The organism is Pseudomonas vancouverensis (genome assembly GCF_004348895.1).
Classification (GTDB): domain Bacteria; phylum Pseudomonadota; class Gammaproteobacteria; order Pseudomonadales; family Pseudomonadaceae; genus Aquipseudomonas; species Aquipseudomonas vancouverensis.
The window spans coordinates 458,923-509,308 of sequence record NZ_RRZK01000032.1 but is presented as its reverse complement, the minus strand read 5'-3'; the positions used below and the strand labels follow the sequence as shown (position 1 = coordinate 509,308).

The following is a 50,386-nucleotide window of genomic DNA, read 5'->3' as shown; positions in this document are numbered from 1 at the left end:
CAACTTGAGCTTGGGTGTGGCCAATTCCATTACCGCTGTCGAAGAAGGTTGCGATCGCATCGACGCCAGCCTCGCCGGCATGGGCGCGGGGGCCGGAAACGCGCCGCTGGAAGTCTTCATCGCCGCGACCGAGCGCCTGGGTTGGAATCACGGCACCGACCTTTATACGCTGATGGATGCGGCTGACGACATCGTTCGGCCGCTGCAGGACCGTCCGGTTCGAGTCGACCGCGAAACGCTCGCGCTGGGTTATGCCGGCGTCTACTCAAGCTTCCTGCGCCACGCCGAAATCGCCGCCGCTAAATACGGCCTCAAGACCCTCGACATCCTCGTCGAATTGGGCAAGCGGCGCATGGTTGGCGGTCAGGAAGACATGATCGTCGACGTTGCGCTGGACCTGGTGAGTGAGGGAGGCACCTTCGGACGCTCATAGGGGCTGTAAGCAAGCTCCCATTGAAGGTGCAACAAAGCAAAAAAAACCATACCTCAAGTGAGCCTGGACATAGGTGGAGATCGTGGTCCCAACTGGACACCGTCTTCACCTGGTGCTGAATCTGTTTTCTCTTCAGGTCGTTGGCTGGTCAATGAAGTCGCAAATGACCAGTGATTTGGCCATTGATGCTTTATTGATGGCGGTTTGGAGGCGTAAAACCGAAGCAAGAGGTGATGGTTCATTCCGACCAAGGCAGGCCAGTAAAACAGCTCCGATTGGCGCAGCTTTTGGAAGGCGAACAATTTGGTTGCCAGCATGAGTCGCCGAGGCAACTGTCATGACAACGCCGTGGCCGAAAGTTTTTTCCAGCTTCTGAAACGGGAACGGATCAAGCGGAAAATCTGCACCACGCAGCAAGATGCGTAGCGATGTGTTCGATTACATCGAGATGTTTTACAACGCAAAACGCCGCCGTGGTTTCAACAATCATCTGTCACCGGTAGAGTTTGAAAAGCGTCACGCAATAAGCTTGCAAGGTGTCTAGAAAACTCGGGGCAATTCATTGTGCAAATACACGACACCCGCAGAACTCACGAACTGATAAGCCAGGCGTTCCACCGAGCGGTCAATGACAGGTCGGGGCCAATCGTGGTCGCACTGCCGGAAGACAAGCTGACCGAAATGGCGGAAATCTGTGATGCCGGGCTGTTCAACCGTGTATTGATGACCCCGGCAACCGAGCAAGTGAGATCAAAGTCCACCCTGAAGCATTGACACCTCGATTCAGCCTGACTCACATCAGGGAGCAATCAAGAAAAAGGCAAGTTAGTATCGCCTGGCGATGGTCTAGATGCGTGCTGCGGCCCTAGCCCATGTCTTGCCTTTTTGGAGTAAGGGGTGCCTTTCTTTCCGTGAAACCCGGCTTAGATCTCCGGATACCCCAAAAAATAAAAATGCCGGTCAGCTTAACCGACCGGCATGAGTTCGTTGGGCCCCTTTTGTACTCAAACCAAAATCACTTGGTCAACCAGGACTCAACGGTCGCAGAGCCGTGTTCTGCTTTCCATTCCTTCAGAGTCTTGTGATTGCCGCCTTTGGTTTCGACGACTTCGCCGGTGTGTGGATTTTTGTAGATCTTCACTTGGCGAGGCTTACGGGATCCTGCTTTTGACTCGGTGACTGGAGCACGACGACCTGCATTTGGATCAAGCAGGTTGATCACGTTTGGCAGGCTGTACCCGTACTCCGCAAGCAATGCGCGCAGCTTAGTTTCGAATTCGATTTCTTTCTTGAGTCCAGCGTCGCCTTTCAGCGCTTCGAGAGCTTGAATCTGTTCTGCAAGGTGTTTTTCGAGCTGGCGGAATTCGACGAGTTTGGACATGACAGGTCTCTCTTCAGTAGTTAACTAATAGTATATTGCAAATCGGTCATCGTAATAGGGGCGGCTGGCGACAACTGAGGTAGCAACCGAAAATTACGGCTCATCAATAATTATGACTGAACCATAATTTGGAATAATCTGGCTTTATCGGCTCCTCAAACGTCTAAATTGCTGCGTCACTCGAATCACTTGCAGTAGACCGTCCATAGCTTATCAACTCGTATTCTGAAGTTCGACTCATCATCTCCTGACGCATCCCCCTATCAGGATTGTTTGGCACGCTCGCCAAGCGCAGTGCTCCCCTGCACCATCGCTCATTGACGGAATCCACTACCCCATGACGTTCTTCAAAGGTAAGCGTCCAGCCAACACACCTTCCGAACTCCAGCATTAAGGGCGATGGTGTCCGCGTATTTTTAAGCGGACGCGATCGCCCTTAACGTCAGGATTTCCATGCGCCATCGAAGCTCTTACCCGAAACCCTTCAAGGCCCAGGTTGTTCAGGAATGCCTGCAACCGGGCGCAACCCTATCCAGCGTCGCCATCAGCCACGGCATCAACGCCAACGTGATCCGCAAGTGGCTACCGCTTTACCGAGATCAGTCACCAGCGGCGTTGCCGGCTTTCGTTCCGTTGAGAGCTACACCCAAACGGCAGGCAGAAGGGTCGGCGATTATTGAGTTGCCATATGGCGAGCAATCGATATCAGTGAAATGGCCAACGTCCGATCCTGAAGGCTGTGCCCGCTTTGTCCGTGGACTCACGCAATGATTCGCATCGACGCCATCTGGCTTGCCACCGAGCCCATGGACATGCGTGCCGGCACCGAGACCGCGTTAGCCAGAGTGATCGCGGTGTTCGGTGCGGCGAAGCCGCACTGTGCTTATCTGTTTGCCAACCGCCGCGCCACTCGTATGAAAGTGCTGGTGCATGACGGGATTGGCGTCTGGCTGGCTGCTCGTCGATTGAACCAAGGAAAGTTTCACTGGCCAGGCATTCGACTAGGCTGCGAGATGGAGCTGGATGCCGAGCAACTTCAGGCTTTGGTGCTCGGTCTGCCTTGGCAACGCGTTGGGGCTGGCGGTGCAATCACATTGCTCTAGAAGCTGTAATTAGCGCCTCGGCCTGCTGCCGCAGGCGATCCGCTTTGGTAAAATCCAGGGCATGACTTCCTCGCCCAATCTCGATCAGATGACCCCCGACCAACTGCGCGCTTTCGCTGCGCAGTTGCTGTCCCAGGTTGATTCGCTCGGACAGCAAGTCGACAGGATGGGCAAGAAGAACGACCGCGACCAAACCATCATCGAGCAACTCACCCACGAAATCGCCTGGTTCAAACGTAACAAGTTTGCCAAGCGCAGTGAGCAATTGAGTCCCGACCAAGGCAGCTTGCTCGACGACTTGCTCGACACCGACATCGCGGCCATTGAAGCCGAGCTGAAGGCGTTGAATCCGCCGGCTGCGCAAGCTGAACCACGCAAGCAGCCCAAGCGTGCTTCCTTGCCTGCGCAGTTTCCGCGTACCGTGATTTATCACGAACCCGACAACATCCAATGCGCCTGCGGCTGCCAGCTCCAGCGGGTTGGCGAGGACGTCAGCGAGAAGCTGGATTACACGCCGGGCGTGTTTACGGTGGAGCAGCATGTGCGCGGGAAATGGGTCTGCCGCGAGTGTGAAACACTGACTCAGGCACCGGTTCCCGCCCAGGTCATCGATAAGGGCATCCCGACGGCAGGGCTGCTGGCTCACGTGATGGTGGCCAAATTTGCCGACCATTTACCGCTGTATCGGCAAGAGAAAATCTTTGGCCGCGCCGGCTTCGCCATCGCCCGATCGACACTGGCGCAATGGGTCGGTCAAACCGGTGTGCAGCTCCAGCCCTTGGTCGATGCGCTACGCGAAACAGTGCTTGCTCAAGGCGTGATCCACGCTGACGAAACGCCGGTGCAGATGCTCGCCCCGGGTGAGAGGAAAACGCATCGTGCTTATGTCTGGGCCTACTGCACTACGCCATATTCGGCGCTCAAGGCGGTCGTTTATGACTTCAGTCCAAGCCGTGCGGGAGAGCATGCACGCAACTTCCTTGGCGCGTGGAATGGCAAGCTGGTTTGCGATGATTTTGGTGGTTACAAAGCAAGCTTCCAGCAAGGCATCACTGAAATCGGCTGCATGGCCCACGCCCGCCGCAAGTTTTTTGATCTGCACGCGACGAACAAAAGCCAACTGGCCGAGCAGGCGCTGCACTCAATTGGTGGGTTGTACGAAATTGAACGGCTGGCGCGGGAGATGACCGACGAAGAACGCTGGCGAGTACGTCAGGAAAAAGCGGGGCCCCTTATCGACGCACTCCATACCTGGATGATGGCCCAGCGCGACCTTGTACCCGAAGGGTCGGCTATCGCCAAAGCTCTGGATTACAGCCTCAAGCGCTGGATGGCACTGACGCGCTATCTCGATGACGGTGCTGTGCCCATAGACAATAACGCGGTCGAAAATCAGATAAGACCGTGGGCACTTGGGCGCTCCAACTGGTTGTTCGCCGGGTCACTGCGCAGCGGCAAACGGGCGGCAGCAATCATGAGTTTGATCCAGTCTGCGCGCATGAACGGGCATGATCCGTATGCTTACTTGAAGGATGTTCTGACTCGCCTGCCGACGCAGCGGGCGAGTGAGATTACGGAGTTGCTGCCGCATCGATGGGCGCCCATTCAATCACGCAAGGCGTGTTGGCCGGACATCTAGAAACAAAGGAATTGCCAAACGCCAACGGACTTCCTCTTCATTCCTTTTAGTCGAGATTGCGCGAAATATTGATGCTGTAACCGGTGCTATCCGTAGGCAGCTTCTTCTTGGCGAATCCGTTGATAACGAGGTAAAGCAATGGGCCAATCGATACGAAGACTGCCGTTATCAGAAAGTAAGGCACAAGAGAGACCGCAGATCGGCCTTTGGAACGAGCGTCCCGATACATCCAGATGCAAGCGAGGACGCCGAGCAGGTAAAGGTCAATAACTACTTGGGCAGTGTCCGGGCTGGATATTAACTCCAGGCCGAAGTCGATGAGCGATTGATCGGCAACGAACATGGTACCCGCCGTATACAAGGAAAAAATCACTAATGTGGCAAGTGAGAGGTAGGGTCTTTTCATTTGTCCTCCTTGAGCAAGAAGCGATGATCAACGCTGACAAGGTAGCGATATTGTCACGACGAGATCAATGACCTTACAGGTCATGGACTCAGCCAATTCGCGCCGTCAGAGTCGAACAATGAGCCCCCGACCTTTTCCTCGAACGACACCCTCCATCACTGCAAGTGAGCAGTTGCGTCAACTGCGACGTCAGGCAAAATTGAGCCAACTCGACCTCGCCTTGATGTCAGGTATTTCTCAGCGCCACCTCAGCTGCATCGAGACAGGGCGCGCCAAGCCAAGCCCAGGCACTCTGCATAACCTACTCATGGCACTCGATGCGCCTCTAGAGCACTGCAACAGTGTCTTTCTCGCCAGTGGTTATGCACCGCGCTACGAAGCAACACCTCTTACCTCGCCAAGCATGGAGGCTGTTCGTGACGCTATAACTCACCTCCTTCATGCCAACAACCCCGCACCAGCGATTGTCTTGGGGAGTCAGTGGGAGATATTGGCAGCCAACGCCAGCACTGGAGTGCTGTTCGATCTGGTCGGCCTGAGTGCCGATGCGGCAGAAGGCCTAAATCTGTTGGTAACGCTGCTGGAGCCTGGAGGGTTGGGCGATCATCTGAACAACGTCGAGGAAATCAGATTGATTGCTTGGCAAAGGGCAGCTAGAGAGGCCCTGAGCAACCCGGGGCTCGCTACGCTTCTGAAAAGCCTCCCCATGCCTCAAGAGGCTTCCACGTTGACAAACGAACTGCCTCCGTTGGTACTGACGCGGCTCGACTCAAGGCACGGGGAACTGAAATTCATGTCAACTTTTACAACATTTGGCATGCCTCTCGACATTACGATGGAGTCGCTGCGTATTGAGCATCTGATTCCTGCCGACGCGAGAACCTGGGAAGTCATGGCCCGAGCCTATGAGCAATTGAAATGCTGATGCCCTTATCTTCGGTTCAACACATTCATAGGTGTGTTCGCCAGACGCTTACCTTCAAAGCGACCGGTTGTGAGATCGAAAAAGGGTCATCGGTGGAGTCGCCTTTTTGACATAGGCTGAGCTAGAGCACCTCCACCTTTTTTGTTTGAAGAGTGTGCGACGCGGGCATTCAGATCTAAACGTCCAACAGCGTACAATTACGCTTCCTGTTGAAACGCCCAGCTCGTCCAGGAAGGTGGTGGCTGGAATAGAATCCGCTCCTGCCGATACGCGCTAGCGTAAAATGTGAATGTATTAAGGAAACCTTGATGGCGGTCAATTTGGAAAGCCTGTGGCAACGTGAGCGTGCAAGGCGGGCGGCTTTATGGAATTTGGAGGGATTGCGACCCGGTGATGACCGCGCAAAACCTCACCTGAACATTCTCGATGAAATTGATCGACAAGATCTCGAACATCCTCATGGGGATGCTCAATTTATGACGATTGAGGAGTTGAGAGCTTCTGTGCCAGAAACGCCGTACGAAAGCAGCGACGGCCACCATTTCGTGATCGTTCTAGACCAGCACATTCCTCAAGTTTGGCGAACGAGATTCGAAGCAGCCAATGCACTCGCCGAACGTTTTTCGGAAGGAAGCTATGCTCATGATTGGCGTCGATTCCTGAGGGTCTGGATTCGAGACATGGAACATTTAGCGGCTCACCGTCTTTCATAATTTCTCCTGGTTCGCGGCGCCGACTAGATTCGTCGCAATGAAGGAAGGGGGGCAAGAGCCCAATCAGGGTAATTGCACTGACTTGCCCACCCCGTTTGTATTTGACCTCACCGGTCATTTGCATTCTCTCTGAACACCGACGCATTGAGGCTTTGAACCATGACTGGCAAGAGGCACGATTCAGTTACGACTCTACGGCCCCTCTGCTATCGTCCAGATACTTTGCGGTGAGCAGCCAAATGATCTGGGTGAGGCCCCTCTGATGCATCAGTGGGTACACGTAGTGGCTTTCCTTTAAGGAAGGCGTACTCGCTACCATGCAATCGCTCCGACGTCTGAATATGCAGTTGCTCATCGATCCATATGAGGCCCTTGTCGAACAGCGTATGGATGTCTGCACGCAATAGCAGGCCGTTGTCGGTGCGATTAGTGTGGGCGCCCAGGTAAGGTTTGATATGGGCCGCCTCAAGTATCTCGAGGACGGCGCAACCGGTCATTGCGCAGCGTCGGTCATAGGCAGAAAGAAGCGCCGCTTTAAAAACGCCCTGCCCCTCACGGATCACTATCGCCCCTTGCTGGCGACGTCGCTCATCCTCCTCAGATTCTATGGGATTGAGCGCTTCGTCTGTCACTTGCTTGTGCGCCTCAGCAAGCGCCTGCTCGAAGTCAGTTGATTCGATCTGCACCACCCTGAAACGCCCACCCACCTCGCGCTCGATATCCCAGATCCCGTGCACAATGGGTTGAAACAGCTGATAGGTTACGTTGCGCCTGGAGCCTTCTCGAAAGAGCGCATCCATCGCATGGCCGCCATCGGTTCTGAAGCTTTTACGGTATCGGTCATAGTGGCGCCGGTTGACGTCATTGACGGTCAACAACGTCGCATTCTCACGGGCATCGCCGTTGAATTCATCCGGATGGTGCTGCGACAACCAAGTCTGAATTTCCCGGATAGAGCACGGTCGGCCAATAGCCTGAACCGCGGACAATACGCGCCAGTATTTTGCTGGCTTGGCTGCGGTGCTACGGCGCTTTAGTAGCTCAATAATTTTGTCAGCAACGCCAACGTCCCGCTCGCGTTCCTTTGTTTGTCTGGGGGCCGATTGGCTAACTTCATCGAGCGTTACAGCGTTTGCGATGTTCTCTACGGTATAGAGCCATGTAACGCCCCGCTCATGACGATGATCCGACAGAGACCCAGGCACATCCTCGTCGTATAAGACGTAACTCTCGATGTCTGAAACGATCCCTGCACCGACATAACCACGCTGGTTGCAGTAAGCGATGAGCCAGTCTCCTTCGGCCATGTCGCGCAGGATGATTTCACCTCGATCTCCGGGGTCGCCGGAAAACCCGGCAGTGATGACTCCCCTTTGCCGAAGCTCACTCCACCACTCATTGATGTAAGGGGAGCCGATGTTGAAGATGTGATAATCCATTGGCTACTGCTCCATATGCCGTCAACTGATGCCATCAATGCCCTAAAATCAGCTAGGCGAAAGCTATTACAATGCAATCTGTATCGCCATCAAATCGTGAACATCCTCTACTCACCAGCACCCCGTCCCACACAGCGAAAATCAGGCTTGAAAGCTGACCTGATTTATCGCGCAATACTGCTTTACGTGCAGACGAGTGGGCCAATCGTACCTAGGTACACGATTGTAGCTGTCGAGCGCCGCTTCAATCAGGCGCACAAATGCCGCAGCGCTACATGCCTGCTGCGTTGAGCGCCAAACCTGAAACTCAAGCTCATCTTCCACCTGTTCTATCCAGTTCATAAGCGGACCTCACGGGCACGAAAGTTGTCCGACACGGGTATTTTTTAAAAAAATGACTCGTTGTTTGAGATCAAACTGGAAAGCAGCGGCTTACGCCGCGAAGTGGCGATTTTGCTATGCCCATAGGGCAGTCACACATCAGCGTCAGCAGGATAAATCGCAAGAAAAGACCAGAAGCATAAGCACTGCAAAAGCAAAAACCAACGCCGTTTTCTCGGCAGGATCGTCAGCAGGTGGGGCGCCGAGATCGCTGCTTTTTTTGTTGTCCTCAAATATAGAGATCCGTCGCGCAAAAAAAATTTCAAGGGGCTATCTACAAAAATATTTTGGTTGACGAAGCGTGAGCTCACAGAGTTTCCACTCGGCAAATACCGGCGATCAGCATAGTCTTGCCGACGCGCCCTTATTTTGCCAGCGCGATGGCTTCGATTCTGTGGCCACATCAATATCTTCACGGCGTACTTCTTAACGTTGCTAAAGAGCAAGTCACAATTTTCCACTCTCCACCGCTGGCCATCACATATTGAAAAAAACCACAAGCAAGATAGTTGCAACCCTGCTTGCTCCAATTTTACAATTACCTCATAACAAAAAAGGAGATGATCATGAATTACAAGTCAGAAGAATATATCAAGCAATACAATGAGGAGCTGGGCAAAGATTCCCACTGGGAAATTCAGCAATGCAATGACGAGGAGCATGAAGGTTTCTTCGCAATTTATCATATGAACACTCATCCATCGGATCCAGGTAAAGCCGTTTTAATTGGATATATCTCTATCGCGACACCCGTTGAAACGCTGATCGGTTTCGAATCGCTGTGCCATGATTACTACAATTGTGGACAAATGGTTGGCATCAAATCCCATGTCAATTTTCTATTGGGTCATCAAAACGCGCTATTTGCAGGCGAAGATGGGGACATGGACGTGGAATGACGAAAGCTTAAATTTTTAAGCAAAAGCTAGAGAGCCCACTGGGTTGGCATAGGCGGGCTTTAACCCCATTCAGCGCAACAGGTGCTACTGATAAAGGATAAAAGTCACGCGCCTGCCAATAGCGTGACCATGGTTATAAACCATATCGCAAGGCAGCGGCTTACAACTGAAAGTTAGCGATGTCGATATGCTCCTAATGCAGTGATTTCTCTACGTCAGATTTAATAAGTTCGTAGGAGCCAAGAGCATAAATATAGCCCGCACCAATCCCGCGCCTGCACTCGACTATGTAAAATTCTATAACAGCTCCTTGCTTTGAAGCTGACTAGCGTAAGCCATCCAATTCTTTGGCTGGCATACTTCTGGCTATGGTGGGTAATTGCACTGACTTGCCCACCCATTTGCATTCGACCTGACCAGTAATTTGCATCGGATTTGACCATCACGCTTCGTGACCATTACCGGCAGAGAACGACCCAAGGGGTCAGTAAGTTGAGCCAAGGTAAGCGATGGCTGCGCTCATACCAAGCAAGAGTTCTTGATTGCTATCTGAATCTTGAGTCTGCTCTCAGATGACTATCAGCAGGATAGATGTTGCTTTGATGGTGATCCGCGTAGATCGCGGCATTAGTCATTTTTGCAGTATTCCCCTCAATCTGTATGAGTAATTTGTTGTTCGAGTACATCAGTGCCCAAAACGCATAAAAAGGAACGACGAACAAAAACATTAGGATCGGCCCGACGAACCCGAACAATAGATCAGACGATGCATTCCTCACAAAAGTGGAGAAATGCACCGCCATTCGTCGCGCCATCGTGCCAGTCATCCAAGCGAGCACCATGGCCTGGATGAGAATTACTCAGTAAAGCTTCAGGCAATCGCCCGTTTCAAACCCGCCCGCCGGAAAGACCTGACTTCAAAGCAACGGCGACTTCGTCCAAACGATCAAACGGTAAGCCCGAGATATTGATTCTTCCGTTCCCTACCATGTAGATCGCACTGCTTTCACGTAAATGCTGCACATACCCGGGCGTGCGATTTAGGAAAGAGAACATCCCCTTCTGCGATTCAATACTGCTGAATGCCTGATAGGCATCAATTTTTCGAAGTTCCGCACACAGGCCATTCCTGAGCATCTTGATCCTCTCCCCCATTTCCAGCACTTCTTGCCGCCACAGCTCTGTCAGTGCCGGGATAGTGAGTATGTGAGCGACTACCGCCCCACCATGGGCGGGAGGCATGGACCAGAGGCAGCGAGCCGTATCAATGATCTGTGACTTCACCGCTTCAAGCACAAGATGCTCAGCGCAACTGATTAGCAAGGCACCGGTGCGCTCGCGGTAGATCCCAACGTTTTTCGAGCACGAAATGCTCGCGATCACTTCGGGCAGCTCATCGCAAAACAGCCGCAGCGCCCATGTGTCCTCCTCCAGCCCAGCACCGAAGCCCTGATAAGCCATATCGAACAGTGGAAGCAGACCCTTGCGGCTCACCACCTCAAGGATCGAACGCCATTGATCTTTATCGGGGTCAATACCGGTCGGGTTATGGCAACACGCATGGAGCAGCACGGCATCGCCTGGGGACAGCGCCTCAAGTGCCGTCAGCAGAGCACCAGCATTAAAATCGCCGTCATCCGTCAGGTGCTGACACGTCTGAACATGCAGGCCGGCGCGCTTGAAGATCTCTTCGTGAATCGTCCAGGTGGGAACCTGGATCAGGATGTTCTGCACGGCGGTTCGCCTGAGAAACTCGGCCATCAGCCTCAATGCGCCAGTGCCGCCAGGTGTCTGGACGGCGGCATAGCGATCACTCAAGCGCGCATCCTCACCAAAAACCAGGGAGAGGATGGCTTGATTAAACTGCGGCAATCCCTCTGAACCGACATAGGCCTTGGTGATCTGGTTCTCCAGCAACCATTTTTCTGCCGCCAGCACAGATGCAAGTACCGGCGTTTTACCGGAGCTGTCTTTGTACACACCAATACCCAGGTCAATTTTTTTGCTTCGTATATCGCGGGCATAGGTATCTGCAAGCCCCAGGATCGGATCATTGGGCAAGACTTGTATGTTCTGGAAAATTGGCAAAATCAGACTCCCGTCCGTTTGTTTTAAGGTCAGATGTTTTTCTTTCAAAAAAAACGCGACTGGGGTCGCGTTTTTGGCTCAGGACCAGTCAGCCTTCCAAAGGCCATTGTTCAATCACTTCCACAAAGCGACTCAGCCAGGCATTCGTTACGCTGCCGTCGAGCACGCGGTGATCTATCGTCAGTGACACATAGGCCTTTGGCCGAACCTGGAAGCTGTCTGCCCCGTCTATTTCTCGAACCACCACACGCTTTTCCAGGGCGCCGATCCCCAGGATTGCCGACTGCGGCTGGTTGATAATGATCGGGGTAGCGAACAAGGAGCCTGAAGTGCCGTGGTTGGAAATCGTGAACGTACCGCCCTGCACATCACCCGACCTGAGCTTGCCGTTACGAGCCGCTTCGGTCAGGCCCTGTAACCGTGACGCGATACCGAGAATGGATAACTCCTGGGCCCGGTGGATCACCGGGACAATCAGCCCGGCCTCCCCCAACGCGGTACCAACGCCAACATTGATGTCCTTGAACACTTCCAGGTAATCGTCGTTCCAGCGACTGTTCACGTTCGGCACGGCCAGCATCGCCTGAACCGAGGCGGCCACGAAATAGGAGGTAAACGTCAGGTTCACCCCTTGGTCGGCGAATAGTTTTTTATATTTTTTGCGATGGGCGATGATCGCGCTGAAGTCGGCCTCAAATACCGACGTGACATGAGGGGCGGTGCTCACTGAATGCTGCATATGTTCAGCGATCTTGCGGCGCATGCTGCTATGGGGAACGTGGGCGCTGACCTGAGGACCGCGCTCTCCTGAGGTGGCGGCAAGGGGCGCGGAAGCAGCCGTGACCTGGGACGCCGGGATCACGGATTGCGCTGCGGTTGGGCTGACGGTTTTTGCCGGTTTGTCCTGCACGAACGTGATGACGTCCTCACGAGTGAGGCGTCCGCCTCTGCCGCTCGCTTCAACGGCTGCCGGATCCAAATTGTGCTCCCTCAAAAGCCTGCGCACAGCCGGTGACAGGCGCAGCTCAGGGTCAAACACCACCGGTAAATCCCCAGTCGCTTCGGCGGTCGGCGCCGGTACTGGGGCGACCACCTCTTCAGCTCCGCCCAGGTTGATCACCCCCAGCACTGCGCCGGGCGCTGCATCCGCATCGTTACCCAGGATGATCTCCAGAGTACCGTCACCAGGCGCGGCAATCTCCACCACCACCTTGTCGGTTTCCAACTCCACGACGGGCTCATGCTTATGTACCGTATCACCGGCCTTCTTCAACCAGGTGCGCACCACCGCTTTGGTGCCTTCCTGCTCAAGGGGCGCAATGATATTCAAGCTGCCGGATTTCAGGGTCATGTCATTCATCTCAGAACCCCACCAGGTAATCGATCTTGTTGCGGATAGCCTCTACCGACGGCAGCACGTGATTGAGCAGGGTCGGATGATGTGGGCTCGGAATGTCTGGCATGGTCAACCGGGCCACGGGGGCATCCAATTCCATGAACGCCTCGTCGGCAACCACCGCCGCGATTTCTGCGCCAAAGCCTGCGGTACCCAAGTCTTCATGCACGATCAGGCAACGGTGAGTTCGACGCACGGAGGCCAGGACCGCAGCGCGATCCCACGGCATCAAGGTGCGCAAGTCGAGCACATCAACAGATCGCCCTTGTGCCGCCTGCTCGCAACGCTCGACCATCGCGCCCCAGGTAACAATCGTCAAATCGTTACCTTCAACAACCGTACGCGCCTGGCCAAAGGGCACGATGAAATCATCCCCCGGGTACGGACGACGAGCGGAAGCAGAGTCCAGCATGGCCCGGTGTTCGAAGAAAATCACCGGGTCATTCCCACGCATGGCGCTGCGCAGCAGGCCGACGGCATCTTCAGCGTTGGAAGGCACCGCCACCTGCCAACCTGGGGAGTGCACAAACTGTACTTCGTTGGTCTGGCTGTGCCACGGGTCACCGCACTTGAAGAAACCACCCGCGATACGCACCACCATCGGCGCAGCAAAGCGGTTGTTGGTGCGCCAGCGCATGGTGCCGCAGTCGTTCAATTGTTCGACTGCCGGGTCCGCATACTTGCGAAATTGAATTTCCGGTACCGGTACCAGCCCAGCCACCGCCATCCCGACGGCGCGCCCGATGATGCCTTCTTCAGAAAGGCTGGTATCGAAGACTCTCGAATCACCGTATTTTTCCTGCAGCCCCAACGTCACCGCGTGCACCCCGCCTTTTGGACCGATGTCCTCACCAAACAGTACAACCCGAGGATTAACCTCCAGCTCGCGGTCTAGTGTGCGGCGGATCGCAGCCACCATATTGAGACGCTGTCCCTCCAGCAGTGGAGTCAAAGTCGCTTGCGGAGCCTGGTAGCCCTCAGACCATTGGCCGCCGCGCTCTTGCAGTTGGTCTTCGTGGAACACGTGTCGGGTAACCCGAGCCGGGTCACTGACAGGCCGCGCTTCGGCCTCGATACGTGACGCATTGACCTCTGTGCGAGCGGTGTCACCCAATTGGTCCCATTCGCTGACGGTCATGAGATCGGGCACTAGAAATTCGCGCAGTTTGTGCAATGGATCGCGCGCCCACTCCATCTTGATGAAGTCTGCGCTTTTATAGGTCTGGGTATCCTGGAAGCTGTGCCCTTGCAGGCGCGGGACTTTCAAGCGCAACAGGCAAGGCCCCTGATGGGCGCGGACATACTCGACAGCCTGGTGAACCAGATCGGCACTTTGCTGCGGGTTAGAGCCATCACCAGAGAGGATATGCAGGTTCTGGAACCCACTGAGGTTGGCCGCGATATCGCCGCCTGGGGTTTGAAAAGTCGACGGGACGGAAATGCCGTATCCGTTGTCTTCGATATAGAACAGCATCGGCAGTTTCTGCGTGGTCGCCAGGGTCAGCGCCGCCCAAAAACCATTGGTTGCAACAGAACCGTCTCCACCCAGTACAACGCTGATCGCGGCGTCGTAGTTTTCATCCTTCAACACCTTGCTGCGATATTCAATCGCCTGCGCCCAGCCAGCGGTGGGCGTGTATTGAGCGCCCACGCCGCCACACATGGGCAGCGCAGTCGGACCGCCTGGGTTGGGATAGTTGAAAACCACCCCGATATCCCGGCCATCCGAGTAGCCACCGGCACGGGCCATGGAGGATCCCAAGGCATCCGCCATGTCCACCCCCATCGCCAGCAGCAACGGGCGCGAACGATAGTATCCGCACGCCGCATCGTTGCGATTTGTCAGCCTCGACCCAAGCAAAATCTGCGCGAGGTCATGACCCCTGGCGGAAAATTGATAGAGCACCTTCTTTTCCGGTACCAGGGTTTTTTCTTCCAACTCATCCAATGCCCTGGAAACGTGCATAAGATAGGCGATACGTGGCCAGTTGAACGCGCAAATAGCCGCGCTCTGACTTTTTACCTCGGGATTTTTACGGCGTGGAGCGGACATTTTATTTTTTATCCTCGCGAGCGGAAGAGCAGGCACAAAGCCTTGCCCAGATGCTGACGAGCTTAAAATTCATCACGCAAAAAGTGTTTTCTCAATTGTTCAGAAATCACGATTTTGAAGTGATATTTTTCCTATAACGACACCCGCACAGAAAATCGTGCTTAATTCCTACTACCCAGTAAAAATACTTGCTTTGACTGGGCAAAGCATCTTATGTATCCCCAGCATCTGCAAAAACTCGCGATTATTTTCCGGAAATTATAAAAAATGGAAAAAAGTAATCTTCTTGACGCCTATAGCCTCAAGATTCTTGCCGAACTGCAATTGGATGGCCGCTTGACCGTGCAAGAGCTTGGCAAAAAAATCGGATTGTCGACTTCCCCGACCTGGAAGCGCTTGAAGGATCTGGAGCGCGAAGGCGTCATCCATCACTACACGGCGGTACTCGATCGAACCCGGGTCAATCTGGGCAACTGTGTACTGGCCGAGGTCAATCTGGCCCGGCATTTCGAGAACGTGGTGGAGGAGTTCGAAAAGGCGGTTCGTGATTGTCCAGCGATCATCGAGTGTCACAGCACCACCGGTCGCGGCGACTACCTACTCAAGGTGGTGACGCCGGACATCACCCGTTATGACGCGTTTCTCTACAACGTGATTTTCAAACTGCCCGGTGTCAGTGAAATTCGATCCAGTGTGGTGTTGCGGGAAATCAAATCACCTTCGCCGTTACCACTGGACCATTTTCATTAGGCCTGCACCTTCGCCCTAGGCATACAGGAGCGCTTGGCGGCGAACGCTCTCCGGCCTGTCCACTGAATCATATGGAAAATGAATCAGAAAGCTCTCGACAAAAATCTTGAGCGATATGCAAAATCGGCGATTTTGTGCGGTTTGCAAGGGTCACGAATACAAACTGCACGCCAATTTCAATTGGAAGATTAACCTTTAACTCGACGAAATCCCCCTTCCGTATTCCTTCTTGTGCAGAGGCAAGAACCCCCAAAAATATCGCATCTGTAGAACTTACGACTTCAAGCAGACGAGAGATGTCCTGACATTCAACCTGGAGCAATTCGTTCGGATGACGGGCGTGCCCTGTGCTGTCCAGAAGCCCCCTGGCGGTTTCGTCACTAAGCGCGGTCGATACAAGTGGAAATTTTATAATGTCGTCGAAAATTAGCTTGTTGGAATTTTGTAGTGGATGCCCTGCTCGACAAACGAATCCAGAGGGAAAGTTATTCCAAATATCGATCTCTATATCATCGTGGGGCTTGATTGAACGATAACTGACTATAATCGCATCGACTTCGCGAGCCCTTAGTTTCGCCAACAGAGCGTCACTGTCGCCCTGAAGCACTTCCATCTGCACTCGTGGGAAGTTATTTAACATGTATGTAATCAGCCTTGATGTAATCAAGGCTGAGGGTGCCGCTCCTAGGGCGACTGTCAACGTACCGGATTCGCCTTGTGACAGGAGTTCGGCACTGCGCTTCAATTCGGAAGCCTCCAAAACAATCCGCTTTGCACGTGCCGCGACTTCCTTTCCAAATGAGGTGAGCTCATTACGTTTTCCAATACGATCAAACAGGCGAACTTCAAGCTCCTGTTCAAGTATGTGAATACTTCTACTCAACGCCGACTGTGTTAAATGCAACTTTTCTGCTGACTTACTAAAAGAACCTGTTTCAACGATAGACAAAAGGTGATTCAGTTGCTGAAAATTCATAAAAAACTCACAGACCGATTTAGCATTGAGACCGCAATTTTCGTGCCGCCTGATTGAAAGTCGAACCCCACCAGACTATTTCATTAGTTCAGACCATCGATGGATTTGCATCGGCCAGAAAACTACGCTCCATTCGGAACACACAGGTCCGAGCACAGAAAATCTGTAGCGCATTATTTTTTCGTTTGCGAATTTTCCTGACCACAACAAAATTCGCTTTGGTATAGGCAGTTACCTCCACTTCCACCGAGTGTCAGAGGAGGGTCATTCGGAAACGATTTCCATAGCCAACCACCTCCTCCCACCTGAAATTTGTTACCTCTCGCCTCACGACTAATCAGCTACGAACCGTATTGGTGCAAAAATAATTGTCATGATTAAAAGTCATAGAAATGAGAAAAACAAGACGTTGGACATTTTTTTGAGCTCCTATTACCGTCGATTTGCTACTGCTTTCATCCTATTAGAGAAACGATGTGGACGATAGGTCAATAATTCTGCATGGCCTGAACAAAAAACGAACCTTTGCGAGAAGGAACGTAGAGTTCTTGTGATGTAATCGAAAACTGTGCTGCATGGGAATGGCGGAAGAATTATGTTCGTTTGGTTAATAAGAAGAATAGTGCAAGCTGCTGTAGTCGTATGGATAATGACAATTATTGTGTTCGTAGGCCTCCACCTGATTGGCAGTCCGGTGGATGTTTTGATTTCCCCGGAGGCGGGACCGGCGGAACGTGCGCAACTAATGCAACAGCTGGGCTTGGACAAGTCGTTATGGCAACAGTACTGGACATTCCTATTCCAGGCCTGGCACGGAAATCTCGGCATCAGTTTTGTTTACAACACACCAGCAATAGAACTTATAAAAGAGCGAATGCCTGCGACCTTGGAATTGGCTTTTATTGCTTTGCTTCTTTCAATCATCATAGGCCTACCGTGTGGCTTAATCGCCGGACTGCGTCCGAACGCTTGGTACTCACGCCTGATTATGACCGGTAGTGTACTGGGCTTCTCATTACCGACGTTCTGGGTCGGCCTTATGCTGATTATGGTATTCAGCGTCAATCTGGGTTGGCTGCCAAGCTCAGGTCGTGGCGAAACAAGGGAAATGCTCGGAGTTCACTGGTCATTCCTGACGGTTGACGGGGTTCAACACTTGATCCTGCCGGCGCTGAATCTGGCACTTTTCAAAATTGCCATGGTGCTGCGGCTTACACGGGCCGGAGTGCGCGAAGTTTCACAGATGGATTATATAAAATTTGCCCGCGCCAAAGGATTGAGCAGTCATCGAATCATAAGCGTGCATATATTGAAAAACATCATGATCCCCGTAGTTACAGTAGTAGGGCTGGAATTCGGCTCCACGATTGCGTTCGCAGTCGTCACAGAAAGCATCTTCGCCTACCCCGGCATGGGTAAGTTAATTATTGACAGTATCAACCAACTGGATCGCCCCGTTATCGTGGCTTATTTGATGGTAATCGTAATGATCTTTGTCACCATTAATCTGGTCGTGGATGTTTTGTATCACCTGCTGGATCCTCGCGTCCGATTGGAGGCGAATGTATGAATGTTGCAGTCGCTGCGATTAAGACTGTTTCTCCGTCCAGGCGCCTTTTATCTGACTTTTGCACGTCGCCTGCGGCTGTGATTGGGCTTGTTGTGTTGGTCATGCTGCTCATCGCAGCCTTGGGTGCCCCTATTTTTGCCCCCCAGGACTCTTATGACCTGCAAAGCCTGGATATTATGGACGGCCGGCTGCCACCGGGTGCCACGGGCATTGGCGGCTTCACCTACCTGCTGGGTACCGATGATCAGGGCCGCGACATGTTTTCGGCGATTCTGTACGGGATGCGCATCAGTCTGGGGGTAGGAATAAGCTCGGCAGCGTTGGCCTGCCTGCTGGGTACGCTTCTTGGGTTGACCGCCGCTTATTTCGGCGGACGTATCGAAACCCTGATAATGCGAGTGGTCGACTTGCAGTTGTCGTTTCCAACCATTCTTGTCGCCCTGATGATTCTGGCAATTCTCGGCAAGAGCATCACGAACGTCATCCTTGCACTAGTCATCGTCGAGTGGGCGTATTACGCCCGGACCGTGAGAAGCGCGGCAATGATTGAACGGCGCAAGGAATATATCGAAGCCGCCCACTGCCTTGCACTGTCGCGTACCCGGATCATGCTTCGTCACCTTCTGCCCAACTGTTTGCCCCCCATCATTGTGATCGGAACCATGCAAGTGGCGCGCGCCATCGCACTCGAAGCGACCCTTAGTTTCCTGGGGCTCGGGGTTCCTGTCACTGAACCGTCACTCGGACTGCTCATCGCGAATGGCTACCAATACATGCAGGCGGGGCTTTACTGGATAAGCGTTTTCCCTGGCGTCGCCCTACTCATCATCATTGTGGCCATCAACCTGGTGGGTGATCAGCTGCGCGAAGTGCTTAACCCGAGGTTGAACAAATGAAGTCAGATCACATCCTGGAGGTGCAGCATCTGTGCACCGAGTTCTCCACGCGAGACGGCGTGTTGCGTGCCGTCGATGACGTTTCCATGAAGCTTGAGCGTGGTCAGGTGTTGGGGCTGGTAGGTGAGTCTGGCTCGGGCAAGTCGGTAACCGGTTATTCGATCATGGGGTTGATTGACCCACCGGGTCGGGTCGCCAGCGGCAAGATCCTGTTCAAAGGACAGGATCTGGTCGGGCTTCCCGAACGGCAGTTCAGCGCTCTTCGGGGCAATCGCATCGCGATGATTTTTCAAGATCCAATGATGACCCTCAATCCTGTTTTGCGAATTGATACCCAGCTCATGGAAACCATTTACGCGCACTCCCGGGCGTCACAGAAAGACGCTCGCCGCCAGGCAATTGAAGCACTGGAGAAGGTCGGTATTCCTAGCCCCGAAGAGCGCATGTTGGCCTACCCGCATCAGCTCAGTGGCGGCATGCGTCAGCGCATTGCCATCGCCATTGCCCTGTTGCACAAGCCTGATTTGATCATCGCCGATGAACCGACGACCGCATTGGATGTGACCATTCAGGCGCAGATCCTGGCCGAAGTGCAACAGCTCGTCCGGGAGTCGGGTACTGCACTTATATGGATTACCCATGACCTGACTGTGGTGGCCGGCCTGGCGGACGAAGTCGCCGTAATGTACGCGGGCAAAATCGTTGAGCAAGGTCAGGTCAAAGCCGTCATCGAGCAGCCTCTGCACCCCTATAGCGCTGGCCTGTTGGGGAGTTTGCCCAGCCGCAATGCGGGGCTCACGCGGTTGATGCAAATCCCGGGCATGACCCCACGCTTGTCTGAGTTGCCACAGGGCTGCGCGTTCCGCACACGCTGTTTCAAGGCATCAGGCCTTTGCATAAATGAACCACAACTCTCGCATCCGGCAGTGTCACGCTCGCTACGCTGCTTCAATCCAGTCGGAGCACCCGAATGACCATGTTCACCTCACCGTCTTTCACCGGCACCGGTGCGCAGCTTGCTCTGGAGAACGTCAGTCGTCGTTTCCAGCCCAAAAAAGATGTGCTGACCAGCATGGCCCAGCGCTGGGGGCTGGCCAAGCCCACACCGGTCGTACATGCGGTCGACAACGTCAGCCTTGAGATCAAGACAGGCGAAGTGATTGGGCTTGTAGGCGAATCGGGTTGCGGGAAATCAACCTTGGGGCGTATCGCAGCGGGCATCATCAAACCCTCGGAAGGCATTGTGCGCGTGGGAGGAATTGATGAGTCCCTGGCTTCCCGCGGCGCTGCCAGTACGCTTGAGCATCTGAGTGTTCAGATGATCTTCCAGGATCCGTTTGCGAGCCTCAATCCGCGCATGCGGGTGATGGATATCATTGGCGAGGCGGCACGGGTTCACAAAATACCCGGGGCAGAACACTACGAAGATTACGTTGCCGCGCAGATGAAACGTGCCGGTCTGGACCCCTCTTACATGCGCCGCTATCCGCACCAGTTTTCCGGAGGTCAACGCCAGCGTATCGGCATCGCCCGCGCACTGGCCGTCAATCCTCGCTTCATTGTGTGCGACGAGTCCGTCGCGGCCCTGGATGTTTCGATTCAGGCACAGGTTTTGAACCTGTTCATGGATCTGCGGGATGAGCTCGGATTGACTTACCTGTTCATCAGCCACGACCTGAGTGTGGTCGAACATATTTCGGACCGTGTTGCGATTATGTATCTGGGACGAATCGTGGAACAGGGCTCCAAGGCCGAACTGTTCTCTCGCCCTAACCACCCCTATACGCAAGCACTGCTGGCCGAAGTGCCAACACTTAATGCGAACAAAAGAACCTTCACCGCCATCAAGGGTGAAATTCCCAGCCCGATCAATCCGCCATCAGGTTGTCACTTTCACCCGAGGTGCCCGCATGCAATGCCGCGATGCAGAGAGGAAAAGCCTGGCTTGAAAGAGGTCTCTCCCGAGCATCTCAGCGCCTGCCATTTGAATACGTAAACGTGCTGACGCCACAACAAGAGGCCAGGACAGTAAGTCATTCGGCCCACTCGTACATTGAAGGGGAAATACTGTGCGTAAACCCGAGAAACCGTTGATCAAATGTATTGCCCGGATGTTTGCCGCGTGTGCCATGACGGCATCGCTTTCTGTTACAGCGTTTGCGGCCGTACCGGACACGCTGAACATTGGGCTGGGGGGGGCAGTCAACTCGGTCGACCCGCATTTCACTAACTCAACGCCCAACCACGTGATTGCTCATTCGTTGTTCGACCGGCTGACCGAGCGCAGTCCTCAGGGTGAATTGGTGCCTGGGCTTGCTTTGGCCTGGAACCCGGTAAGCGACACCGTTTGGGAATTCAAGTTGCGCCCCGATGTGAAGTGGCATGACGGCAAGCCCTTCACTGGCGAGGATGTTGCCTTCAGCCTTGAGCGGGCGCGCAATGTCCCGAACAGCCCGGGTGGTTTTGGTGGGCAGTTGGCTTCTATCGTGAAGGTCGAACAGATCGCCCCGCTGACTGTTCGGTTGCATACGTCAGCCCCGTCACCCAACTTGCCCAGGCAGCTCGCCTTTATTGCGATCGTCTCCAAACACGCCGGTGAAGGTGCAACGACGGAGCAATACAACAGCGGGGTTAAAGCGATTGGTACCGGGCCCTACAAGTTTGTTCGCTACATCCCGGGTGATCGCATCGACATGGTGCGAAATGACGATTGGTGGGGGCCGAAGCAGCCCTGGAAAAACGTTTCAATCAGGTTCATCTCTAATGGTGCATCACGGGTAGGCGCGCTCTTGTCGGGCGGCGTGGATGTGATTGACTCGGTGCCAGCGACGGACATCGCGACTCTGCAAAAGGACCCAAAAGTCAGTCTGGTGTCCACCCCGGGCATGCGCACCATCTTCATCGTCTTCAACGTACGCAGCGCCCCGCAGCCGCTCATTACGGACAACAATGGAAAGCCTCTAGCGACCAACCCGTTATCTGACGTACGGGTTCGTCGGGCGCTTTCTGAAGCAGTCAATCGCCAGGGAATCGCTGACCGCCTGATGCAAAACACGGCGAAGGCCACCGGGCAATGGTTGAACCCTGGTATTTACTCGTATGCCGACAGCGTGGCGATTCCATCTTATGACCCGACGGCGGCTAAAAAGCTGCTGGCCGAAGCGGGCTATCCCGACGGTTTCAAAATCACCCTGGTGACCCCGAATGACCGCTATCCAAATGATTCGGCCGTCGCCCAGGCGGTTGCCCAGATGTGGTCCAAGATCGGTGTTCGAACCGCTGTGGATGCCAGGCCTTGGAACACCTTTATCGTTGGACGCGAATCCTATCCATCCTTCTTGTTGGGATGGGGCAGCCCAACTCTGGAGGCCGGGTACTTCCTCACTAATATAGTGATGACGCCTGATTCAAAAAACGGAGTGGGCAGTTACAACTCGGGCGGTTACTCCAACCCGCCCCTGGACGCATTGACTGACCGGGCGCTCACTACACTGGATGATAAAGAGCGCGAAAAAATGCTGGTGCAGGCAGTCGAAATGACCAGTTCAGACCTGCCGATAATGACCATTCTTCAACTGAACAATACATGGGCCGTTCGCAAGGGCTTCACTTACGATCCGCGTACTGATGAACGCACGCTGCCACAAAACACAGCCCCCGTTATTTCACAGTAAACGATCGGTATCACCCGCGCGCGAACGTTAGTTCACGCGCCGGGCACCGCTTTGCCCAAAAACCATTTCGATCACTCAGAGAGAGAAGAGAAACTATATGAACGATCAGGTAATAACTCATCTATTAGATAAACAAACGCCCATCCTCGACTGGATGAAAGACTTTCTGAGAATTCCAAGTGTCAGTGCTGATCCAGGTTTCGATGACAGCATGCACGAGGCCAGAAACTTCCTTGTGCAGCGATTCACCGAAATCGGTCTGGATAACGTTCAATTGCTGGATGGCGGGGGCCAGCCTGCGGTTTATGGTGAATCACTTCGCGCCCCCGGCAAGCCGACCATCATCATCTATGGCCACTACGACGTACAGCCAGCAGACCCTCTGGAAGAGTGGCTCTCGCCACCGTTCGAGCCGACGATTCGCGATGGCTGCCTCTTTGCGCGGGGTTCTTCTGATGTAAAAGGCTCCACGGCCATCGCCATCGAGACCGTGGCGGCCTTCCTGGCCGTTGAAGGAGATTGCCCAATCAATGTGAAATTCTTCATTGAGGGTGAAGAAGAAACCGGCAGCCCATCACTGCGTGCCATCGTGGACAAGTACAGAGAACTGCTGCAGGCCGATGGGGTTCTCTCCGCAGACGGGGGACGGGCGAGCCGGGAAATCCCCACCATCAATACCGGCGCCCGAGGCAACAATGCCTTGGAATTCTCTATCCGGGCTGCCAAGGGCGACATGCACTCCGGTCGTTATGGCGGCGCTGTGCGCAATGCGCTCCATGATATGGCGGCGATCGTGACATCGCTGCACTCCTCGGACGGCACAGTAACGGTCAAGGATTTTGATATTGACGCCACTGCGCCGACCCAACGACAAATTGAAGATACGGCAGCCTTCCCGTTCGACCAACGAGCCTTCCTTGATCACGTCGGTGCCGTCGCTCATGGTGATCCGGCTTACACCACCCGCGAGCAACTTACGCTGCGGCCATCCATTGAAGTGAACGGGATGTGGGGGGGATACACCGGCAATGGGGTGAAAACCATCGTTCCTGCCCAGGCCCATGCAAAAATCACGATCCGTACGGTATCCGGGCAGGACCCGATACGGGCCATTGAGTCTGTGCGAAAACACCTGATTGCCCATTGCCCGAAAGGCGTGCAAATCAGTTTCTCGTACGTTGGTACGGGCTCGCCTGCCTCGACTCTTTCCCCCCTGAGTCCTCTGGTACTCTCGGCCGAACGAGTACTCCAGGCAGAAATGGGCTTGCGGCCTATTCATGTTCGTCTGGGTGCAACAGTGCCGATTACATCAATTTTTCAAGAGATGTTGGACATCGGTACGTTGATGTTCGGATTCAATCTTCCTGATGAGCCCGTTCATGCCCCTAACGAATTTTTCCGACTGGAATCTGTGGAAAAAGGTTTGCGGGCCTGGACGAAAATCCTGAGGGAGCTTTCAACGCATAAAACAAGCGAGTTTGCCTTGAAGTAACCCATTACTCACAGCGAGCGTTCAAGGCATCACTACTTATAGTGCCCTGCAAGAAACAACCGGCAAGCTCACATCGCAGGGCCTATAAAACACAAGAATTGGTTAATAAGTTTCGTCACTGGCCACTCACAAATAACAAAAATAATCTTTGATAGGATGGCTGCTTCATCACGGACCGAAGATCAACGTCGTCTTCGTTATTCACCTGATCGACTGCAGCTATCTAAAGCGAGCACGGACATGTCAAATATAAAATCAGCGATCATAGCGCTCCCCGTTTTACTTTGTACGGCTTCAGCCTCCGCTCGCGCGGCAGGGTTTATTGAAGACAGCAAGGCAACTATAAGTTTGCGCAATATGTATTACAACAGTGACTATCGAAGCCCCAATTCCTATCCCAAACAAAACGAGTGGGGGCAAGGTTTCAGGCTCGACTTTCAATCGGGCTATACACCCGGCACTGTGGGGTTCGGAGTTGATGCCCTTGGCCTCCTCGGGATTAGATTGGACGGCGGTGGCAAGTCTGGCACCAATAACAGTAGCCGTAACCCAAGCCCGAATGCAGGAGCTGGCAACCTGTTTCCGGTCGACAGTGATAATAAAGCCGTCAGTGACTTTGGCAATGTGGGTCTGACAGGAAAGGTCAAGATCTCTAAAACAGAAGCTAAGGTGGGTACGTTGCTGCCGAAGTTGCCTGTGGTTGTCAGCAATGATGGTCGATTGCTTCCGCAAACCTATACCGGCGGCCAGATCACCTCCAAGGAATTGGATGGGCTGATCCTTATCGCGGGGCAGTTGAAAAGCGCCAAAGGGCGCGCCTCTACCGACGATGATCCGCTTTCCATGTCCGGGGCACGCTTTGGCGCAGACACCAACAAGTTTTACTATGGCGGTGCGGACTACCAACTGTCGAAAAACCTGCTGGGGCAATATTACTATGGCCAACTTCAAGACTTTTACGCTCAACACTTTCTTGGCGTTATCCACGACATGAGTCTCCCCGTCGGCACCCTGAAAACCGAACTTCGCTATTGGTACAGCATTTCCGATGGTAAAAACAGCAGTGCGTCGGGCCGAGCCGATGGCTATCTTGCCAGCGGATATTACGGTACCTCCGCCGGGGTTCCGATCAATCGCGGAGAAGTGGATAACCGGACCTGGAGTGCAAGCCTTACTTACGGCATTGGGGGCAGCGCCATTACAGCGGCGTACCAGAAAGTTAATGGTGACAGTAATTTCCCGTTTATTAACCAAGGTGATGTCTATCGAGGTTCATCCGGCGCCGGAACCTATTTGATCACCGAACGCCAGCTTACGAACTTCAGCCGATCCGGCGAGAGTACCGTTTACGGTCAGTACAACTATGACTTTGCCGCGTTAGGCGTACCCGGGCTGAGCGCGGGCGTCACCTACCTCAATGGTAATAATATTCGCTCGGCAAATGGATCACTCTCCGAGTGGGAGAGAGACATTGCCCTGAGTTATGTCATTCAATCAGGACCGATAAAGGGGCTTAGTATAAACCTGCGCAATGCGATGTTGCGAAGTGACGTAGCCGGTAATGTTGATCAGAACCGCCTGATATTCAACTACGCCATCGCCCTCTTTTAACCACGGGCTTGTAGAACCAACGGCCCCTCAGCGTTTCCTTATCCATTTCACAGGCGCGCCTGGTGCGTATGCACCCTGCCCGCGTTGCACTTTGGAGTTATTCTAATGAGAACTATACGTATCGGCAGTGGTGCCGGTTATTCCGGCGACCGTATCGAACCGGCCATAGAACTGGCAGAAGATGGCGAACTGGATTACCTGGTGTTCGAGTGCCTGGCAGAACGCACTATTGCTTTGGCACAACAGGCGCGGCTTGTAGATCCAGAGGCAGGATTCGATCCGCTACTGAGCGAACGTATGCGCCGGGTTCTGCCGTTTGTTGGTCGAGGTATCGATGGGGGCCGCCGTCGCTTGCGGGTGATCACTAATATGGGGGCGGCGAACCCGTTGGCCGCGGCGCAGGAGGTACGCCGGATCGCCGCACAACTGGGATTGTCTGGGCTCAAAGTGGCTGCGTTAACCGGCGACGATGTGCTGCAAATACTGCTGCGCGACCCCTCGCACAAGTTGGATAACGGAAAAACGCTAGCGTCGTTGGGCGAGCAACTGATTTCGGCCAATGCATACCTCGGCGCTGAAGGGATCGTTGAAGCCTTGCAGGCCGATGCTGACATCATCATCACCGGGCGGGTGGCGGACCCTTCACTTTTTTTGGCGCCGCAGATGTTTGAGTTCGGCTGGGCAGCGGATGACTGGGTGCGGCTGGGGCGCGGTACGTTAGTAGGGCATTTGCTTGAGTGTGCGGGACAAATCAGCGGCGGCTATTTCGCGGATCCCGGCGTCAAGGATGTACCAGATCTGGAGCGCCTGGGGTTCCCATTGGCAGAAGTTGACGCCACGGGCAATGCAGTGATCAGCAAGGTGGCGGGCTCGGGAGGACGTATCGATACTGCTACGTGCACTGAACAAATGATCTATGAAATCCATGATCCGGCCGCCTACCTGACACCGGATGTCAGTGCTGACTTTTCAGGGGTGTCATTTGCGACTCAGGGAATCAATGAGGTGTGTGCTCAGGGCGCCACTGGCCGCGTTCGTCCCAAGTCGCTGAAGGTTTCCGTAGGGTTTCTTGATGGCTGGATTGGCGAAGGACAAATGTCATATGGCGGACCGGGCGCACTGGCCCGTGGACAATTGGCTCGCGAAATTGTGCTCAAACGCTTGAATTTGATTGGCGTGGCGTGTGAGGAGATTCGCGCCGAATTGATCGGTGTTGATGCCTTACATGGCAACGATTTAAGCTTTCGTGCTGACAGCGAGCCTTGGGAGGTGCGCCTCCGGGTAGCAGGCCGTTGCGCTGATCGCAGCGACGCGGTTCGTATCGGGAATGAAGTAGAAAGCCTGTATACCAATGGGCCATATGGCGGTGGAGGAGCAGCCAAGTCGATACGTCAGGTGGTGGCGGTCGCTTCGTTATTTTTGCAACGCGAAAACGTCAGCCAACAGGTGCATGTGGAGAACATTGTATGAATCGCATCAAGCTGCGTGAATTGGCTCATTCTCGAACGGGTGACAAGGGTGATACCTCCAACATCTCAGTGGTTGCCTTTCGTGCCGAGGACTATCAGCTCCTGTGCCAGCGGCTGACGATTGCAAGGGTCACCGAGCATTTTTCCGAACTGCTGGGTCAGCAAAATCTCCCCATACGTAGATACGAATTGCCCAACGTTTATGCACTTAACTTCGTCCTGCCCGGCGTTCTCCGTGGTGGCGTGACCCGCTCCCTAGCCCTGGATGCTCATGGTAAAACGCTAGGGGCGGCCTTACTCGATTTGACACTGTAACTGGCGTACCCGCAACTTGAATCCCTCGGGCTTCTTAGATACCTCGTTACCTTAGATGAGGCCAATTAGGAGGCGATGAGCAATCCGCGCGCCCCGAAGGATTCAAAATTCAATCGGTGAAACCAGTGACCGAAAAGCAGCGGTATGTGGCTGATGTTGCGGTACGTCTTGGCGTGTCGACGCACAAACGGTGGCAATGCCATGATCCGGCCCACACTACGGATGAGCAAATCCAGCACAGGCAATGGCTTGCAAGCAATCAGACTGGGCCGAGGACATCTCGGCAGCTGGGTCAATTCAGCGACAGCTCCAACACCTGGCAGCTATGGGTCCGCTCCCTGCCGGTAGTCAATACGGCTTGCGCTGGTCAAGTCGAATGCAAACGATAGGTCAGATCGGATGCAATAGGCTGGTCAGCGGCAATGCAAATGGGTGGTCAAGCCCATGCAATTTCCCATATGGCTAGGAAACACTGATGAATACCGATCTAAATACGTTATGGCAGCGCGAACGCAAACGGCGGGAACCGCTGTGGACGCTTGAGGGCTTGCGCCCTGGCGCTAAAGAAGCGAAACCACTGCTGACCTTGCTTGATGAGATTGCTCAACTGGATCTCAAGAGCCCGATTGGTGATGCATGCTCCATGTCCGTCGATGCCCTGGGCGAACTAGTCCCGGAAACACAATTTGTCGGGTGCGATGGCTATCCTTTCGTCATCATACTTAGCCAACACATCCCCCAACCTTGGCGTGAGCGATTCGAAGCGGCGAGCCCACTTTCTACGAGGCTGCCAGAGGGGAGTTATGCGAGTGTCCGGCGTCGTTTTCTTCGGGGTTGGGTTCGAGAGATGCAGCACCTTGCTGCGCACAGAGAGGCACGCATGAATGATTGAATTTGATTTGAACACCAACGACTGTGAGACTTTGTTGCGGCACTGCGAAGGCTTTGTCCCTGAGGGTGATGACCCAAGGGAGAAGCGGCGATTGCTGACGGCCTTGGACGTTCTTCGAGAAGCACTGATCAAGCATCTGAGTAACGACAAATCTCTGGAATAGGGACGGCGGGAAGGTGAGGCGGCACGTCAGCTATGTGAGCCAGTTACAGCCCTAAATCTCTGCCCAATTGATCCTCCTTCATGTGCTCAGTGGCCAGGTCATTGACCACGAGATGCCATTGCATTTGATGAGACAGATGATTTGTCAGACGGGATCCGATCTCGATGTAATCCTCTGAGATGCTGGCATATAAACCTCGACTGCTCACTACGTTTTGCAATACCTGAACGCACGGTAACCCGAGTTCGGATACGGTAACTCGAGTCGGCCAATCGTATATAGGTACACGCTTGTAGCTGGTGAGCGCATCTTCAACCAACCGCACAAACTCAGTGACACCACATGCCTCATGCACTGAACACCAAATGGCTAAATCACGCTCCCTATACATCACTTTCCCTTATTACGAGGTTTTGCGTAGCATGAACTTGTGAACCCCGAATTTGACGAAGATCAGAGATCTTGCCCACATCATTCATCATCGACCACAAGCGGTACATTCAGATCAACGTCTAGATCGCCTACGAGAGAGGTAATGCGGGCGATCAACTCACAGTTCAAAGGCTGCAATTGTTCGGGTCGGTGAAGAATGTCATCCGCCAAGAAATCGAGGATCTGGATTACCGCACAATCTTCTTTCAAGGGTTCAACCTCCTCCAAATGCCGTGTTCGTTGCCCCATAAAATAGAAACCATTCAGGTGAGGACACCGTGTTCGAGCTGTCCGATCAGATCGATCACGGCGCTCGCGCCCTCCTCGGTAATGAGCATTTCTAAAGGTGCATTTGAGTTAAAACAACGCAGCGGCGAGCGTAGGAAAACCCCGGCTGCCTGGACATCGCCTTCGAACAGTTCGCAGGACGCCTGTAGAGCAACGATCAATCCATACAGGCGTCGGCTCTCGCTCAGAGGAAAAAATCCTACAGTCGTTGCGTTCGATAAGAGTGCGGAAGACATCCCCATGCGCTTACCAAGCAGATCTTCATCGATACACAACATCTCGGCTAGAAATCGAAATGAGGGAAAAGGCATACGGTGCCTAACGACATCGTGAAATTCAATGCCTGGCGAAGGCAAATTCACAGTGCCCCAAATGTCTGTTTTCATGGATTCAACGACGAGCTTTCCGTGAGCTCATGCGCAGCCGCTTGAGGGTGACCAGTTGACGTGATCAAGGCACCGTACGCTGAGCCAGTGCTCCCCTCCCAAAGTCCCGACGTGCCCACAGACCTCGCAGGTCGATAATGACCTTTCTTCTGCCCTCGCGACTGCTTCACGGCAAGCCATATCACCTCCGGAATAGTAGAAGCGTAACCCCCCGAATTTTTCCTTGACCTGACGCACCTGAATCGGCGGCAGCTCAGGGTGAGCATCCATGTAAGTTTTCAGCGTGCGACAAAGCTCATCGATTAAATCCAGCCAACCTGGCAGGCATCCGATTTCGCGAAGAGGCGCACTGCAGAAAAACGTTGGGTAACGATCACGCAGGACGGGCAGCAGATCTTCAATCATTGGATTTTGTGCTCGCTTACTAATACGCAGATAGTGCCTGGACAGCGGGAAAGCTCGCATGCTTGCGCGCTCCTCGGCCGGCCAAGATGAAGATCGTGTCGTTACTTTCAAAAAAGCAGCCGTCAAAATCACGTTGATATCCGCTTACGATCCTATCGCCAGGCTGGTACTTGTTCTGGCTGTCGAACACCGCTGCGAGGGCATACAAAAGTGTTGCCTCAAGCCCCTGCGCTTTGATTTCTCGCTCCTGAAATTCTGGGAGCATCACATCCAAAATCATCCAGTGTCTGACGATGCAAAAAGGCTTTTCTCTGAAGGCATCGGCGGCCAGTTGGATCAACTCATCGTCGCCAAGTTTTGAGCCTCCTAGAGGGCGTGCTGAGCCGAACAGTAAATCGCTCAGCAGGTCTGCATCCATAACTCTTGTATTCATAATCTCGCTTCAACTCTTGCCCCGCATACCAGGTCAAGAATCTTTTCCCGATCCCCTTTACCACCTGGATAACCCGAAGCTTTTTTGCGACGCGTATCCGCAATTGCAGATCGCTCAGTGATAAATCCGATTCATATAAAGGTTGTTGCCGCCCGGCGCCCAACTGACTACCAAATACTGACTTCCTGCAACGGTGTGAAATATTGAATAGCCATTGACGAAGTTGACGCCTGTAATCCTGGACGTGCGGATGCTGGCACCTTCGCGAAAACGCCCGGTTGTATCGCCATAGACTGTCCCCATCAGGATTGGAGGGCTGTCTACGGCTGCAAATAAATACGCTGTGATGGGCATACCGAAATCCATCTCCATTGCCATGGCGACTGCTGACGGAATCGATGGGCCACGCTCTACCTCGCTCATAACGCTGCGACTGAGAAGTGCATCTGAGTCACCCATGGTCGTGTTTGGTCTTTTCTACGCATCATTCAAAGTCCGCATATCATGTAAAACCGGACACCGACCGGCGCGCTTACAGCATTGGAATGTAGACATGGTCGATATGCGCCAGAACCGTTTCACAGGTTTCATGGCGTGCTTGGTGGACGCATGACGTCTCATTGCACTCATGAAAGGCTAACCACCAGACTAGGATCAAAACTAGTGTCTTCGCGTGGGTAGCCGCGAGGGTTAGAGACCACACGACACCGGCCTAACTTGACGTCGATGGCGCGATGCGTATGACCGAAAATCCAGAGATCCGCTTTTTCCAGAAGCGCATGCCAGCTGTTGGTGTAAGCAGCGATCAGATGCCCCTCATACTTATCCCCGACCACTTCGCGCACAGGTGCGTGATGCGTCACGACAACGGTTTTGCCGTCGAAAGGTTTATCCAGTTCATGGGCAAGCCAGTCGTGCGTTGCGTGATTTCGGTTGAAAAGGTCACAAGGGCGCAGCTTGCGGAAGCTGTCATCAATACGGATTACACTGAAATCATTCATCCGTTCCAATGCGTTTTGGGCAGCTGCCACGACATTTCCAGTGGCGGAGAAATCAGTCCAGGCGGTGGCGCAGAGGAACCTTGTTTGATTCCAAATAAAGGTTTCGTTTTCCAGGACGTGGACGTGCGGTAAGGCGGCTTCCTTCATCTTGCGCAGCGTGTGATCAATGTGGCCACCATAGTATTCGTGATTACCGCAGATGTAGATGACAGGGCACTGAAAGGCTTCATTTGCCCATGTCACGCCCCTCCCTTTGACATCAATGTCTCCGCCCAAAATCACTAGGTCAAAGGCATTGGCCGTGGGCTGATAGGGCGAAAATTCGTTGTGCAGATCTGACAGCACGTGAAGCTTCATCAATGGCCTGGTCTCGATTTACAGCTAAATTGATAAGGCTAGTAAAGGCTCGTGGGCAGGCGTTCCAGCGAGGCAGACGCCGATGCTTTGGCACGGTTCTACAGCCATGTAGATCTACCCGAAAATCCGGCAAGGGGACTATATACCGTCGTTCCGGACTGCGCAACATGGCTACATCCTCGTTTTTCGAGGGACGCTGATGTCATTGAGCAATGGGTTCGCAGCCGTACTAAAGGCTGTCCGAGCGGTCAGAGGTTTATCTCAGCAAGACCTGGGAGATGTCAGTGATCGCAAACACTTTTGGCAAATTGAAAATGCGAAGTCCTCTCCCACCCTGAACAAGCTGGAAAAGCTGTCTAAGGCGCTTCAATTTGACCCAGTCACTCTGCTGACTCTGTCTCTCGCAGTCCGCGACGAAGTCTCCCCCTCCGAGGTTCTTCAGCGGGTTCAGAAGGAGCTTGCTGATTTTGAGAGGATGGGAGGGCTGAAGGAATTGGTCGACAGCATGCAATCTGGCGTACCCAAATCACGCGCAAGTGAGCAACTACGCAAGCTGGCCGCCGTCCGACTGTGCAAGCGAGAAGGCCTCACACAAAAAGCGACGACGGAGAAGTTGGGGCTTCCAAAGTCCACGGTTCACGACCTTTGGAAAATGACCGATCCGGACGAAGAATCCTGAATCTGATCTAGCATTGTCTGCGCTCGACGCCTCTTACCATTTCTCACCTATCCTCTACCTGCGCCCTAGCTGTAATCACTCCATCAGAATATGGAATGATTAGTAGGCTCTTGGTACTCGGCCTATGAGTTGCAGAGAATCGCACCCACGACACGAGAGCCGTCCAATGCCATCAATACTTAGCCGTTACAACGAGCTGTTCACGCATCTCGAGCACTTATTGAATACCAACCCAGCTCTGGCCGTGACACAAGCTCGTGAGATCGACCTTGATACACCTGAGCGACCCCATTGGTTGAATCTACGGGCGAGCATTCTGGTAGATGGAGGTGCGATGACCCAACAGCAGGATGCAATTGAAGAAGGCCTCACTTTGTTTCAAGAGCTTCACAGTTTGCATCCAACCACCCGCGTAACCTACAACTTGGCAAACGCGCTCGTCGCGGCGGCTGGGCATCCGCAGGGGAACTCCAGTTGGCTGGATCATCAGGAGCGTAATCGAGAGTACCGTGCGCAGGCGCGCCGGTGTTTCTGGAAGGTTGGCCAAGACGTTGATGCTGAGCCATCACTGAGAACACAGACCTGGACGAATCTCGCGAACCAGTTCAGCAATAGTTTACGGCTGGGCGAAGCCCATGATGCAAGGCTTACTGCACTTGAAGTCGACCCCGAAAACGGGGTTGCCGCATATCGCGCGGCCCGTGATTTGCTGTGGCTTTTTGACCAAGGAGGATGCTCAGATCTGACGCGCATTGAAGCCATCATGCTAGCTAAAATCGCGCATAGAAACGAGGATCGAATTGTCGAATATGCAGGTGCGCAGGCAGCAAAGGAAATCGCAGCGTTCGCTAAAAAGCTCGGAGATCCACCACCGCGATCACCCCACACTGATCCGTTCATCACATGGGTGGAAACTGAACGACTAACGCTCGCTCCAGCTGTCGAACTCGTCGACCCAACATTGGGCAAGCTGGATTGGCTTATGCTCCCCGCGGTATTGGAACGCGAGCCCGGCGCAGTGGCAACGCCTCCACCTCTGTTCGCCATGTTCAACATGCTCAAGAGCGACTTTATTCTTGCCCGTGATCTGGCATGGCGAGCTGTCGACGAAAGCGTTTGGCCGAAGACAGGTCGATTCTCAGACACGCTCGACTTTGCCACCTACGGCCCGGATACCTCTGCACTCATAGTTGCTCACCGGACAGCGCTTGACCTGCTCGACAAGGTCGCGGTAACGGCGAATCACTACTTTGAACTAGGTCAGTCTTCCACCAGCGTTTCCTTCGGTTCGTTATGGCGGGGAGCCAAAGATAAATTGACGGGCGTACGCCCGCTCTCCACTAAAGTCGAGACGGTCATTCGCAAAGGCGCCAAAGCCCTCTACGGCCTTGTGGAGCTCGCCGAAGACTATGCCGGCGAAGAGGGCATCCTTCGACCACAAAAGGAGCTGCGTAACTCCGGCACGCACCGCTTCGTGGTACTTCATGATCTTGGTGATCCAGCTTCCAGCAGACAAGCACCTGAAGTCGAGCACCATCATCGCGAGCAGTTTACCCAGGACGTGTTACGCGCCCTGCGTGTGGCCAGATCAGCCATTCAGATGCTCGCCCTCGCAATTACTCAACACGAAAATGGATTGGCACAGCGAGAAGGTGGCTTGGTCGGAGAGCTGATTATTCCTGACCACGACTGGATTCGGGGGCATGAAGAGGACGAATAGATCCGGCCGTAAATTCCATATCACACGAACCCCTGAGGAAGAAGCCGATCAACTAGGGTTCGCCGCTTCATGTGCACCCGATTATAAATTCGGTATAACCAAACTTACCAAACTGTCAACCCAAAAGTGTTTGTGGGCAAAGTAGCTGGATGTTAGAATTAACCATAACAACAAAAGGAGCAACTTATGTCGTATGTCATTCACATTGAACATCGTGAAATTCAAGAATTCGCTTGGGTTGAAATAACGGGCTTTAGTGAGGAATTCCGCTCTGCGAGAAAGTGCCGATTCCAAACTATTGGCTGGATTCTAGACATTGTAGATACCGTTCACAACAAAGTTGGGGCAGTGAATGTATTGGATGACGATTATGCAATAAATGCGCTTATCAAATACGCAAAAATGGATTCTGAATCTGCGGCTCGACTTCTAGCGGCTCCAAACTGGAGAAAACGTTTTGAAACTGCCTGGGAGGTTCTCGATGATCTAGAGCGCGAAGAAGCCGTGACCCTTGATTATGATTATTGGCATAATTTCTGGCCAGGATTCGACACCTACAACTGCACGCTGCGCCGATTCCTCACCAATTACCAACCTCAAATCCTGGACACCAGCAGCCTCGATATGAGCTCATCTTGCGACGTGGCGCCTTGATTGCTATGTAGACAGAGCCGGTTTTTTGTCCCGGCTACTTCGACTTTGATGCGACCGGTCAACGCCCCTCTATTACCTGTATGTCTGTTGCCGCTGACCGAAAACTGACCCAGTAAAGGCTGTCCTGCCGACTGAAAACTGACCCAGGTGTTCAACTGCTTCTGCTCACTTTCCGAGCAGGAGAACACAGGGTGATCAGCATGGAAATGTTGGGAAAAATCCGGCGGATGTACTTCCGCGACAAGCTCTCGCTGCACCAGATAGCCAAGCGTACCGGGCTGTCGAGAAACACCATCCGAAAATGGGTCAGAGCGCCCGAAGCCACTCAGCCGGCGTACCAGCGGTGCGCGACCTTCAACAAACTCAGCCCATTCCACGACACGCTGGAACAGGCGCTGAAAGCCGATTCGTTCCGGGCAAAGCACAACCGCAGAAGCGCCAAAGCACTTTTCGAGCAGATCAAGGCCGAGGGTTATGACGGCGGCTATAGCCAGCTCACGGCGTTTGTACGCTCGTGGCGAGGTGAGCAAGGCAAGTCTTTACGCGCTTTTGTGCCGCTGACGTTTGCGCTCGGTGAAGCCTTTCAATTTGACTGGAGCGAAGAAGGATTGCTGATCGGCGGCCTGTTCCGACGCATCCAGGTTTCCCACATGAAGCTGTGCGCCAGTCGCGCATTCTGGTTGGTTGCCTACCCTAGCCAAGGTCACGAGATGCTGTTCGATGCCCATACACGCTCGTTCGGAGCGTTGGGTGGCGTGCCGCGTCGCGGCATCTACGACAACATGAAAACGGCTGTCGACAAGGTCAACAAAGGCAAGGGCCGCACGGTCAATGCACGGTTTGCCGTGATGTGCGCGCACTACCTGTTCGATCCGGATTTCTGCAACGTCGCCTCTGGCTGGGAAAAGGGCATTGTCGAGAAGAACGTTCAAGACAGTCGACGGCGCATTTGGCTTGACGCTCAAAACTGCATGTTCCACACCTTCGAGGAGCTGAATGCCTGGCTCGGCCAACGCTGTCGTGCGCTTTGGAGCGAGCTGCTGCATCCACAGTACAACGGACTAACGGTGGCGGAGGCTTTGGAGCTGGAACGGATCGAAATGATGCCGATGCCGACGGCCTTTGATGGCTATGTCGAGCGCACGGTACGGGTCTCCAGCACCTGCCTGATCAGTGTGGCGCGAAATCGCTATTCGGTGCCTTGTGAGCGAGTCGGCCAGTGGGTCAGCAGCCGTCTGTATCCTTCTCGGATCGTGGTCATCGCCGATGACACGATGATCGCCAGCCACGAGCGCCTCTTTGATCGAGATCAGGTCAGTTTTGACTGGCAGCATTACATCCCACTCATCGAGCGCAAGCCGGGTGCACTGCGCAATGGCGCACCGTTTGCCGATCTACCCAATCCGTTGCGGCTTCTCAAACGGGGCCTCAGACGTCACAGCAACGGTGATCGAATCATGACGCAAGTGCTGGCTGCGGTGCCCATCGCCGGTCTCGACCCGGTGCTGGTAGCGGTAGAGCTGGTGCTTGAGTCGGGAAGTCTGAGCGCCGATCACATCTTAAATGTTCTCGCCCGGCTCACCGCTACTGCACCGCCTCCTTCCGTAGAAACCAGCCTGCAACTCAAGGTGGCTCCCGTTGCCAACACGGCCCGATATGACCAACTCCGTACAACAGATGAGGAGAGCCGCAATGCGTGACTTGATGGCAGAACTTAAAGAACTGCGTCTGCATGGCATGGCGCAGGCTTGGGAAGAGCTGGCGGCCCAGAGAGAAGCTTCGACGGCATCCTCGAAATGGCTGCTTGAACATCTGCTCCAACAGGAGCAGGCAGATCGCGCCGTGCGCTCTGTGAATCATCAGATGAACATGGCAAAGCTCCCCATGCACCGTGATTTAGCTGGCTTTGACTTCAGCGCTTCCAGCGCTGATGCCCGTCTGGTCAAGGAGTTATCCAGCCTTGAATTTACGGAGACTGCGCAAAATGTAGTTTTCATCGGTGGGCCTGGAACCGGAAAAACACACCTGGCCAGTGCCTTGGCCGTGTCCGGAATCACTACTCATAACAAACGAGTACGGTTCTTCTCCACGGTGGATCTCGTCAATCTGCTGGAGCGTGAAAAGTACGATGGCAAGGCAGGCCGAATTGCCCAAGGACTGCTTCGAACAGACCTGGTGATACTCGATGAGCTTGGGTATTTGCCCTTCAGCCAGAGTGGTGGCGCGCTGTTATTTCACCTGCTTTCAAAACTGTACGAACACACCAGCGCGGTCATCACCACCAACCTCAGCTTCTCGGAATGGTCGAGTGTGTTTGGCGACGCCAAGATGACCACTGCGTTGCTAGATCGGCTGACACACCACTGCCACATCGTCGAAACGGGCAACGAGTCCTACCGCCTGCAACACAGCACCTTGGCCGCCCAGACAAAGATCAAGTCGCGTGAGCGAAAGCGCAAGGAGGAAGATGGTATCGAGGACGATGAACCGTTTTGATCTGCACCATAAACACCCTGCCGCATGCCTGCATGCGGTGGGGCCCGATGCGTCTTCAACCAGAACACTACTGCTAAGCTTATCCACAATTGCTGGGACAAAATCAGCAATCCGCCCTGGGTCAATTTTCAATCGGCAGGGTGGGTCAGTTTTCAATCAGCGCCAACATAACAGCACTATAAACATGATCGCAAAGCGCTATCACTCTTGAGGGGGCGCTCGCATTACTTTGATCGTTTTGGTCGTCTGCGCTGGATCGAGAAAGCACAAAACATCCGGGTTGGCCACGTGAGTGCGTGGCGCTCCCCAGCAGGATGCTAAACGTGCGAGCTCAATCATCACATCAATATCCAATGCCCTTGTTCGCTGCAAAAAATTAGCTTTGGAGACAGAAACTGGATTCAACATGGCGGTAAAAAATTGGAAAACGTAAACCCTGAAACCCAGCAATTACGGGGGTTTTGGCGTGGCACCATTTTAAGGAAGGGGGGATGATCGGAATTGCGAGAGCAATTGGGTTTACAAAATGCTGAAAAATATTTGAAAAAGGGGCTTGTTTACGTTTCGGATCTAGTGGAAGCTATAAATAAGACAGCAGAACTCAAGTCATCGGCTGGAGACCCAATATTCACGGGTGCTCAAGCTTCAAAGCGGTTTTTCAGAAGTTTGGAAAGGTGAAACGAAAAAAGTTTACCTACCAACCAAAGAGAAACTAGCATTGCGGTAAAACGATCACATAGCACCACCGCACCGCGAGCCAGCGCCGGACGTATCACTTCGGCCAGGTGCTGGGCACGCGCGGCAAACACCAGCAACAACTCAGTGTCGGAATTCATGACTTCATCGTTCGGCGCCAACAGCACTTCTCGAATGCGTTCGGCCAGTGGCGTGCCGCCCGGTTCGCGGGTTAGCACCACCTCGATACCGGCAGCGCGCAAACGCTCGGCCAGGTATTCACGGTTGGTGCTTTTGCCGGCGCCTTCCGGGCCTTCCAGCGTAATAAACAAGCCAGTCACAGGCAGTCCTTAGTCAAAGTCATTGCGGGTTTTGCGGGGCTTTCGCCTCAGGCGCCGGGGCTTCAGGCGCGGGGGCCGGCTCTTGCGCAGGCACCTGGGGCACGGCTTCCGGGGCGGTGTTCGGTGAGGCCGCCGGAATCGGCGTTTGCGCCTCTGGTGCCTTGGCTTCCTGCACATCGCTTGCAGCAGGTGCCTCGGGTGCCGTCATCGGTGCCGGGCTGGAACGGTAATCCGCGCGCCGCTTGAGCTGGAATTCGCGCACCGCATTGTTGTGCGCATCCAGGTCATCAGAGAACACATGGCTGCCGTCGCCACGGGCGACAAAATACAGGCTGTTGCCCGCTACCGGATTGAGGGCGGCATGAATCGCCTCGCGACCGACCATGGCAATCGGGGTCGGCGGCAGGCCCGCATTCATGTAGGTGTTGTAAGGGTTGGCTTCCTTGAGATGAGCGCGGGTCAGCTTGCCGCTGTAGCGCTCGCCAAGGCCGTAGATCACCGTCGGATCGGTCTGCAGCAACATGCCCATCGACATGCGTCGCACAAACACGCCGGCAATCTGCCCGCGCTCCTGGGGCACACCGGTTTCCTTTTCCACCAGCGACGCCATGATCAGCGCTTGATAGGGGTCGGTGTAAGGTGCGTCTGCCGAGCGCTCTTCCCATTCCTTGGCGAGCACTTCGTCGAGGCGGTCGTAGGCAATTTTCAACAGCTCGACGTCGGACATGCCGCGCACGAAACGATAGGTATCAGGGAAGAACCGACCTTCGGGGAATATCCCGGCATGGCCAAGCTTGTCCATGACCTGGGTATCGCTCAGGCCGGCCAGCGTCTGCTCAAGCTTTTCGTCCTTGGCCAGCGCTGCGCGAACCTGACGGAAGTTCCAGCCTTCGACCAGGGTCAGGCTGTACTGGACCATTTCTCCGCGTTTCCACAGATCGATCAGCCCTTCAACGGTCATGCCCGGCTGCATGCGGTATTCACCGCTGTGCAACGGTTGCCTGGCAAGATTGAAGCGCCAATACACACGCAACCAGAACGCATCCTTGATGACGCCCTTGGCTTCAAGTCGGTAGAAGGTGCGGGTCGGCGTGGTGCCTTTTGGCACATCCAGCAATTGTTCCTGGGTGACATTCAGCGGCTGTACCAGCGCCGAATGAATCTTCCAGGCGGAAGCACCCAACAGCAGCCCCGCCAGAACCAGTCCGGTTTCCAGCAGCAGCAAGAGTTTACGTCTCACGTATCAAGCATCCAGTAGTGCACGGGCAATGGATTGGAGTTTACGGGTGAGCGGTCCAACCGGCCAGCTAAACGCAGCATAGGCGCGCACGGGCCAAATGCCATACACGCTGTTGCAGACAAAAACCTCATCAGCCTGTTGCAACTGGCCCAAAGAAATGTCGGTTATTTGTGTGGGGATTCCCAGTGACTCGGCTTGAAACAAAATCTCTTCGCGCATGACCCCGGCTACGCCGCAGCGGTCGAGTTGCGCCGTTGTCAGCACACCGTCGCGCACCAGGAACAGATTGCTGAAGACACCTTCGACCACCCGCCCTTCCTGATCGAGCATCAGGCCTTCGGCATGTTCCGTGTCTTGCCATTCCGCTCGGGCCAGGACCTGCTCGAGACGGTTCAGGTGCTTGAGTCCGGCCAGTAATGGCTGAGTGGACAGTCGTGTCGTGCAGGGGAACAAACGAATGCCCTGCTCGGCATGAGTCGCAGGATAAGCCGCAGGAGGATTGCCGGAAAGAATGCGCCGGGCCTGGGCGGCCGGATCAAAAGCATAGCCGCGCTGGCTGTCGCCCCGCGTCACGACCAGCTTGAGCACACCGTTATCCAGCTGCGCGGCATAGTCCGTCAATTCCGTGACCATGGCGCCATGGTCAAGGTTGATCGAGAGTCGCTGGCAACCCTTGGTCAAACGCACCAGATGGCGAGCCAGCAGGGCTGGAACGCCATCGCGCACAGCGATGGTCTCGAACAGACCATCGCCATACGCCAGGCCGCGATCTTTCAGCGACAGAACATCAGCCGGCTGACCGTCGACCCAGCTGTCCATCAGCCTGCGAACCGGCGGAACACCAGCGAGCCGTTGGTACCGCCAAAACCGAAGGAGTTGGAGACCACCACATCGATGTCCATGTTACGCGCGGTGTGCGGCACAAAATCGAGGTCGCAGCCTTCGTCCGGCTCATCGAGGTTGATGGTCGGAGGGGCTACCTGACTGTTGATTGCCAGCACGCTGAAGATCGCCTCGACTGCACCGGCTGCCCCCAGCAAATGACCGGTCATCGACTTGGTCGAGCTGACGGCCAGCTTGTAGGCGTGGTCACCGAACACCGACTTGATCGCGCAGGCTTCGGCGAGGTCGCCAGCCGGGGTCGAAGTGCCGTGGGCGTTGATGTACTGCACCTGATCGCTGTTGATCTTCGCATCGCGCAAGGCATTGGTGATGCAACGCGCTGCACCGGCGCCATCGGCGGGTGGCGAGGTCATGTGGAACGCGTCACCACTGGTGCCGAAGCCGATCAGCTCGGCATAAATGGTCGCACCGCGCGCCTTGGCATGCTCGAGCTCTTCAAGCACCAACGCACCTGCACCATCGGACAACACAAAGCCATCGCGACCCTTGTCCCATGGACGGCTGGCGCGGGTTGGCTCGTCGTTTCGGGTCGACAGGGCGCGGGAGGCACCGAAGCCGCCCATGCCCAGGCCGCAGGCGGCCATCTCGGCGCCACCGGCAATCATCACGTCGGCTTCGTCGTACATGATATTGCGGGCAGCCATGCCAATGCAGTGCGTACCCGTAGTGCACGCTGTAGCAATGGCGTAGTTAGGCCCCTGCACACCCAGGTGGATGGACAGGAAGCCGGAAATCATATTGATGATCGAGCCTGGCACGAAGAACGGAGAAATCCGTCGTGGGCCCGTCTCATGCAGGGTGCGGCTGGTTTCTTCGATATTGGTCAGACCGCCAATACCTGAACCCATGGCCACGCCGATACGCTCACGGTTGGCGTCAGTGACTTCCAGACCGGCGTTGCGGACTGCCTGAAAACCTGCGGCCAGACCGTACTGAATGAACAGGTCGAGCTTGCGAGCTTCCTTGACCGACAGGTATTCCTCGACATTGAAGCCCTTTACCGAGCCGCCAAAACGGGTGGAATAGGCAGAAAGGTCGGTGTGTTCGATCAGACCAATGCCACTGCGGCCAGCCAGAATGCCCTGCCAACTGCTCGGCACATCGGTGCCCAGTGGCGACAACATACCCATACCGGTGACTACGACGCGTCTACGCGACACAGCACTCTCCTTTTTTCAAATGACGACTTTTGCATCAGGCCTAAAGAAAAAACCGCACGCCATGATGGCAGTGCGGTTTTTCCATGACAGCGAGCAACGATTACAAACTATTACGCCTGGTGGCTAGTAACGTAGTCGATTGCAGCTTGTACGGTAGTGATCTTCTCAGCTTCTTCGTCAGGGATTTCGGTCTCGAATTCCTCTTCCAGAGCCATCACCAGCTCAACGGTGTCAAGGGAGTCGGCACCCAGGTCTTCAACGAAGGAAGCAGTGTTGACCACTTCTTCTTCTTTAACGCCCAGTTGCTCAGCAACGATTTTCTTGACGCGCTCTTCGATGGTGCTCATACCTTGTTTTCACTCCTAATGGACAAATTCAGGCAGCTGGCCAGTGGGTAAGTGTATAGAAAGGCTTTTCAGCTTTTCAACTGAAAGCTTCACTCCTCGAACCCGGTGACCCTCTGCCTATAAATAGATTGCAGCTTTATAACGGATTTTAGACAGCTCGTATGACATTTTTTTGAAGCAATCCGTCACATTTGAATTACATGTACATCCCGCCGTTCACCGGGATTGTAGCCCCGGTCACGTATGCCGCACCGTCGGATGCAAGAAAAGCGACCACGGACGCGATCTCTTGAGCTTGCCCCAGACGACCCAGCGGAATCTGCGTCTGCAAGGCTTCACGCTGTGCCTCAGGCAGTTCACGGGTCATATCGGTATCGATGAACCCAGGGGCCACCGAGTTTACCGTAATCGAACGCGAACCGACTTCACGCGCCAGTGCACGGCTGAAACCTTCCAGACCGGCCTTGGCGGCAGCGTAGTTTACTTGGCCTGCGTTGCCCATGGCACCCACAACCGAACCAATACTGATAATTCGACCCCAACGCGCCTTGGTCATACCACGCAAAACGCCCTTGGACAGGCGGAACAGACTGTTCAGGTTGGTATCGACGACGTCATGCCACTCGTCGTCTTTCATACGCATCATCAGGTTATCGCGGGTGATACCGGCATTGTTGACCAGGATCGCCGGTGCACCGAACTGTTCCTGAATGCTCGCCAGCACTGCTGCAACGGACTCGTCACTGGTGACATTGAGTTCAAGACCGGTGCCTTGTACGCCGTGTTCCTTCAGGGTCGCAGCAATACGCTCGGCACCCGAGGCAGAGGTCGCCGTACCGACGACGATGGCGCCCTGACGACCCAGTTCCAATGCGATAGCCTGGCCAATACCGCGGCTTGCACCGGTGACCAGTGCAACTTTACCTTGCAGACTCATGCAAGTTTCTCCTGATTCAGGCCAACGCTGCACGGGCGGCAGCGAAAGCGTCTGGGGTGTTGAGGTTGGATGTCGATACGCCTTCAGCGCAACGCTTGTTCAGGCCGGCCAGCACTTTACCCGGGCCGCACTCAACCAGTTGGGTAGCGCCCTTGGCAGCCAGCGCCTGGACCGATTCAACCCAGCGCACGGGTTTGTAAAGCTGCTCAAGCAGATCACGCTTGAGGGTTTGCAGATCCGCCGGCACATCAGCGCTGACGTTCTGCACCACAGGAATCTGCGGAGCCTGCCAGTCAATGGCGGCGATCGATTCGGCAAAACGCTCGGCAGCCGGGCGCATCAGTTCGCAGTGCGATGGCACGCTGACCGGCAATGGCATGGCGCGCTTGGCGCCACGGGCCTTGCAACCTTCAATGGCACGCTCGACGGCGGCCTTGGCACCGGCGATCACCACCTGGCCTGGCGAGTTGAAGTTCACCGCGCTAACCACTTCGCCCTGCGCTGCTTCAGCACAGGCTGCGACGACGTCGGCATCGTCCAGACCGAGGATCGCAGCCATACCGCCCTGCCCGGCCGGAACGGCTTCCTGCATCAGTTTGCCACGGGTTTCCACCAGCTTGACCGCGTCAGCCAGGCTCAGGCTGCCAGCAGCAACCAGTGCACTGTACTCACCCAGGCTATGACCGGCGACAAATGCCGGGCGGGCGCCGCCCTCTGCCAGCCACAGACGCCACAGGGCGATCGAAGCGGTCAGGATGGCCGGTTGGGTTTTATCGGTTTGATTGAGCTGCTCTTCCGGCCCCTGCTGGGTCAATGCCCACAGGTCGTAACCGAGCGCATCGGAAGCTTCTTTGAATGTTTCGAGGACAATCGGATGTTCCGCGCCCAACTCGGCCAACATGCCGAGGGACTGCGAACCTTGTCCTGGAAAGACGAATGCGAGGGAAGCAGACATGTAACAAGCCCCTAATGATCTTGTCGTCGGAGAATTGGCGTCCCGCTTGGGGGACACAAGAAACTGACAGTTGGATGGCCCAATGAACTGAGCGGTCACATTTAAGCATTGTCCGACGAAAACGCCTAAAGCAACAAATCCTCCAGACGACCGTGAAGGCGCTCGGGCAGATTCTCCTGAATCTCGATCAAGGCGCGCTGAATGGCGCTCTGAAAGCCCTGGACACCGGCCGAACCGTGACTTTTCACGACAATGCCCTGCAGTCCCAGAAAGCTCGCACCGTTGTGTCGGGCAGGCGCCAGATCGGCCTGCAGGCGCTTCATCAAAGGCAGGGCCAATGCGCCGACCATGCGCGAGGCAACATTTTGCTTGAACAAGGCTTCGATGCGCCCGGCGATCATGGTCGCCAGCCCTTCGCTGGACTTGAGCAGGATGTTGCCGACAAAACCGTCACAGACCACCACATCGGCTTCACCACGGTACAAACCGTCGCCTTCGACGAAGCCGATGTAGTTGATGCCACGCGCATTTTGCAACAAGGTCGCCGCCAGCTTGACCTGCTGATTGCCCTTGATGTCTTCGGTGCCGATATTCAGCAGCGCCACCCGCGGACGAGCAATGCCCAGGGTTTGCGCTGCAACCGAGCCCATCACCGCAAATTGCAGCAAGTGCTCGGCGCTGCAATCGACGTTTGCGCCCAGGTCCAGCAACTGGCAGTAACCCTTCTGGGTCGGGATGGCCGCCACCATGGCCGGCCGGTCGATCCCTGGCAGGGTTTTCAGCACGAAGCGGGACAACGCCATCAACGCGCCAGTATTGCCGGCACTGACGCAAGCCTGAACCTTGCCATCGCGCAGCAGCTCAAGCGCGACACGCATCGAAGAATCGGGCTTGCCGCGCAGGGCCTGGGCCGGTTTTTCATCCATGGTGATGACTTCGCTCGCCGGAGCAATCGACAGGCGCGCGCGATCCACAGCCGATTGGCCAGCGATCAGTTCTTCAAGTAGGGAGGGTTGACCGACGAGGGTCAGGTGCAGCGAGGGCGTAGCAGACAGGCAAGCGAAACAAGCCTGGACAATGCTGCGGGGACCGAAGTCCCCGCCCATTGCGTCAATCGCGATGACTTGAGCGGACAAGTGATTACTCGTCAGCGCCCTTGTCGATCACTTTACGGCCACGGTATACGCCTTCTGGCGATACGTGGTGACGCAGGTGAACTTCACCAGTGGTTTTTTCTACAGACAGGGTGCTAGCCTCGAGAGCGTCGTGCGAACGGCGCATGTCACGGGCAGAGCGGGATTTTTTGTTCTGCTGAACAGCCATAATTGATTAACTCCTAAACGTTTGGGTCACGCTTTAACTGCGCCAATACACTGAACGGGTTGGACCGCGTTACCTCGTCCTCGCTCGGTTCGGGCTCATCTGCTCCCGCCGGCTGCTGGCATTCTTCCGGATGATGAGCAGGCACAATGGGCAAGGCGAGCAGAAGCTCCTCCTCGATCAGTGACTGCAGATCCAAAGGATCTTCGCCCAGTTCCAGCACGTCATAACCTTTCGGCAACGACTGGGTATTCGCACCCTCCTTCACCACAGCGTAACTGCATTCGCTATGGATCGGCAGGGTGACCAGCTCAAGACAACGCTGGCAAACCATTTTGACTTCAGTGTCGATAAAGCTGTGGATGACCACAGATTTACGTTCATCTCGTTCAAAAACGAATTTAGCCTGCACCGTACCGACATTGTCGGAAAGCGGGTCGCAGAGTCTCTCCAAATCGGCCAGCAGCATTTCACCTTGAAGGGTGGTGCCACGGTCAGCCAATTTGCGCGGGTCAACGTGAGGTGGAATCGGGTCATTCAACATAGGCGCAGCATTATAGGGATGCACCCGCCCATGTCAAAGGAAATTCAGCCCTGTCCGTCACTTGGAAGCCCCGCTAGAATTCGCGCCTGCCTTCTGGAGTTGCCCATGCTGCCTTTAATACTTGCTTCCAGCTCGGTCTATCGCCGGGAATTGCTGAACCGCTTGCAGCTGCCTTTCACCTGCAGTTCGCCGGATATCGACGAAAGCCATCGCCCTGGCGAATCCGCCGTCGACCTGGTCAAGCGCCTCGCCGAACAGAAGGCACGTGCATTGGCCGGTACCCATACCGCTCATCTGATAGTCGGCTCCGACCAGGTGGCCGTGCTCGGCGAGAAGATTATCGGCAAACCGCACACCTTCGAAAAGGCCCGGGAACAACTGCTGACCGCCAGCGGCAACAGCGTAACCTTCTTGACCGGCCTGGCCCTGCTCAACAGCCAGACCGGGGAGTGCCAGGTCGACTGCGTACCCTTTACCGTACACATGCGCACCCTGGACGCTAACAGCATTGAACGCTACCTGCGCGCCGAACAGCCCTACGATTGCGCCGGCAGCTTCAAGGCCGAAGGCCTGGGGGTTTGCCTGTTCCGCAGCACGGAAGGGCCGGATGCGACCAGCCTGATCGGGCTGCCGCTGATTCGGTTGATCGACATGTTGCTAATCGAAGGCATCCAGATCCCCTGAACACCCAACAAAAAACCGGCCAATCAGGCCGGTTTTTTGTTACCCCAGACGATCAGCGCAAAGAAGGGCCATTAAAGCCCATCCACATTGCCAAATGTTCGGCCACGCTGGCACCGAGTTTTTTCGAGAAACGATCGAAAGGTGATTCCTGCACGGTAAAGTCGACAATTTCCTTCTCGCCCACCACATCGCGAGCCACCGAGCTGGCATTGCCCAACCCGTCGATCAGACCCAGCGGCAGCGCCTGCTCACCAGACCAGACCAGACCGGAGAACAACTCCGGATGCTCCTTGTCCTTCAGGCGATCACCACGACCCTGCTTGACGCTGTTGATGAACTGCTGATGGGTGGTATCAAGCACACCCTGCCAGAACGCGGTTTCATCCGGCTTCTGTGGCTGGAACGGATCAAGGAATGCCTTGTGCTCGCCGGAGGTGTAGGTCCGGCGCTCGACGCCCAACTTCTCCATGGTGCCGACAAAACCGTATCCGGCCGCCGTCACCCCAATGGAACCGACCAGGCTGGCCTTGTCGGCATAGATCTGGTCTGCCGCACTGGCAATGTAGTACGCACCAGAAGCACCCAGGTCGGAAATCACCGCATAGACCTTGGTGTCCGGATGCAAGCCGCGCAGGCGGCGTATTTCGTCATACACGTAACCCGACTGCACCGGACTGCCGCCAGGGCTATTGATGCGCAGGATGATGCCCTTGACCTTATCGTCCTCGAAGGCCGCACGCAGGCTGCCGACGATGTTGTCCGCGCTGGCAGGCTCCTTGTCGGCGATCATGCCGGTCACATCGATCAACGCCGTGTAATGGGCGCTGCGAGTAGCCGCTTTTTCCATGTCCATCAGCGGCGAAAACAGCAGCAGCGCGCCAAACAGGTACACGAACGTCAGCAGCTTGAAGAAGATCCCCCAACGACGGGACCGACGCTGCTCCTGGACACTGGCCAGCAGGGTCTTCTCCAGCAGCTTCCAACTCTTGTCGTCACCGCTCTCTGCGCTCGCCTTCGCGGGCGCCTTCCATTCGTCGGTCATGCCATCCACCCTAAAAACAACCGGTTAAACCCGCTGACGCAGCCAGGCATGCAATTCTGAAAAATGATCGATGGACAATTGCGGCCCGAACAGCTTCAACGCATCGATGGATTGCGCGCCATAACTGACCGCTACCGAGCCCATGCCGGCATTGCGCGCCATCTGCAAATCAAACGACGAATCACCCACCATCAACGCCTGCTCAGGACGCACTTCGCAGTGCGCCAGTATCTGCTCAAGCATCAGCGGATGAGGCTTGCTCGCCGTTTCATCGGCCGCCCGGGTGATATCGAAGTAATTTTCCCAGCCATGGGCCTTCAATACGCGATCAAGCCCCCGACGCGCCTTGCCGGTCGCTACGGCCAGGTGATAACCCTCGGCACGAAACGCCTCCATTGACTCGAGCACTCCTTCGAACAGCGGCGAAGGCACCGCTTCGGCAGCGATGTAGTGCTCGGCATAGAAATCACGAAACGCCAGCAGCTCTGGATCGGTGATCTCGGGGTACAAGGTACGGATCGCCTCTGGCAGCCCCAGGCCAATGATGCCTTTGACGGCAAAATCATCGCGCAATGCAAAGCCGGAGCGCTCGGAGGCCACGTGCATCGCCTCGACAATCCGACCAATGGAATCGGCCAGGGTGCCGTCCCAATCGAAAATCAGCAGTTTGTAATCAGATGGGCGCACTCAATCGCTCCACGGTCTTGGCCCACATTTCGTCGACCGGAGCCTGCAACTTCAGTTCGCCGCCGTCGGGCAGCGGCACAGTCAGCATGTAGGCGTGCAGGAACAGGCGCTTGCCGCCCAGATCACGAATTTCCTTGCTGAAATCGTCATCGCCGTACTTGGTATCACCGGCAATGCAGTGACCGGCGTGCAAGGTGTGGACACGAATCTGGTGGGTCCGGCCGGTGATCGGCTTGGCTTCGACCAGGGTGGCAAAGTCGCCGAAACGGCGCAGGACCTTGAACACGGTCACCGACTCCTTGCCCTCCTCCTCATCGACCTCGACCATGCGCTCACCGGAGCGCAGATTGCTCTTGCCGAGCGCCGCTCGCACCTGCTTGATCGAGGACGCCCAATTGCCGCGAACCAGCGCCATGTAGCGCTTGTCGACGCCATCGCCGCGCAAGGCCGAGTGAAGGTGGCGCAGCATGCTGCGCTTCTTGGCGATCATCAGCAGGCCGGAGGTGTCACGGTCGAGGCGGTGAACCAGTTCCAGCTCCTTGCAATCGGGACGCAACTGACGAAAGGCTTCGATCACGCCGTAATTCAAGCCGCTACCGCCATGAACGGCGATACCGCAAGGCTTGTTGATCACGATCAGCGCCTTGTCTTCATACACGATCGACGCTTCGAGGCGCTGAAGGAGGCCTTGTGCCAGCGGCACCGGCTCGTCACGCTCAGGCACGCGAACCGGCGGCACGCGCACGATATCGCCGGCCTGCAGCTTGTATTCGGGCTTGATCCGGCCTTTGTTCACGCGCACTTCGCCTTTACGCAAAATGCGGTAAATCAAGGTCTTGGGCACGCCTTTGAGCCGGGCGAGGAGGAAATTGTCTATGCGTTGGCCGGCATATTCCGGCGAGACCTCAAGCAGTTGTACGCCTGGAGTCGGGGGGGTAGTCGTCGTCATGGCGCGGATGATAACAATTTTTTATGGAATTGAAGCACTTAATCATTGCTGCTATAGTCGCGAACGCCGCCAAAAGCGGCCTGGACAGCGGAGTAACGGTCAAAAACCGGCCCTGACCAACGCAATTCACCAGGACGCGAGGCCGTCCTACGGGGCTTTCGCTACGTAACGGTGGAGTTTTCAGCTGTAACAAGCGCAGGTGACATGAGGCCTGAATCAAGCCGCAAAACAGAGTTTTGACTCGTTTTTCGAGCCTATATTCACGGCCAGTTCACAAAGTGCAGTCAGCTGCAAATGACCCCGAGCGAAAGCTTCGGAAACAACGCCTAAATTAGCCATGATGCGTGACTTCCCCTTTCGGAGCTCACGGTAAATGCCAACCCGCTGCGGATTCTGCGCGCGGCAGCACCCGAATTATCAGGGATACGTGTAGGGTGGAGATGCACAACCGCTGGACTGTGTAGCAATAGGCTTTATCAAGACGCTTCATCTCGTCCACAGCCGCTGGTTGATTCCTCCTCCTGACTGAGTGCTTAAGTAGCCACAGCAAGCAGGACGCGTACGTCGCGATAACGGCCCACATTGGCCCGACTTCGCTGGACACGGGAATGGCCAACCACTCCCGACGCACCTGACACCGACCGTGAGAAGTCGTGTGTGCCGAACGCCGTTTCCGGCAGCCCGGAAACCGACGGTACTACATGAAAAGAATGCTGATTAACGCAACTCAACCCGAAGAGTTGCGTGTTGCACTGGTAGATGGCCAACGCCTCTACGACCTGGACATCGAATCCGGTGCACGCGAGCAGAAGAAGGCCAACATCTATAAAGGCCGGATTACTCGCATCGAACCAAGCCTTGAGGCTGCCTTTGTCGATTTCGGCTCCGAGCGCCACGGCTTCCTGCCCCTCAAAGAAATCTCCCGCGAATACTTCAAGAAAGCCCCCGAAGGCCGCGTCAACATCAAGGACGTCCTGAGCGAAGGCCAGGAAGTCATCGTTCAGGTCGAAAAAGAAGAACGTGGCAACAAGGGCGCCGCCCTGACCACCTTCATCAGCCTGGCCGGTCGTTACCTGGTGCTGATGCC

General features: G+C 54.9%; 52 protein-coding genes and 3 pseudogenes (1 of these 55 cut by a window edge). 27 read left to right on the top strand and 28 right to left on the bottom strand.

The genetic code is table 11. From position 1 onward, the window contains the following. From mhpE to EIY72_RS30225, 3 genes and pseudogenes are all read left to right on the top strand, one after another. Positions 1-433, top strand: a pseudogene (mhpE, locus tag EIY72_RS26620) (4-hydroxy-2-oxovalerate aldolase); the annotation flags it as partial. A gap of 103 nt (positions 434-536) precedes the next feature. Next, positions 537-977, top strand: a pseudogene (locus EIY72_RS26615) (DDE-type integrase/transposase/recombinase); the annotation flags it as partial. 104 nt (positions 978-1,081) lie between these two features. Further along, a complete protein-coding gene (locus tag EIY72_RS30225) occupies positions 1,082-1,207 on the top strand; it encodes a hypothetical protein (RefSeq protein WP_269457289.1) in 126 nt (41 codons plus the stop codon). A 241-nt stretch (positions 1,208-1,448) separates the two neighbouring features. Here EIY72_RS30225 and EIY72_RS26605 read toward each other — a convergent pair whose 3' ends face one another. Further along, entirely contained in the window at positions 1,449-1,814 is a 366-nt protein-coding gene (locus EIY72_RS26605) for a histone-like nucleoid-structuring protein, MvaT/MvaU family (protein WP_093215850.1), read from the bottom strand. Positions 1,815-1,977: 163 nt separating this feature from the next. Beyond that, positions 1,978-2,205 (bottom strand): DUF4113 domain-containing protein, encoded by a 228-nt coding sequence (locus EIY72_RS30260; RefSeq protein ID WP_331717164.1) that lies wholly within the window; start codon positions 2,203-2,205, stop codon positions 1,978-1,980. A gap of 62 nt (positions 2,206-2,267) precedes the next feature. Here EIY72_RS30260 and tnpA point away from each other — a divergent pair, with 62 nt between their 5' ends. The 3 genes from tnpA (at position 2,268) to tnpC (ending at position 4,556) form a co-directional block, all read left to right on the top strand. After that, positions 2,268-2,585, top strand: a complete 318-nt coding sequence (tnpA, locus tag EIY72_RS26600; RefSeq protein ID WP_093215845.1) for an IS66-like element accessory protein TnpA — start codon at positions 2,268-2,270, stop codon at positions 2,583-2,585. Continuing rightward, complete coding sequence (gene tnpB, locus EIY72_RS30175; protein ID WP_047542313.1) at positions 2,582-2,917, top strand: IS66 family insertion sequence element accessory protein TnpB; 336 nt, start codon at positions 2,582-2,584, stop codon at positions 2,915-2,917. Before tnpA ends, tnpB begins: the two co-directional genes overlap by 4 nt. Positions 2,918-2,978: 61 nt before the next feature. Next, positions 2,979-4,556, top strand: a complete 1,578-nt coding sequence (gene tnpC / locus EIY72_RS26590) for an IS66 family transposase (RefSeq protein ID WP_093215840.1) — start codon at positions 2,979-2,981, stop codon at positions 4,554-4,556. A gap of 46 nt (positions 4,557-4,602) precedes the next feature. On the opposite strand, the gene EIY72_RS26585 is transcribed toward tnpC, so the two are convergent. Continuing rightward, entirely contained in the window at positions 4,603-4,962 is a 360-nt protein-coding gene (locus EIY72_RS26585) for a DUF2834 domain-containing protein (RefSeq protein WP_093215836.1), read from the bottom strand. Between the two features lie 118 nt (positions 4,963-5,080). Between EIY72_RS26585 and EIY72_RS26580 the strand changes: the two genes are divergently transcribed. Both EIY72_RS26580 and EIY72_RS26575 read left to right on the top strand, forming a co-directional pair. Next, positions 5,081-5,887, top strand: a complete 807-nt coding sequence (locus EIY72_RS26580) for an MmyB family transcriptional regulator (RefSeq protein ID WP_231985585.1) — start codon at positions 5,081-5,083, stop codon at positions 5,885-5,887. 308 nt (positions 5,888-6,195) lie between these two features. After that, positions 6,196-6,600, top strand: coding sequence for a hypothetical protein (locus EIY72_RS26575; RefSeq protein ID WP_093215826.1), 405 nt, complete (start codon positions 6,196-6,198; stop codon positions 6,598-6,600). 206 nt (positions 6,601-6,806) lie between these two features. Here EIY72_RS26575 and EIY72_RS26570 read toward each other — a convergent pair whose 3' ends face one another. Together EIY72_RS26570 and EIY72_RS26565 are read right to left on the bottom strand one after the other, a co-directional pair. Continuing rightward, a complete protein-coding gene (locus EIY72_RS26570; RefSeq protein ID WP_093215821.1) occupies positions 6,807-8,039 on the bottom strand; it encodes an HNH endonuclease in 1,233 nt (410 codons plus the stop codon). Between the two features lie 141 nt (positions 8,040-8,180). Further along, complete coding sequence (locus EIY72_RS26565; RefSeq protein WP_093215817.1) at positions 8,181-8,381, bottom strand: hypothetical protein; 201 nt, start codon at positions 8,379-8,381, stop codon at positions 8,181-8,183. A 605-nt stretch (positions 8,382-8,986) separates the two neighbouring features. Here EIY72_RS26565 and EIY72_RS26560 point away from each other — a divergent pair. Continuing rightward, entirely contained in the window at positions 8,987-9,319 is a 333-nt protein-coding gene (locus EIY72_RS26560) for a hypothetical protein (protein ID WP_093215812.1), read from the top strand. Positions 9,320-10,207: 888 nt separating this feature from the next. Here the strand turns inward: EIY72_RS26560 and EIY72_RS26555 are convergent. From EIY72_RS26555 to EIY72_RS26545, 3 genes are read right to left on the bottom strand one after another with little or no spacing between them, the layout of a single operon-like run. Continuing rightward, positions 10,208-11,455, bottom strand: coding sequence for an aromatic amino acid transaminase (locus EIY72_RS26555; RefSeq protein WP_223434678.1), 1,248 nt, complete (start codon positions 11,453-11,455; stop codon positions 10,208-10,210). Positions 11,456-11,495: 40 nt separating this feature from the next. Further along, complete coding sequence (locus EIY72_RS26550; protein ID WP_093215799.1) at positions 11,496-12,767, bottom strand: dihydrolipoamide acetyltransferase family protein; 1,272 nt, start codon at positions 12,765-12,767, stop codon at positions 11,496-11,498. Position 12,768: 1 nt separating this feature from the next. Then, positions 12,769-14,856, bottom strand: a complete 2,088-nt coding sequence (locus tag EIY72_RS26545) for an alpha-ketoacid dehydrogenase subunit alpha/beta (RefSeq protein WP_197678821.1) — start codon at positions 14,854-14,856, stop codon at positions 12,769-12,771. A gap of 267 nt (positions 14,857-15,123) precedes the next feature. Here EIY72_RS26545 and EIY72_RS26540 point away from each other — a divergent pair, with 267 nt between their 5' ends. Further along, the gene (locus EIY72_RS26540) at positions 15,124-15,606 is read left to right on the top strand and encodes an Lrp/AsnC family transcriptional regulator (protein WP_093215790.1); all 483 of its coding nucleotides are present in this window, start codon (positions 15,124-15,126) and stop codon (positions 15,604-15,606) included. A 67-nt stretch (positions 15,607-15,673) separates the two neighbouring features. On the opposite strand, the gene EIY72_RS26535 is transcribed toward EIY72_RS26540, so the two are convergent. Then, positions 15,674-16,582, bottom strand: coding sequence for a LysR family transcriptional regulator (locus EIY72_RS26535; RefSeq protein ID WP_093215786.1), 909 nt, complete (start codon positions 16,580-16,582; stop codon positions 15,674-15,676). Positions 16,583-17,177: 595 nt separating this feature from the next. On the opposite strand from EIY72_RS26535, the gene EIY72_RS26530 reads away from it, so the two are divergent. From EIY72_RS26530 to EIY72_RS26485, 10 genes are all read left to right on the top strand, one after another. Beyond that, positions 17,178-18,152 carry an ABC transporter permease gene (locus EIY72_RS26530; RefSeq protein ID WP_093215781.1) on the top strand — a complete coding sequence of 325 codons (975 nt, stop codon included), beginning with the start codon at positions 17,178-17,180 and terminating at the stop codon, positions 18,150-18,152. After that, the gene (locus EIY72_RS26525; RefSeq protein WP_093215776.1) at positions 18,149-19,048 is read left to right on the top strand and encodes an ABC transporter permease; all 900 of its coding nucleotides are present in this window, start codon (positions 18,149-18,151) and stop codon (positions 19,046-19,048) included. The genes EIY72_RS26530 and EIY72_RS26525 overlap by 4 nt, the downstream gene beginning before the upstream one ends. After that, positions 19,045-20,022 carry an ABC transporter ATP-binding protein gene (locus tag EIY72_RS26520; RefSeq protein WP_093215772.1) on the top strand — a complete coding sequence of 326 codons (978 nt, stop codon included), beginning with the start codon at positions 19,045-19,047 and terminating at the stop codon, positions 20,020-20,022. Before EIY72_RS26525 ends, EIY72_RS26520 begins: the two co-directional genes overlap by 4 nt. 2 nt (positions 20,023-20,024) lie before the next feature. Then, positions 20,025-21,044, top strand: a complete 1,020-nt coding sequence (locus EIY72_RS26515; protein WP_093230316.1) for an ABC transporter ATP-binding protein — start codon at positions 20,025-20,027, stop codon at positions 21,042-21,044. A 73-nt stretch (positions 21,045-21,117) separates the two neighbouring features. Continuing rightward, on the top strand, positions 21,118-22,722 hold the full coding sequence (locus EIY72_RS26510) for an ABC transporter substrate-binding protein (RefSeq protein ID WP_197678820.1): 1,605 nt from the start codon (positions 21,118-21,120) through the stop codon (positions 22,720-22,722). 97 nt (positions 22,723-22,819) lie between these two features. Beyond that, positions 22,820-24,214 (top strand): dipeptidase, encoded by a 1,395-nt coding sequence (locus tag EIY72_RS26505; RefSeq protein ID WP_093215763.1) that lies wholly within the window; start codon positions 22,820-22,822, stop codon positions 24,212-24,214. A gap of 249 nt (positions 24,215-24,463) precedes the next feature. Continuing rightward, the gene (locus tag EIY72_RS26500) at positions 24,464-25,825 is read left to right on the top strand and encodes an OprD family porin (protein ID WP_093230313.1); all 1,362 of its coding nucleotides are present in this window, start codon (positions 24,464-24,466) and stop codon (positions 25,823-25,825) included. A gap of 105 nt (positions 25,826-25,930) precedes the next feature. Further along, a complete protein-coding gene (locus tag EIY72_RS26495) occupies positions 25,931-27,295 on the top strand; it encodes an acyclic terpene utilization AtuA family protein (RefSeq protein WP_093215748.1) in 1,365 nt (454 codons plus the stop codon). After that, on the top strand, positions 27,292-27,609 hold the full coding sequence (locus EIY72_RS26490; RefSeq protein WP_093215743.1) for an AtuA-related protein: 318 nt from the start codon (positions 27,292-27,294) through the stop codon (positions 27,607-27,609). Before EIY72_RS26495 ends, EIY72_RS26490 begins: the two co-directional genes overlap by 4 nt. Before the next feature lie 475 nt (positions 27,610-28,084). Further along, the gene (locus EIY72_RS26485) at positions 28,085-28,501 is read left to right on the top strand and encodes a hypothetical protein (RefSeq protein ID WP_093215737.1); all 417 of its coding nucleotides are present in this window, start codon (positions 28,085-28,087) and stop codon (positions 28,499-28,501) included. Between the two features lie 634 nt (positions 28,502-29,135). Here the strand turns inward: EIY72_RS26485 and EIY72_RS26480 are convergent. From EIY72_RS26480 to EIY72_RS26455, 6 genes are all read right to left on the bottom strand, one after another. Continuing rightward, positions 29,136-29,306 carry a type II toxin-antitoxin system PrlF family antitoxin gene (locus tag EIY72_RS26480; RefSeq protein ID WP_197678818.1) on the bottom strand — a complete coding sequence of 57 codons (171 nt, stop codon included), beginning with the start codon at positions 29,304-29,306 and terminating at the stop codon, positions 29,136-29,138. A gap of 53 nt (positions 29,307-29,359) precedes the next feature. Continuing rightward, entirely contained in the window at positions 29,360-29,770 is a 411-nt protein-coding gene (locus EIY72_RS26475) for an antitoxin Xre/MbcA/ParS toxin-binding domain-containing protein (protein ID WP_093215723.1), read from the bottom strand. A 27-nt stretch (positions 29,771-29,797) separates the two neighbouring features. Continuing rightward, positions 29,798-30,175, bottom strand: a complete 378-nt coding sequence (locus EIY72_RS26470) for a hypothetical protein (RefSeq protein WP_132680183.1) — start codon at positions 30,173-30,175, stop codon at positions 29,798-29,800. A 19-nt stretch (positions 30,176-30,194) separates the two neighbouring features. Next, entirely contained in the window at positions 30,195-30,593 is a 399-nt protein-coding gene (locus EIY72_RS26465; RefSeq protein ID WP_165939615.1) for a DUF6957 family protein, read from the bottom strand. Between the two features lie 129 nt (positions 30,594-30,722). Then, the gene (locus EIY72_RS26460) at positions 30,723-31,067 is read right to left on the bottom strand and encodes a hypothetical protein (protein ID WP_093215714.1); all 345 of its coding nucleotides are present in this window, start codon (positions 31,065-31,067) and stop codon (positions 30,723-30,725) included. A gap of 167 nt (positions 31,068-31,234) precedes the next feature. Continuing rightward, positions 31,235-31,966: a metallophosphoesterase gene (locus EIY72_RS26455; RefSeq protein WP_093215709.1), complete on the bottom strand. Its 732-nt coding sequence runs from the start codon at positions 31,964-31,966 to the stop codon at positions 31,235-31,237. Between the two features lie 199 nt (positions 31,967-32,165). Here EIY72_RS26455 and EIY72_RS26450 point away from each other — a divergent pair, with 199 nt between their 5' ends. The 5 genes from EIY72_RS26450 to istB all read left to right on the top strand — a co-directional run bounded on the left by EIY72_RS26450 (position 32,166) and on the right by istB (position 37,515). Beyond that, on the top strand, positions 32,166-32,645 hold the full coding sequence (locus EIY72_RS26450; protein ID WP_093215704.1) for a helix-turn-helix domain-containing protein: 480 nt from the start codon (positions 32,166-32,168) through the stop codon (positions 32,643-32,645). A gap of 166 nt (positions 32,646-32,811) precedes the next feature. Further along, the gene (locus tag EIY72_RS26445) at positions 32,812-34,365 is read left to right on the top strand and encodes an LA2681 family HEPN domain-containing protein (RefSeq protein ID WP_093215699.1); all 1,554 of its coding nucleotides are present in this window, start codon (positions 32,812-32,814) and stop codon (positions 34,363-34,365) included. A 186-nt stretch (positions 34,366-34,551) separates the two neighbouring features. Next, positions 34,552-35,019, top strand: a complete 468-nt coding sequence (locus EIY72_RS26440) for a hypothetical protein (RefSeq protein ID WP_132680182.1) — start codon at positions 34,552-34,554, stop codon at positions 35,017-35,019. A gap of 200 nt (positions 35,020-35,219) precedes the next feature. Further along, a complete protein-coding gene (gene istA, locus EIY72_RS26430) occupies positions 35,220-36,719 on the top strand; it encodes an IS21 family transposase (protein WP_132680184.1) in 1,500 nt (499 codons plus the stop codon). Then, entirely contained in the window at positions 36,712-37,515 is an 804-nt protein-coding gene (gene istB, locus EIY72_RS26425) for an IS21-like element helper ATPase IstB (RefSeq protein ID WP_093215689.1), read from the top strand. Before istA ends, istB begins: the two co-directional genes overlap by 8 nt. Positions 37,516-38,237: 722 nt before the next feature. Here istB and tmk read toward each other — a convergent pair. From tmk to EIY72_RS26375, 10 genes and pseudogenes are all read right to left on the bottom strand, one after another. Further along, positions 38,238-38,531, bottom strand: a pseudogene (tmk, locus tag EIY72_RS26420) (dTMP kinase); the annotation flags it as partial. Positions 38,532-38,550: 19 nt separating this feature from the next. Next, complete coding sequence (gene mltG / locus EIY72_RS26415; RefSeq protein ID WP_093215684.1) at positions 38,551-39,771, bottom strand: endolytic transglycosylase MltG; 1,221 nt, start codon at positions 39,769-39,771, stop codon at positions 38,551-38,553. Positions 39,772-39,774: 3 nt separating this feature from the next. Beyond that, complete coding sequence (pabC, locus tag EIY72_RS26410) at positions 39,775-40,590, bottom strand: aminodeoxychorismate lyase (protein WP_093215678.1); 816 nt, start codon at positions 40,588-40,590, stop codon at positions 39,775-39,777. Further along, a complete protein-coding gene (fabF, locus tag EIY72_RS26405; RefSeq protein WP_093215673.1) occupies positions 40,590-41,834 on the bottom strand; it encodes a beta-ketoacyl-ACP synthase II in 1,245 nt (414 codons plus the stop codon). Before fabF ends, pabC begins: the two co-directional genes overlap by 1 nt. A gap of 110 nt (positions 41,835-41,944) precedes the next feature. After that, positions 41,945-42,181 (bottom strand): acyl carrier protein, encoded by a 237-nt coding sequence (gene acpP / locus EIY72_RS26400; RefSeq protein WP_003175607.1) that lies wholly within the window; start codon positions 42,179-42,181, stop codon positions 41,945-41,947. A gap of 196 nt (positions 42,182-42,377) precedes the next feature. Further along, the gene (fabG, locus tag EIY72_RS26395; RefSeq protein ID WP_093215668.1) at positions 42,378-43,118 is read right to left on the bottom strand and encodes a 3-oxoacyl-ACP reductase FabG; all 741 of its coding nucleotides are present in this window, start codon (positions 43,116-43,118) and stop codon (positions 42,378-42,380) included. Between the two features lie 16 nt (positions 43,119-43,134). Continuing rightward, entirely contained in the window at positions 43,135-44,073 is a 939-nt protein-coding gene (fabD, locus tag EIY72_RS26390; RefSeq protein ID WP_093215664.1) for an ACP S-malonyltransferase, read from the bottom strand. Positions 44,074-44,198: 125 nt separating this feature from the next. Beyond that, the gene (plsX, locus tag EIY72_RS26385; RefSeq protein ID WP_093215659.1) at positions 44,199-45,209 is read right to left on the bottom strand and encodes a phosphate acyltransferase PlsX; all 1,011 of its coding nucleotides are present in this window, start codon (positions 45,207-45,209) and stop codon (positions 44,199-44,201) included. Between the two features lie 4 nt (positions 45,210-45,213). Further along, positions 45,214-45,396, bottom strand: coding sequence for a 50S ribosomal protein L32 (gene rpmF / locus EIY72_RS26380; RefSeq protein WP_003179396.1), 183 nt, complete (start codon positions 45,394-45,396; stop codon positions 45,214-45,216). A gap of 13 nt (positions 45,397-45,409) precedes the next feature. Continuing rightward, positions 45,410-45,937, bottom strand: coding sequence for a YceD family protein (locus tag EIY72_RS26375; RefSeq protein WP_007942001.1), 528 nt, complete (start codon positions 45,935-45,937; stop codon positions 45,410-45,412). A gap of 105 nt (positions 45,938-46,042) precedes the next feature. Between EIY72_RS26375 and EIY72_RS26370 the strand changes: the two genes are divergently transcribed. Further along, on the top strand, positions 46,043-46,621 hold the full coding sequence (locus EIY72_RS26370) for a Maf family protein (protein ID WP_093215655.1): 579 nt from the start codon (positions 46,043-46,045) through the stop codon (positions 46,619-46,621). 52 nt (positions 46,622-46,673) lie between these two features. Here the strand turns inward: EIY72_RS26370 and EIY72_RS26365 are convergent, their stop codons facing one another. The 3 genes from EIY72_RS26365 to rluC are packed head-to-tail and all read right to left on the bottom strand — an operon-like array spanning position 46,674 to position 49,299. Then, positions 46,674-47,663 carry a S49 family peptidase gene (locus EIY72_RS26365; protein ID WP_132680181.1) on the bottom strand — a complete coding sequence of 330 codons (990 nt, stop codon included), beginning with the start codon at positions 47,661-47,663 and terminating at the stop codon, positions 46,674-46,676. A 24-nt stretch (positions 47,664-47,687) separates the two neighbouring features. Further along, complete coding sequence (locus EIY72_RS26360; protein ID WP_093215651.1) at positions 47,688-48,350, bottom strand: HAD-IA family hydrolase; 663 nt, start codon at positions 48,348-48,350, stop codon at positions 47,688-47,690. Further along, a complete protein-coding gene (gene rluC, locus EIY72_RS26355) occupies positions 48,337-49,299 on the bottom strand; it encodes a 23S rRNA pseudouridine(955/2504/2580) synthase RluC (protein WP_093215647.1) in 963 nt (320 codons plus the stop codon). The genes EIY72_RS26360 and rluC overlap by 14 nt, the downstream gene beginning before the upstream one ends. Before the next feature lie 701 nt (positions 49,300-50,000). On the opposite strand from rluC, the gene rne reads away from it, so the two are divergent. After that, positions 50,001-50,386, top strand: partial view of a ribonuclease E gene (gene rne / locus EIY72_RS26345; RefSeq protein ID WP_093215642.1) — the start only. It continues 2,830 nt past the right edge of the window; only the first 386 of its 3,216 coding nucleotides appear in the window; the start codon lies at positions 50,001-50,003; its stop codon lies beyond the right edge, outside the window.

Bases quoted from the DNA above. Each gene is read 5' to 3' on its own strand.
- EIY72_RS26605 (WP_093215850.1), bottom strand. From the start codon at position 1,814: ATGTCCAAACTCGTCGAATTCCGCCAGCTCGAAAAACACCTTGCAGAA.
- EIY72_RS30260 (WP_331717164.1), bottom strand. From the start codon at position 2,205: ATGCTGGAGTTCGGAAGGTGTGTTGGCTGGACGCTTACCTTTGAAGAA.
- tnpA (WP_093215845.1), top strand. From the start codon at position 2,268: ATGCGCCATCGAAGCTCTTACCCGAAACCCTTCAAGGCCCAGGTTGTT.
- tnpB (WP_047542313.1), top strand. From the start codon at position 2,582: ATGATTCGCATCGACGCCATCTGGCTTGCCACCGAGCCCATGGACATG.
- tnpC (WP_093215840.1), top strand. From the start codon at position 2,979: ATGACTTCCTCGCCCAATCTCGATCAGATGACCCCCGACCAACTGCGC.
- EIY72_RS26585 (WP_093215836.1), bottom strand. From the start codon at position 4,962: ATGAAAAGACCCTACCTCTCACTTGCCACATTAGTGATTTTTTCCTTG.
- EIY72_RS26580 (WP_231985585.1), top strand. From the start codon at position 5,081: ATGAGCCCCCGACCTTTTCCTCGAACGACACCCTCCATCACTGCAAGT.
- EIY72_RS26575 (WP_093215826.1), top strand. From the start codon at position 6,196: ATGGCGGTCAATTTGGAAAGCCTGTGGCAACGTGAGCGTGCAAGGCGG.
- EIY72_RS26570 (WP_093215821.1), bottom strand. From the start codon at position 8,039: ATGGATTATCACATCTTCAACATCGGCTCCCCTTACATCAATGAGTGG.
- EIY72_RS26565 (WP_093215817.1), bottom strand. From the start codon at position 8,381: ATGAACTGGATAGAACAGGTGGAAGATGAGCTTGAGTTTCAGGTTTGG.
- EIY72_RS26560 (WP_093215812.1), top strand. From the start codon at position 8,987: ATGAATTACAAGTCAGAAGAATATATCAAGCAATACAATGAGGAGCTG.
- EIY72_RS26550 (WP_093215799.1), bottom strand. From the start codon at position 12,767: ATGAATGACATGACCCTGAAATCCGGCAGCTTGAATATCATTGCGCCC.
- EIY72_RS26545 (WP_197678821.1), bottom strand. From the start codon at position 14,856: ATGTCCGCTCCACGCCGTAAAAATCCCGAGGTAAAAAGTCAGAGCGCG.
- EIY72_RS26540 (WP_093215790.1), top strand. From the start codon at position 15,124: ATGGAAAAAAGTAATCTTCTTGACGCCTATAGCCTCAAGATTCTTGCC.
- EIY72_RS26535 (WP_093215786.1), bottom strand. From the start codon at position 16,582: ATGAATTTTCAGCAACTGAATCACCTTTTGTCTATCGTTGAAACAGGT.
- EIY72_RS26530 (WP_093215781.1), top strand. From the start codon at position 17,178: ATGTTCGTTTGGTTAATAAGAAGAATAGTGCAAGCTGCTGTAGTCGTA.
- EIY72_RS26525 (WP_093215776.1), top strand. From the start codon at position 18,149: ATGAATGTTGCAGTCGCTGCGATTAAGACTGTTTCTCCGTCCAGGCGC.
- EIY72_RS26520 (WP_093215772.1), top strand. From the start codon at position 19,045: ATGAAGTCAGATCACATCCTGGAGGTGCAGCATCTGTGCACCGAGTTC.
- EIY72_RS26515 (WP_093230316.1), top strand. From the start codon at position 20,025: ATGTTCACCTCACCGTCTTTCACCGGCACCGGTGCGCAGCTTGCTCTG.
- EIY72_RS26505 (WP_093215763.1), top strand. From the start codon at position 22,820: ATGAACGATCAGGTAATAACTCATCTATTAGATAAACAAACGCCCATC.
- EIY72_RS26495 (WP_093215748.1), top strand. From the start codon at position 25,931: ATGAGAACTATACGTATCGGCAGTGGTGCCGGTTATTCCGGCGACCGT.
- EIY72_RS26490 (WP_093215743.1), top strand. From the start codon at position 27,292: ATGAATCGCATCAAGCTGCGTGAATTGGCTCATTCTCGAACGGGTGAC.
- EIY72_RS26485 (WP_093215737.1), top strand. From the start codon at position 28,085: ATGAATACCGATCTAAATACGTTATGGCAGCGCGAACGCAAACGGCGG.
- EIY72_RS26475 (WP_093215723.1), bottom strand. From the start codon at position 29,770: ATGAAAACAGACATTTGGGGCACTGTGAATTTGCCTTCGCCAGGCATT.
- EIY72_RS26470 (WP_132680183.1), bottom strand. From the start codon at position 30,175: ATGATTGAAGATCTGCTGCCCGTCCTGCGTGATCGTTACCCAACGTTT.
- EIY72_RS26465 (WP_165939615.1), bottom strand. From the start codon at position 30,593: ATGGATGCAGACCTGCTGAGCGATTTACTGTTCGGCTCAGCACGCCCT.
- EIY72_RS26460 (WP_093215714.1), bottom strand. From the start codon at position 31,067: ATGGGTGACTCAGATGCACTTCTCAGTCGCAGCGTTATGAGCGAGGTA.
- EIY72_RS26455 (WP_093215709.1), bottom strand. From the start codon at position 31,966: ATGAAGCTTCACGTGCTGTCAGATCTGCACAACGAATTTTCGCCCTAT.
- EIY72_RS26450 (WP_093215704.1), top strand. From the start codon at position 32,166: ATGTCATTGAGCAATGGGTTCGCAGCCGTACTAAAGGCTGTCCGAGCG.
- EIY72_RS26445 (WP_093215699.1), top strand. From the start codon at position 32,812: ATGCCATCAATACTTAGCCGTTACAACGAGCTGTTCACGCATCTCGAG.
- EIY72_RS26440 (WP_132680182.1), top strand. From the start codon at position 34,552: ATGTCGTATGTCATTCACATTGAACATCGTGAAATTCAAGAATTCGCT.
- istA (WP_132680184.1), top strand. From the start codon at position 35,220: ATGGAAATGTTGGGAAAAATCCGGCGGATGTACTTCCGCGACAAGCTC.
- istB (WP_093215689.1), top strand. From the start codon at position 36,712: ATGCGTGACTTGATGGCAGAACTTAAAGAACTGCGTCTGCATGGCATG.
- pabC (WP_093215678.1), bottom strand. From the start codon at position 40,590: ATGGACAGCTGGGTCGACGGTCAGCCGGCTGATGTTCTGTCGCTGAAA.
- acpP (WP_003175607.1), bottom strand. From the start codon at position 42,181: ATGAGCACCATCGAAGAGCGCGTCAAGAAAATCGTTGCTGAGCAACTG.
- fabG (WP_093215668.1), bottom strand. From the start codon at position 43,118: ATGAGTCTGCAAGGTAAAGTTGCACTGGTCACCGGTGCAAGCCGCGGT.
- fabD (WP_093215664.1), bottom strand. From the start codon at position 44,073: ATGTCTGCTTCCCTCGCATTCGTCTTTCCAGGACAAGGTTCGCAGTCC.
- rpmF (WP_003179396.1), bottom strand. From the start codon at position 45,396: ATGGCTGTTCAGCAGAACAAAAAATCCCGCTCTGCCCGTGACATGCGC.
- EIY72_RS26375 (WP_007942001.1), bottom strand. From the start codon at position 45,937: ATGTTGAATGACCCGATTCCACCTCACGTTGACCCGCGCAAATTGGCT.
- EIY72_RS26370 (WP_093215655.1), top strand. From the start codon at position 46,043: ATGCTGCCTTTAATACTTGCTTCCAGCTCGGTCTATCGCCGGGAATTG.
- EIY72_RS26365 (WP_132680181.1), bottom strand. From the start codon at position 47,663: ATGACCGACGAATGGAAGGCGCCCGCGAAGGCGAGCGCAGAGAGCGGT.
- rluC (WP_093215647.1), bottom strand. From the start codon at position 49,299: ATGACGACGACTACCCCCCCGACTCCAGGCGTACAACTGCTTGAGGTC.